Raw genomic sequence first — 57,671 nt, 5'->3', positions numbered from 1 at the left:
GCAGACGGATCACCCGGGTGTCAAACCGGGAAATCAGCTCCCGGTCATGGGTGGTGATCAGCACCGTGGCCCCCCGGGAATGGGCGGCACACAAAAGCCGCAGCACCCTTTCGGCCGCATCCGGATCCAGGCTCGCGGTGGGCTCGTCAGCCAGGATGATCTTCGGCTTGCCCACCATGGCCCGGGCCACGGCCGCCCGCTGCTTTTCCCCCCCGGACAGGGTCGGGGGATAGGCCTTTGCCTGGTCGGCCAGCCCCACCAGTTCCAGCAGGTCCCCGACACGACGGCGTATCTCGGTGCGGGATTTAAACCCGGCCGCCTCCATGACCAGGGCCACGTTCTGGAAAACATTGAGATGGGCAATCAGCTTGAAATCCTGGAAAATCACCCCGATTTTGCGGCGCAGCACCGGGATCTGCCGGCGATGCATACGGGTGAGATTCATGCCGTCAACAATGGCATATCCGCTGCTCATGCGCTCTCCCATGTACAACAGCTTGATCAGAGTGGATTTGCCCGCACCGCTGGGGCCGGTGATAAACAAAAACTCGTTTGTCTCCACGTCAAAGCTCAAATCGTGTAAGGCCCAGCTGTCTCCAAAATGCTTGGAAACCTGGTAGAAGCGGATAATCCGGTTGTCCAGGGGGTCTGTTGGAGTCATGGTTTATATTGACGAAAGGCCTGTTTCCTGTTATTGCTCAATTCAATCGTGCAGGGAGGGCTGCTCCGGTTTTTCCTGACACACCCCCACTGACGCTTATTTGATACGGCTTCTTCCAATCAGTGGGGGATATTTTTATCGGAATTCGCACATGAAATCAACTCTTTCTCCCGGCCGGGAAACCCGAAAACCTCGCAAACCATATGATAACAGCCCAAAAGCCCGGAAAGCAGGCGCCGCTTATGAAAAACGAACTTATTGACCTTTTGTGCAAAAAATCATTTCAATTCTCCGAAGAGCCGGTTTTCAAGCTGGCCTCAGGGCAAACGAGCCATTATTACATCAATTGCAAACCTGTCACGCTCAGCTCCCGGGGGCTTTATCTCATCGGGCACCTTGTGTTTGACGCCTTAAAAGACCGCTCCATTGAAGCGGTGGGCGGCATGACATTCGGCGCAGACCCCATTGCCGTGGCCGCATCCCTGATCTCGGAAACCCGGGGCGCTCCGTTTGCGGCCTTTTCCATCCGAAAAACCCAAAAGGACCACGGCATTGTCAAATGGATTGAGGGGGATCTGTCGGCCGGACAGCGGGTGGCAATTGTTGAGGACGTGGCCACCACAGGCGGATCATCGCTGAAGGCCATAGAAAGGGCGCGCAGCGAAGGGCTTTTCGTGGATTGCGTGGTAATGCTGGTCGACCGCGAGGAAGGGGGAGCGGAAAATATCCAAAAAACCGTGCCCGAGGTCCGCTCCATTGTCACCCGCGCCGAACTGCTGGCCGCCTACCGGGGCGGCCAGTAAGCCGCGCACGCGTCATCGGATTCCCAGACATGGACCCGGGAGACAAAAATCCCTTCTCCGGGCTCAATACGCTCGGTAAAGGCATCGGCAATGTAGCGGGCAATGGTTTCGGAAGAGGGATTGGCATCGGCAAAGGCCGGCAGCTCGTTTAAAAACTTGTGATCCAGGCTGTCAATGATTGCCCCGAGGCGTTTTTTGATGATACCAAAATCCATTAACACCCCGGAATCCTGCAATTTTTCCCCTGCTACAAAAAGCTCCACCTTCCAATTGTGGCCATGGAGGTTTTCGCATTTTTCCGTGACCATCTTCAACTGGTGAGCGGCGGCAAACCGGTTGACCACTTTGAGTTCGTACATCTGAGCAATTCCTTTTGTCAGGACTTGATGGCGCCGTAAAAAATTCAATATCTGCGTTACACGCAATTTTTCAGAATTTCACGTACGGATAAGTACTCTGCATTCTTCGAAATTGCACAAGCCTTGATCTTGAACTGTTTACGGCGCCATCTGAAATCAGATTTTTTATGATGCCATCAGGACTTGGCGGCTTTGGCTGATTTTGCCGACTTTGCAGACTTTGCCGACCCGCCTCCGGTTTTGGTGAAAATCCGCTTGATCCGGGATGTCAGTTTTTCAGATTCCAGCTCAAGATACTCGTGCATGAGCTCTTCCTGACGCTTGCTCATGTTTCTGGGAGATTTAAGGATCACCTCCACGATCTGATCGCCGGGCAGGCCCGTGCGCAGAGACGGGATCCCGTAGTTGGTAAGGCTGATGGTGTCCCCGTACTGGGTGCCTTTTGGCACCTGGATGGTTTCTTCGCCCGTGAGCGTGGGCACCACGATTTCATCTCCCAGGGCCGCCTGAACAAAGGAAAGCTCCACCTTGCAGACAACGTCGTTTTCCCGGCGCTCAAAAGTTTCATGGGGCTTGACATGGATGAACACGTACAGGTCCCCGGGAGGACCGCCGTTGACCCCGGGCTCGCCTTCTCCGGCAAGCCGCAGCCGGGAGTCGCTGTCCACGCCGGCCGGTATTTTCAATTCCACTTTTTTGCGTGCCACCACCTGTTTCTGCCCCTGACATTTGGGGCACGGATCGGTGATAATGGTTCCCTGGCCCCGGCACCTGGGACAAACACTTTTAACGGAAAAAAAGCCCTGGCTGCGCACGAATTGTCCGGTTCCCCGGCACTGATCACAGGTGCGGGCCTCGGTGCCGGGCTTGGCGCCGGAGCCATGGCATTCGTCGCAAACCACCATTTTTTCCAGGTCCAGCTCGGTTTCCCTGCCAAAGGCCGCGTCATTAAAATCAATTTTCAAGTCATATCGCAGATCTGAGCCCCGCCTGGCACGGGTTTGTCCACCGCGGCCACCGGAGCGGAATCCGAAAAAGTCCTCGAAAATATCGCCAAAACTGGAAAAAATATCTTCAAAATCACGAAATCCGCCGGCCTGGCCGCCTCTGCCGCCGTTTTCAAATGCCTGGTGGCCGAACTGGTCATAAAGCTGCCGCTTTTCCGGATTGGAAAGCACCTCATAGGCTTCTGCAGCTTCCTTGAATCGTTCTTCAGCCTCTTGATCACCGGGATTGCGATCCGGATGATACTTCAGGGCAATTTTGCGGTATTTGGTTTTTAATTCAGCGGAATCAACGTTTCTGTCAACGCCGAGAACCTCGTAATAGTCCCGTTTTTCACTCATATCTGGTTAACCGGTTTTCTGTTGTTGGTTTTGTCGCCCGCTGGTGCGGTGCAACGAATTTCTTACCCAATTTCGCTGAAACAAAGCAAGGCTTTTGAAACCTGTACATGTTGTGCTATGGAAAGTATCAAGCCAAAGGCGGCACAATAAATACATCAGGATGTTAACAACAGGACAATAATGCATCAAATGGAATTGTCAATGAGCAAAAATAATCCTCCCGGCTTTGTCAAAAGCATGTTTGGCGCCATTGCGCCTTATTACGATTTTTTAAACCGGCTGCTGAGCATTCGGCAGGATGTCTATTGGCGGCGGCGCCTTGTGGCGGCCATGGATCTTGGCCAAAACGCAAGGGTCCTGGATGCGGCCTGCGGCACCGGGGACGTGATGCTTGAAATATGGCGCCAGAAACCCGGGGCCCGGGTTTGCGGTATTGATTTTTCAACGGAAATGCTGGGCATTGCCGCCCGGAAGATCAGGCAGGCGGCCAGAAACCCAGAGGGGCGGCTGCTGGCTGCAGACATCCTGCACCCGCCGTTTGCACAGCAAAGCTTTGACGGTATCTCCATAGCATTCGGCATCAGAAACATCACCCGGCGGGACCTGGCCCTGGAGCATTTTTTCAGACTGCTGCGGCCCGGCGGGATGATGGCCGTACTTGAACTGTCCACACCCCGTGCCGGGATACTGAGGGACTTGTACCTTCTTTACTTCAAAAAAATCCTGCCGGCCGTGGGGGGTCTTTTTTCCCAAAACATGCGGGCTTACCAGTATCTGCCCGAGTCCGTGCTCAACTTCCCCCGGCCGCGGGCTTTTGCCGGGCTCATGGAAAGCGCCGGGTTCGAAAATGTGGGCTGGAAGGGGCTGTCCGCCGGTATTGCCACCCTCTACACCGGGCGGAGGCCGGCCTGAAACAGGCGTTGCCTTTATTCACAGGTAAACGGATAAAAATGATAAAAGCAATACCCCCCAGGATCCGACCAGGCGGCCTCGGTATCCGCCATGCACTGCCCGATCATCTGCCGGGAGGTTTCCTCGTAATCCGGCCGGCTTTCCTCTTTTTTCTTGCAGGCCATGCAGATGGGTGCATGGGTGTATACTGAAAGAATACGCCGGTCAGCTGCGCCAAGGGCGCTATTGCACCGGGTGCAGGAAACCGCGCAGGACAAATCCTTTTCCCATTGTTCCGTCATCACCATACCCCTTAATCTGTTATGGTTTTCAAAAGGCTTTTTGCGTTTTCAGACTCCCGGTTTTCGCCGGCTCTCCGTGGCCGCGCCAACGGCTGCTAAAACCGGTATTTTTCCTGCAAATCCCGCAATTGGCGGATATACCGCTGCTGAAAAATCAGGTTCTCCTGTGCCACAACATCATTTAACACCAGCTTGATATGCGGCCGGATGTCAATACCGTGGCGGTTTAAGCCCTTCTCATTGGCCAGGTCAAGGATCAGCACGGAGTAGTACCGAATCAAAGTCCGCACCACGGGATGCCGGCGCATCAGATAGCTCTTGCCCGAGAGGGTATGAAGGAAAAATCCGGCATAACGATACAGGCTTTCCTCAGAAATACAGTCCTTTGAACTCTGCCTGCAGCACTGCTTATAGACGTAGTAATCGTAAAAATCGGCCATTGCCGGCTCCACCACGTCCTTTTCCGACTGCAGAATTTCCAGGACCAGTTCCACGCGCTGTTTGTTCAGGGTGCGGAAAAAATGGGCCTGATTGCGCATCAGGCTCACCAGGTCCCGGGTTTCATCATTGATCAAAGGCGGTTTGGCAATCAGGTCCGCCAGGATTTGTTCAAAGACGTCATAGGATTTCTTTTTCTGCCCGGAGTCCCTGGATCCGACATCCCGCTTTTTGTCCAGATAAGCAAAAAAAGCCTCGATTTTGCGCTCAAGCCGGCGGCAGGAGGTACTCCGGGATTCCATACCGGGACTATCACTCAACACCGGCTCCCCGAAGACTTCCCGCATCCGGGACTCAGAGAGTTCTTCGGATTTGCGACCGCCGGATTTTTCCTCCAGCCAGTCCAGCACCTGTTTCTGTTCAATCTGCTCCCGCTTTTGCTCCTGTTTTTGCCGTTCCTGCAGGACAGCGGAATCCACCCGGTCTTCATGCCACTGCATGAACCGATGCCATCCCAAAAACGCCAGAACCCCCAGCAAAACAAAAATAACAACCACGACGACAATCCTGTGCATTCTGGAATTGAAACTCAGGTTTCCCATAAGGGTGCATCCCTTTTCCGGCAGGTTGGGGTTTGCTTTCAGCGCCCGGCATCTGCGCCCGAAAATGATTCAACAATTTCCGGCAACAATATATGATAAAACTAGAGCTTTTTTGGCTCATCGTCAAAGGTGATTTTGCCGTTTTTCGGAATCTGTATTGGGTCCGGGAAGAAACAGTGCGCGTTTTTAATTTTTTGCCGGAAATTTCTGTTGCTCATCAGGCGCCTCGGCCAGGGCCAGTTTTGATGAATCGGCAAGAGAAGCATAGAGGTTTTCCAGGTGCCCCTTGGTAGCCAGAAATCTTTGCATTTCATCGCCTTCCAGGCCGCGGCCCGGCGGAGCTTTCAGAGTGGAGGGATTAATGCTTTTGCCGGCATGGCGGATTTCATAATGCAGGTGCGGTCCGGTGGATCTGCCGGTGGAGCCGACATAGCCGATGATCTCTCCCTGCTTGACCCGTTTGCCGGATTGAAGACCCTCGGCATGCCTGCTCATGTGGGCATACACGGTTTCATAGTTATTGGGATGCCGGATATGCACATAGTTGCCGTAAGAGCCCCGGGGCCCGGCATAGGTGACAACCCCGTCGCCCCCTGCCATGATGGGCGTACCCTTCGGGGCGGCAAAATCCAGACCCTTGTGCATCCTATTGTATCCGAGAATCGGGTGCCTGCGCATGCCGTATCCGGAACTGATAGCAGCACCGTCAATGGGGGTGACCATCAATGCCTTGCGCACACTGTTGCCCTCAGAATCAAAAAACCGGGCATTTCCGTCCTGTGTTTCATGCCTGTATACCCGAAGGGTCCTGCCATTGGTCCGAATGGCGGCGTACAGAATATCTCCGGCTTCAACCCGCCGGCCTTCGGGAGTGGTTTTTTCCTCGTATAAAATTTCAACCCGGTCTCCGGAATGCAGGTCGCGCTGAAAATCCACATCATAGGAATAAACCCGTATCAGTTTCATTAATACCGAAATGGGCAGCCCCTGATCCCGGGCCGCCTGGTAAAGGCTGGAGCTGACCTCTGCAGCAAACCGGGCCGGACGTTTCTGCAATTGACGTTCCACCCTGCGGGCTTTGAAACAGTGGTCATTGCCGCGCATGACCTCAACCCTGGTTTTGGCATCCAGTGAAAGCGTTAACACCTGCAGCATGTCGCTTCCCTGGGGGCCCCGGACAAAACCCATGGACAGTTCCTGGCCCTGGCGCAATTGTGCCGGATTAAAAACCGGCCGCATGGCCTGGGTCAAATCATAAGCCTCCCGGCGGCCCAGGCCCTTTTTACACAAGATTTGATAAAGCGTATCACCGGCCGCAACCCTGACCCTGGTTTCCTCAAGAGTGGATCCAAAATCCTGGTCCCATATCTGCCTGGCGCCGGGATGATTTTCCATGACTGAGGGAGCCTTTGCATCTGTCGCCTCTGTTACAACTCCAGTATCTGTTGTCACGGGCCGGAGCAATGCTTTGTTCGGGTTGCGATCCGGGAAGGCGTCACAATCGGAGATTCCGGGCAGAGATGCGGAATTGTCCCGGAGCACCAGGGATGCGCACAACAGCAGGGCAATGACAAACAATCCACCAGCGGCTTTTTTTGTCGTTTTTTTCCGGGCCCGGGACCTGTCCAGACACCGAATACAGCGCCGATAATGATAAGGCGTATAAATCATACCGTTTTTCCTGTTGCCATCCAGTTTCTGCGGCTGCACCGGCAACTGTCCGGTACATATTATCTCAGAACAGTATATCGATTTTTCAAGAAAAATTCAACACCGGATTAAAACCACAGGCCGGAGAGCAGTCGTTCTGTTTGGCGCGATCTTTATGCTTTGCCCGTCCGTCTGTATAGACGATTTCATCAAACCGCTAATTCTTTACAAGTGTATACAAAATTGCTATATGATTCAATCTTTGAAAATTGTTTAAAAACAGAGATACTTTGTTCTGCACTGCAAGGGACGGCCCGTCCGGTCCTGATTAACGGAAAGGAGTTTTTGTATGGCAAAAAAAATTGCGTTGGTTTGCGATTCCACCGCTGACTTCCCCCCGGGGATGGCGGAACAGCTGGGCTTAAATATTTTGCCGGTCCACATATTTGTAAACGGCAAGGATCACCTCCACGGCAAAACCATCAGCAACGCTGAGGTGCTGAAAAACCTGCGGAAAAAAAAAGAAGTCTACACCACCCCGTTTTATCCTTTTGAATGCACGCAGTTATACGACCGCCTGCTGCAGAAATACGACGAGGTGGTCTCTTTTCACCTGTCCAAACACATTTCCGGAAACTACAAAAGCGCCTGTGCAGCCCGGCAGTTTATGGGCGAAAAAGAAGCCGGCAAGGTCCACATTCTGGACCTGGAAAATGTGGCTGTCAGCCTTGCGCTTGTGGTTAAAAAGGCAGCAGAACTTCTCCGAAACGGAACATCTCCGGCCTCCTTGGAAAAAACCCTGGAACCTTACAAGAAAAATGCTTTTTTGAGCTTTACTGTGGACAATCTGGTCTGGCTGAAAAAAGGCGGGCGGGTTAATGCATTTGACGCATTTGTGGGCAATATGCTCGATTTCAAGCCCATCATTGAACTCAAGGAAGGCCGGCTGAGTCCAATTGACCGCCACCGGGGCAAAAAGCCCGCTTTAAAGCGTCTGGTTTCAATGGCCGAGGAAGCTTTCAACCGGTTTAACGGAAAATGTGAAATCTTGATGGGCTATGCCGGCAACCTTGAGGAGGTTATGGTCACCCGGGAAAAGCTGGCCGCAGCCGTGGGCAAGCCGGCTGACAGCATCCCCATGGCGGAAGCCGGTGCCACGATATCAGTGCACACCGGTCCCGGCAGTGCCTTTGTTTCCCTGCTGCCCAGCCAGACATGAAAGGTTTTGACATTGCCGGCAGGACCGGCTATAAACGGTGCAACATCTGCGACTGAAGTCGTTTAACAGGGCTTGCAGGCTCTTTTTTTCCATTTCTTTCAGAATGCATTTGGATTTTGCCGTTTAAGCAAAATTCACGTGCCGCCTACAAAGCCACGAAGGCTCTTGCTTTACAATAAAGCGCCTTTGTGGCTTTTTTTGATTCCAAACCAAGGAAAGGAAAACACCCCATGCGCAAACGGTTTTCAACCCTGGCCGCACTGACGGCAGCAGTTGTCATCCTTGCAGCGGTACCCGGGCAAGCCCATTTTGGTGCGATTATTCCCGCAGATGACATTGTCACCCAACACCATGAGGGCGACCTGGCCCTGGAAATCAAATTCCTCCACCCCATGGAGATGCACTATATGGAAATGGAAAAACCCGAAACCTTCGGGGTGATGCACAAGGGCAAAAAAACAGATCTCACAGAGCGCCTGAAACCGGCAGGCCGCAAAAGCCCGGGTCAGGAAAAAAACGATACCTTCTGGAAAGCCGTCTACCCGATCCGGCGGCCCGGGGATTATACATTTTACTTCGAGCCCAAAGCCTACTGGGAGCCGGCAGAGGATCTGTTTATCAAGCATTACACCAAGGTCTGCGTAAACGCCTACGCACTGGAGCAGGGCTGGGACCAGCCCGTGGGCCTGGAAACCGAAATCGTGCCCCTGACCCGGCCCTACGGCCTGTGGACGGGCAACGTATTTACCGGCCGGGTGCTGGTAAACGACCAGCCAGCAGCAAACGCTGAAGTGGAGGTTGAATATCTCAACGAATCCGCCGAACACAGCGGGTATATCGATGCACCTTTTTCGCCCTATGTCACCCAGGTTGTCCGTGCCGATGCAGCCGGAATTTTCACATATGCCATGCCCAAAGCCGGTTGGTGGGGCTTTTCCGCCCTGTCTGAAGCCGACTGGACCCTGGCGCATGAGGGAGAGGAAAAAAACGTGGAAATCGGCGCCGTATACTGGGTCCGGACCCGGGACATAAAATAACACACGAAAACGGAGGCAATGATGAAGACCCGAACATATTTTCTTGCAGCGTCCGCAGCGGCTTTGCTTTTGTTTGCCGCAAGCGCATCCGCCCACAAGGTCAGCGTGTTTGCCTATGCAGACAGCGGAAAAATCTACACGGAAAGCTATTTTCAAAACGGAGATCCGGTTGCAAACGGCGGCCTGAAAGTATATGACAGCAGCGACAACCTGGTGGCCGAAGGCGTGACCGACAACCAGGGCCTTTTTGTGTTTGAAATCCCCAGGGTCGATGATTTCAGGATTGTCATTGACGCCGGCATGGGACATAAAAGCAGCTTTACCCTGAAAAAATCCAGGGTGGAAGCCGAAATAAAATCCGGGGGACAGCCATGATGCGAACCAGCGCGATTATTTTCGGGCTCCTTGTATTGCTCGCGGCAGCACCGGGCCCGACCTGTGCCCAAAGCCCGCAGAAAACCGATAAAAAGGCGGTTGTCGAGCTTTTAGAGGAACAAAACCGCCAATTGTCCCAAGAGATCCGGCAGGTCCGCCGGGAGATTGCCGCCCTTGGCGCCCGGATGGATGAACCCGGCATCCGGGAGGTGTTTGCCGGCATCGGCTACATCCTGGGTCTGTTCGGAGCCGCGGCCCTGGCGGCTGCGCGACGGAAAGGATAGATCATGCACATTTCTGACGGGGTTCTTCCGGTTTCTGTAAGTCTGGGCGGATATGCGGTATCCGCCGCCCTGGCCGCCTGGAGTGCGCGCCGTACCACAAGCGATCAGCTTCCCAAGGTAGCGGTGGTGACTTCCGCGTTTTTCGTGGCCTCCCTGGTGCACATTCCCCTGGGGCCCACAAGCGCCCACCTGCTCCTGCCCGGGCTGGCCGGGGCCCTGCTGGGCCCTGTTGCCTTTGTTGCAATAGGGCTGGGCCTGCTTTTGCAATGCCTGCTGTTTCAGTTCGGGGGACTGACGGCCCTGGGTGCCAATGCCCTGATGATGGGGCTGCCGGCCATTGCCTGCGGATGGCTGTTTCAGGCGCTAAAAGGCAACACCCATCTGAGACACGCGGCTGCCGGAGCCGCTGCCGGGGCAATGGGTACGGCCATGGCCGCCATTTTTCTGGCCGGCCTGCTGGCCGCGGGAGGCGAGGATTTTTTCGGCGTGGCAAAAATTGCCATGGCGGCCCATGTGCCGGTCATTTTTATTGAAGGGGCGGTCAGCGCCCTTACCATCGGATTTCTTTTCCGGGTAAAACCGGAACTGCTGGAAAAGGGGCTTGTGACATCCAAAAAAGAATTTCATGGCTGAAACCATACATCATATCCCTTTTTGGTATCTGCCCCTGCTGGTGATCCTGCCCATAGCCGCCCTTTGGGCCGGTGTGGCGGGCTTGCGCAAAGCCGCCCGGAGAAAAACCGCCCCAAACAGGGATCCGGACTGGTCCGTGCCGCCCCTGGCAGATGAAAAACAGGGAAGGTCTTTTCTGCACAAATGGGACGTGCGCTGCAAGATCGTCACCATCGTGGTTTTTAGTTTTGTGGTGGCCTCCCTCGGCCACCTTGCTGCGGCATTGGCGGCAGTGGCCCTATCCCTCTCCGTGGCGGTGATGATAAAGGTTCCGGCTGCCCGGCTGATGCTGCGTTTGCTGGCGCTTGCGGGTTTTCTGGGCATGCTGCTGGTGGTGATGCCGTTTACCGTGCCGGCACATCCCGGCGACACCCTGGTGATGTTCGGCGGTGTGGAGTGGCTGACCCTTAATTTCCGGGGTCTGTTACTTGCAGCAACCATCGCCGCCAGGGCTGTTGCCATTGCCATGCTCATGGAGCCCCTGCTGTCAACCGCGCCATTGCCGGTTACCCTCCACGGGCTCTGCCGGCTCGGCGTGCCGGAGATGGCAGCCCAGATGGTGCTGTTGAGCAACCGCTACGTTCACGTGTTCAGCCATGAAGCCCGGCGCATGTCAGCGGGCATGCAGTTACGGGGCTTTCGCAAACGAACAGACACTGCAACCCTGCGCACTGTGGCCAATTTTTTAGGAATGCTGTTTGTGCGCAGTTTTGAACGCACCGAACGGGTGTTTGACGCCATGCGCGCCAGGGGCTATCAGGGCCGGTTCCCGGAACCCGTAAAGCTGCGCCTGCGCGCATCCGATCTGTTGATCTGCCTTGCCTGGCTGGCTGCTGCCGCAGCGCTGATGGTCTGGGACCGGATCATATTATAGGGGTACGGATGCATGAAACCCATGAAATAAGAGAACCCCGGCCAGCCGCAGGCCCTTTGCTGTTTAAGGTCTGTGGTCTGTCCTATCAGTATCCCGACGGTACAGCGGCATTGTCCGGGATCAGCGCGGAAATCCGCCCGGGCGAACGCGTTGCACTGGCGGGGCAGAACGGTTCTGGAAAAACAACCCTGATAAAGCTGCTTTCAGGGCTTCTTGACCCTGCCGGCGGGCAAGTTTGGTACAGGGACAAGCCCCTTGCAGGAGAAAACCTGGACCGCGCCCGGCTGGAAATCGGGGTGCTGTTTCAGGATCCGGATGATCAGCTTTTCATGCACACGATAATCGAAGATGCGGCCTTCGGGCCCCGGCAGCAAGGCCTTTCTGAAAAGGATGCACACACGGCAGCCAGCCGGGCCCTTGACCGGGTGGGGCTTTTGCACCTGGCCTACAAGGCGCCCCATAACCTGAGTTTTGGCCAGAAAAAGCGCGCCGCCCTGGCCGGCCTTCTGGCCATGGACCCCGAAGTGCTGCTGCTCGATGAACCCACCGCCAACCTGGATCCCGGCCAGGAACAGGTATTTCTGGACCTGCTCAAAGATTTTTCCGGGACCCTGATCTGCATCAGCCATGATCTGATCTTTTTATACGAACTCTGCCAGCGGGCCATCATCCTGGACCACGGGAGGGTGCAGCACAACTATACCATGCGCGAGCTGGTCTCACAGCGCCAGACCCTGCGCGAACACGGCCTGGATTTTTCCTTCCGCATGGTGGTTGCACCTGAAAATCCCGATGCCGGCCCGGAGGATGCCAGCTGCAGGCCCCGGCCGGTTTCGGCAAAAGACCCGGGCCGCGGGCTGGTGCAGCTGCACAACTATTGCTACCGCTATCCCGACGGCACCCCCGCCCTGCAGGGCATTGACCTGCTGATCTGCAAAGGCGAGCGCATCTCTGTTGTGGGTGAAAACGGCGCGGGCAAAAGCACCCTTCTGTCTTGTCTCACGGGCCTGTGCCAGGGCCGGGGCGGGTATCTCTACGACGGAGAACCGGTCACGGGGCAAACAAGAAAACGCATGTGGCGCAAAATCGGCATGGTCTTCCAGGATTGTGCAGATCAGCTTTTCTGCGCAAGTGTCAGAGAGGAAGTGTCATTCGGCCTGCGCCAGCTTGGCTGCAGCCGGGCCGAAACTGCGGCCCGGGTCAAAGAGGCCCTTTCCCTGGTCCGCCTGGAAGGTTTTGAAGACCGGGTGCCCCTGCACCTGTCGGGTGGAGAACGCCGGCGACTGGCCCTGGCCTGCATTCTGGTCATGGAGCCGGAACTGCTGATTTTAGACGAGCCCACAGCAGGCCTTGACCCCCAAGGGGAACAACTGCTGCTCGACATTCTGCAAAAACTCCACACAACCCTTTTGCTTGTGAGCCACGACATCTTCTTTATCCAACAGCTCACACGCCGGACCCTGGTGATGCACCAGGGCAGAATCATGGAAGACCTGCCCATGCAGGCCTTCATGGAAGACCAAAAGCTCGGGGATTTAAACGGATTGTCCTACATGTACAAGCTCAGGTGCACCAGAGATATCCAGGCCCTGCAGCACGAACATGAGCACAGCCACGAACATCAGCACCTGCATACCCACCCTCACCGGCACGGAGACATGGTGCACGAACATCTCCACGAGCACACCCACACCCATGCCCACCGATTTGCCCACGCCCATCCGGGCCGGGACCAAAGCCACGATCACGCCCCGCGCCGCTACCATGAACACGATCATGCCGACCACGACGCCCAACCCCATGAACACATGCACGAAAAAACGAATGAAACGGCCTGAAGACCGCCCATTCAATTTCGCTTGATCAAGCACTGATGCACCCGTAAAAAGTCTGATTCTAGATGGCGGCGTAAAAGTTCAAAATCAAGGCTTGCACAATTTCGAAGAATGCAGTGCACTTAGCCGTACGTGAAATTCTGAGAAATTGCGAGTAACGCAGATATTGGACTTTTACGGCGCCATCAAGCACACATGATCATCGATGTTATCTGTTGGTCGTCAAAGCCCTTCAGGGCAATGGCCCCCGAGCGGCAGGAAGCCGCGCACAATCCGCAGCCCTTGCACAGAGCGGATTCAATTTCAGCCTTGTCGGTTTTTTCACTGAACCTGGGGGCGGAATAGGGGCATACGGACACACAGACCCCGCAGCTGCTGCAAAGCCGGGGATTAACGTGAGCCACGGTGCCGCTTACCGGAATGGATCCGGCTGAAAGAAGCGTTACCGCCCTTGCGGCTGCAGCCTGGGCCTGTGCGATTGATTCGTCCACAGGTTTGGGGCCGTGGGCCAGACCGCACAGAAAGACCCCGTCTGTGGCAAAATCCACGGGCCTTAATTTCAGGTGAGCCTCAACGTAAAAGCCGTCATCATTTTGGGTCACCTTGAAAAATCCGGCCAGGGGATCGTTTTTCTCCCGTACTATTGCAGCGGCAAGAACAAGCATATCCGGGGAAAGTACCATTTTGCGCCTTAATACAAAATCTGTGAAACTTACCTCAAGGCAGCCCTTTTCATTGGTAACATCTAAGCCTTTGTCAAAATTGTAACGAAGAAACCTGATCCCTTTTTGCCTTGCTTCCCTGTAGAGATCCTCTCTTAATCCATAGGGGCGCATATCCCTGTAGACGATAAAAATTTCGGTGTCGGGTTTGTTTTCTTTGAGCTCAATGGCACTTCTTATGGACTGGGCGCAGCACAGCTTTGAACAATATGGCCTTTCGGGAATCCTGGAACCAACGCACTGGATAAAAACGGCTGTCTCTACTTTATCCAATGATTCATCCCTGCGGGCAAGGCGGGCTTGGAGTTCAAGGCCGGTTATCACCCTGTCATCTGTTCCATACAGATACTGACCTTCGGGTTTAAGCTCCGAGGCGCCCGAGGCGATTATTGTCACACCGTGATCAAGGGCCTCCCGGCAGCCCTCTTTTTCTAGGGTCGTTCTAAAGGCGCCCACAAACCCGTCCACCTTTTTGATGGTCGATCCGGCATGCACTGTTATGCCTGGATTTTTTTCAACTTTTTCCACCATCTGCTTTACAAAGCCGGCAATGTCTTCGCCTTTCCAGGTTTTATACAAGGACAGGGCATTGCCCCCCAGGCGGGCCTGGCGTTCCACAAGATCCACCGCATAACCTTGTTGGGCCAGATTATCTGCGGCAATCATTCCGGCAATACCGCCTCCGATAACCATTGCCCGCTGGTTTATCTGCAGGATCGGCTCTTTTAGGGGTTGCACCCGGGCTGCTTTTGCCACAGACATTTTCACCAGATCCATAGCCTTTTGCGTGGCTTCTTCCGGTGCCTGTTTGTGGACCCAGGAGCACTGATTTCGGATATTGACCATTTCAAAAAGATATTTGTTGATACCGGCGCTTTGAAGCGTTTCCTGAAAAAGGGGTTCATGGGTCTTGGGCGAGCAGGCCGCCACCACAATGCGGTTGAGATCTTTTTCCCGGATCAGTTCCGCAATTTTGTCCTGGGTACCCTGGGCACAGCTGAACATGTTTTGTTCAGCGTAAACCACGTTGGGTAATTTTTTTGCAGATTCAACAACTGCTGTCACATCCACCACTCCGGCAATATTGCTGCCGCAGCCGCAAACAAATACACCGATACGGGACCGATCTCCGGCAACATTTTTTTCCTTTTTCACTTCCTTTGTCTTTGTCAGGCGCCATCTTGAACCGGAAAGCCTTGAACCCGCAACTCCTGCAGCCGCACTTGAATCAATAACAGATGAAGGGATATCCTTGGGACCCTGGAAGGCCCCGCATACATAAATTCCGGCAACAGAACTTTCAACCGGGGAAAAACTGCTTGTTTCCGCAAAATTATAATGGTTGAGATCCACACCGAGCCTTTTGCCAAGATCTGCTCCCTGGTTTGTAACACCCAGGCCCACTGAAAGAACCACCATGTCAAATTCTTCTTCGCACCTTTTCCCGGATTCATTGATATAGCGGATCAGGTGCCCGCCGGTGCCGTCCACCGGGAGCGCTTCTGTGACCTTGCTTTTGATAAACCGGATGCCCGCTTCCGCCTTTGCCCGGTTGTAGTATTTTTCAAAGTCCTTGCCGTTTGTTCGGATATCAATGTAGAAAATTGCCGTATCAAGGCCTGACTTGCTGTGCTCCTTTGCCAGCATCGCCTCTTTGATGGCATAGGTACAGCACACCCCGGAGCAATAACCTCTGGCCCCGATATGCTCGTCCCTGGAACCTATGCACTGGAGCCAGGCAATTTTTTCCGGTTCCTTTTCGTCCGAGGGCCTGACAAGATGGCCCGCGTAAGGGCCGGAAGCCGAAAGGATTCTTTCAAACTCAAGGCTTGTGACGATATTGGGATATTTTTTATACCCGAAGGTGTCGTGCAGGGCCGGGTCGAAGGTTTCAGCGCCCTGGGAAATCACCACCGCACCGACATTAAGGGAAATATCTTTTCTTGTATCCTCATAGTTAATCGCACCGGTCGGACATTTTTTCCGGCAGATTCCGCATTTGCCCTTGGTCAGCTTAATACAGTACTCAGGATCTATGGCATACTTAAGCGGCACTGCCTGGGCATACTGAACATAGATGGCTTTGCGGCTGGCAAGGTTGCCGTCGTAAGAATCGGGAACACTGGCGGGGCATTTTTCAGCACACAGACCGCAGGCGATGCATTTGTCCATATCCACATATCGCGGGTGCCGGGTTATACTTACTTCAAAGTTGCCTTCCTCACCCGATATGGCATTTACCTCTGAGAGGGTCAAAAGCTCTATATTGATATGGCGGCCGACCTCGACCAGCTTGGGCGAAAGAATACACATTGAACAATCATTTGTGGGAAAGGTCTTGTCCAGCCGGGCCATAACCCCTCCGATGGAAGCACTCTTTTCCACCAGAAAAACCTTATACCCCGAATCAGCAAGGTCCAGCGCAGCCTGGATTCCGGCAACGCCGCCGCCCACTACCATTACAGCTCCGACAAGTGGTTTTGACATATGGTTTGTCTTTCAGATTCTGTGAACAGTGACGTTTTTGTGGGCCCTTTTAATCAGATTCGGCCCCAGATCATTTATCTTTTTTACAATCTCATCTGCGATTTCTGCAAACCGAGCCCCCATGGCAGATGAAAGGTTGTACATGCCAACCCTTTCCGGATCCATGCCAATGGCGCAAAGAATCTGTTTGACCGCAAGCACTCTTTTTTCCGCCTGCAGGTTGCCTTGCAAAAAATGACATTCACCCTGCAGGCATCCGGCCACAAAAACGCCATCCACACCGGTTTCCAAAGCCTTTAGCAGATGAATTACATCAACCCGCCCGGTACACGGGACCTGGAGAATTTTTATATTGGCCGGATACGTCAGCCGCATGGACCCTGCAAGATCAGCTGCGGCATAGGCGCAATATCTGCAGCAAAACATCAATATCTCAGGTTCAAAATCGGTTGTCATTGTTCCTCCGTTTCCGATGCATCGAACTTAAATTGCCGGTGGTCTTATCCTGTTCACAAAGGCTTCCCATCATATTGATCTATGCCACCAGGCAAGATTGTTTTGCCAGGATCTGCCTGTCTGTAAAATGTTTCAGGGTAATAACACCGGCAGGGCATTCAGCTGCGCACACCCCACACCCGTGACATTCTGCCGGATTGATATGCGCCCGTCCGTCTTGTATATAAGGCACTCCATAGGGACAGCTTCTCACACAAACCAGGCAGCAGGCGCAACGTGAAGGCTCCTGCAAATCCGCCACCACCCCGCCCACTGCAATGCTTTTTCTTGAAAGTATGGTTGCGGCCCGGGACACAACCGCTTTTGCCTGGGCGATGCTTTCTTCAACAGGCTTTGGACAATGCCCAAGGCCCGCCATAAAAATGCCTTCCGAAGCAAAATCCACGGGTCGGAGTTTTGCGTGCGCTTCCACAAGAAAACCATCGGAATTGACAGGGACCTTTAACAATTCAAACAGTTCCCTGTTTTCGTTTGGTATGACCGCTGCAGCCAGAACAAGCAGATCCGGACGGAGTTCCACGGGCATCTGCAGCACATGATCTGATATGGTCAGATGGAGACAGCCCTCATCTGTTTGCCGGACCGCGGGTGGATTGTCACCATCATAGCGTATAAAGACAATGCCGGCATTGCGGGCCCGGCGATAAAGATCCTCGCGAAAACCGTAAGTGCGTATATCCCGGTAACAAATATATATACACATATCCGGATTTCGCTCCTTGAGGGCAAGGGCGCTTTTTATGCTGTGCGTGCAGCAGACTTTGCTGCAGTAAGGCCTTTCTTCGTTCCTGGAGCCCACACACTGAATAAACACTGCAGTTGCGGCATCGTCAATTTTCGAAGCACCGGTCCGCAGTGCGGCATCCAGGTCCAGGTGCGTCATGATTCCGGAGTGCTGGCCGTATAAATATTCAACCGGCTTGTATTCCTTTCCACCAGTGGCCAGGATGGTGACACCATGGGAAATATTTATGGAAACCGGGGCGCCTTTGCTGTCTTTACTGATCAGTCTGGTTGAAAAATTGCCGATTACGCCACTGGTTTCAACAAGTTCGGCATTGAGATAAGTCCGAATCAGAGGATGGCCGGTTACCTCACGGATCAGTTCCGCCACATGAGGTCCAACAGGCTCGCTTAGCCAGGTGGTGTTCAGCTTAAGGCCCACACCTCCAAGGCGACCGGTCTTTTCTGCAAGATGCGCACTAAACCCCTGCCTGGCGATTCCAAGGGCGGCCTCCATTCCTGCAATCCCCCCGCCCACTACCAAAGCCGCGGGCGTTACCGCCATGTCCACCTGATGCAAAGGCTCTGTGCAAACAGCTTTGGCAACGGCCATGCGCACCAGGGCTTTTGCCTTTTTTGTAGCCCGCTCAGGCTCGTTCATGTGCACCCAGGTATTTTGATCGCGTATATTGGCCATTTCAAACAAGTACGGATTAAGCCCGGCTTCGCGGATGGTTTCCTGAAACAGGGCTTCATGGGTTCTGGGGGAGCAGGATGCCACCACAACACGATTGATACCCTTTTCAGTAATCACGTTTTTCATCTTGTCCTGGGTATCCTGGGAGCAGGTAAATAAATTGTCTTCCACGTGAACCACATTCTCAAGCGTTGCCGCATAATCGCGAACTGCCGGCACATCGGCAATACCTCCGATGTTGATACCGCAGTTGCATACAAACACGCCCACTCTTGGAGGCGCCTGGGAAACATCTATCTCGGCAGGCAGGTTCACAGAGATGGTCTGGGTATGACGCCGGGCAGAGAGTCTTTCTGTGGCAAGGCAGGCTGCTGCTGAAGCTTCCATGACAGAAGCCGGAATATCTTTTGGCTCTTGAAAGGCGCCGCATACAAAAATGCCATCCTTGGATGTGCAGACAGGCGCAAGGGCACTGGTTTGAGCAAAACCATGGTTGTTTAATTCAATACCCAGGCGGCCGGCAAGGGCTGCAAGGCTTTTATCCGCCTCCAGGCCGACTGAAAGAACCACTATATCAAACGTTTCTTCAACCAGATTCCCCGAATCAGTGGCATGGCAAAGACTGAGGCGCCCGTTTTCCACGGGCACCACCGTATGGACCCGGGAACGGATAAACCTGACCCCGCTTTCGGTCTTTGCCCGTTGATAATAACGCTCAAATTCCTTTCCAAAAGTCCGCATATCCATGAAAAAAATTGCCGTGTCCAGGTCATTCGGACTGTGCTCTTTTGCTATAACCGCCTGTTTTCCGGCATACATGCAGCAAACCGATGAGCAATAGGAATGGTCGCACTTATTAATATCTCTGGAGCCCACGCATTGAATCCAGGCTATCTTTTCCGGTTCCTTGTGATCCATGGGCCTGACCAGGTGGCCCCGGAAGGGGCCTGAAGCCGACAGGATGCGTTCGAATTCCAGGCTGGTGACAACATTGGGATGTTTTGCATAAGCATACGTATCCAAACCGGATGGATCAAATGCCGTAAAACCGGGAGCCAGTATAATGCCGCCCACATTGATCACACGGGTTTGTGCTTCCATGGAATGATCCACAGCACCGGCAAGGCATGCCTTTATACACTGGCAGCATTCAGAGCAGATACCGCACTTCAGACAACGCTCGGCTTCCGTGCGGGCCTCGTCTTCGTTGTAGCCGAAAGAAATTTCCAGAAAATTGCATTCCCTGGCTTCGGGATCCAGACACTTAACAGGGGTGCGCTCCTTGTGAGGTACGTTGATGATGTCGGGCTTTTCATAGGTCCATTGCTTTTTTCTGCCTTCATGCAGATCCAGGCCGTTGATATAGCGGTGAATGCTTTCGGCCGCCTCTCTGCCGCAGGCCACGGCATCCACCACAGACTTGGGTCCGTAAAAGGCGTCGCCCCCGTAAAAAACCCATCCCATGGGACTCTGCAAGGTAATTGGATCGCCTTCCAGGCCCATAGGGTTCATGGAAACATTCTGATCTTGAAGATCCGAGGTGTCTGCTGCCTGGCCGATGGCCACAATCACGGTGTCGCCGAAAAAGGCCTCACAGGCATTTTCGTCATACCTGGGGTTAAACCGTCCTTCCCGGTCAAAAACCGCAGTGCAGGTCTTAAACTCGATGCCGGAAAATTTGTTTTCCTTGTTTATGAAAAAACTTTTTGGCCCGTAGGAGTTGACAATTTTGATGTCACTTTCCAGGGCCTCTTTGATTTCATATTCCCAGGCCGGCATTTCTTCGCGTTTTTCCAGACAAACCATGGTCACATTTTCAGCCCCTTTTCGTTTGGCCGTCAATGCCACGTCAATGGCTACATTTCCGCCGCCTATTACAAGTACATCCCTGCCGACGGGCACATCCTTTCCCAGGGCTGTTTCCCTCAGGAAATCAACGCCCTGAAGCACGCCCTCGGCATCCTCGTTTTCAATACCGAGGCTGCGGCCCTTGTGAAGTCCTATAGCCACAAACACTGCCGAATAACCGTCTGCCTTCAGGCTGTCAAAAGTGATGTCTTTGCCGAAAGTCACTTCTGTCTTTATTTCCACGCCCTGCTCGGAAATGATATCGATTTCCCGCAGGAGAATGTCCCTGGGAAGCCGGTACTCAGGAATGCCCACGGCCATCATGCCGCCGGCAACAGGCAGTTTTTCATAAATGGTGACACCATATCCCCTGCGGGCAAGAAAAGAAGCTGCGGCAAGGCCTGCCGGACCTGAGCCAATAACAGCCACTTTTTCGTCGCGTTTTTTTTCTGCTGCCTGAGGCAGGACTTTTTCGCCCGCCTGAGTTTCCCAGTCCGCCAGAAACCGGTGAAGCTCACGGATGGCCAGTGGCTGGTCGTAGTCGTTTCTGGTGCAGGCGCTTTCGCAGGGATGATGGCAGACCCGGCCGCAAACCCCCGGAAACGGATGGGCGTCCCGGAAAAGCGCGACAGCTTCCCTGTATTTGCCCTGGTTGATTAAGGCAATATAGCCCTGAATGCTGACATGGGCCGGACAGGTTGCTTTGCACGGTGCAATGGATCCTTTTTCAATTGCGTAGGCAGCGGGCATGCCCTGGGGATAGAGCTTGTATATTGCCTTGCGGCTGTCCAGTCCCTGATTGAAATCATCAGGGCGTTCAACCGGACATACTTGCTCGCACTCTCCGCATGAGGTACATTTTTCCATATCCACGTACCGGGGCTGCTGCAAAACTTCCACGTTAAAGTCCCCGGCGCTTCCGGATACCGAACGCACCTGCGCATAAGACAAAAGCTCGATATTGAGATGCCGGCCGGCTTCAACCAATTTCGGGGATATCACACACATGGCGCAGTCATTTGTGGGAAAAGTCTTGTCCAACTGGGCCATAACCCCGCCTATTGCCGGCTTTTCCTCCACAAGGTATACCCGGAAACCTGAATCAGCCATATCCAGAGAAGCCTGGATTCCGGCTATTCCTCCCCCAATGACCATTACAGCTCCGACAGGCTGATCCTGATGAGTCACAAGAGCCTCCTCCATTGCATTCGTTTTTACACGTTATTGACAGCGCTTCCGGCATCAGGCTTCCGGCAAATTGACATCCAGCAGATCCTCCCCCAGGTAGGTGCGTTCATTTTCACCCAGAACGCCCAGGGACAAGGCGAGCAAGGTCCAGAGATGAATGGTGTGATATCCGCACTGGTAATGTTCTGCGAGTTTATGGATCTGGTCATGACAGTTATGACAGGGAGTTACACAATAATGTGCCCCTGTTGCCAGAATCTGGTCTTTTTTGAGCTCCCCGTATTTCAGGCGCGCCTCGTTATACCCGGACTGCAGGTAACCGCCGCCCCCGCCGCAGCAATAGTTATTGGAACGATTCGGGACCATATCAATAAAATTTTCTTCACCCACACAGGCTTTGACAACAAATCGCAGATCTTCGGCCAGGGGATCACCAAAGCTTTTTCTGACCTGCTGGCAGGGATCCTGCACTGTAAACTTTATTTTCAGATTGCGGTTCCACTCAGGATCCGGTTTCAGCCGGCCGTCCCGGATCCATCGGGCATAATGGGGCACAATGGGTTCGATCTGAAGAGGCGTGTCAATATTGAATTTTTTCTGCCCCATCCACACTGAATAAGTGGAATGGCCGCATTCGGTGTTGAGATACACCTTGCAACCCAGATCCATTGCAGACGCTATGGTGTTTCGGGTCACTTTTTCCCAGCTCTGGTCATCTGCCAGAAACATGCAGTAATTTTCTCCGCCCCAGCCCCGTTTGCTGTATGTCCAGTCAACACCGGCAATGTGGAGGATTTTCCATAAAGGAACCATTTCTTCTGGCTCAATTCCGGGTTCCCTGGAATTCTGGCTCAGGAAAAAATGCGCCCCCTTTTTGTCCACTGGCGCCTGCAGGTCTTTCCATGCCGGCTGGGTTTCCCGGACTTCCCCGAGTATATCTTCGATCACCCATTCGAAATCATCCTCTGAAATGCCCATGGCACTGCCGCTGGAATTGCGAAGGGCCATGTCGCAGGACCCCAGGATACCCTTTGGTCTCTGGTCCCGGGGCCATAGATTGCGGGCTTCATATACCATTGCCCCGATATTTATCCCCATTGGGCAGGCATGAGTACAGCGCATGCACATGGAGCACATCCATACCCACGGGTGGCCGGCGATCTGATCATCAAGGCCCAGAACCGCCAGGCGCAAAAATTTACGCGGATCCATTCCTTCAAGGCCGGTGGCCGGACATCCTGATGCACATGCGCCGCAGGTCAGACAAAGGTCCAGGCGGTCGCCGCCGGGCACCATGTCACGAATACGATCCAGGAATCGCTCTTTTTTTTCTTTTTCCAGAACAAAGGGTTCCATTTAAAATCTCCTTAAAGCATTTTGGCCATAATCAATTTTTGATGGCACCGTAAAAAGCTTTTTACCGCGTCCGCTGTTTGTCAGGAAGGAAGCCCTGCGGCCGGGGTCAGTTTTTTCGCTCCTGACCGTTTACGGAGGTTTCCGTAAACGCTCAATGTCGCTTCAAAAACCGACCCCGCCCTTGGACTTCCTTGGAAGTCTGATTTCAGATGGCGCCGTAAAAGTTCAAGATCAAGGCTTACGCAATTTCGAAGAATGCAGTGTCGTTACCCGTACGTGAAATTCTCCAGAAATTGCGCGTAACGCAGATATTGGACTTTTACGGCGCCATCAATTTTTCTGCTGCTGAAATTCAGGCAAACCGGGACCAGGGCCCAGGACCCTGAAATTTTCCAGCCGCTTTGTCATGCCTGTTTCGTCAAGGTATTCCAGCACCGCCACGGCCTGGGAACGACCGTAGCCGAAGACATCGTGACAATCACGGATTGAAAATTTTCCCTGCTCTTTGATAAACGATACCATGCGTTCCCGAATCTGCCTGACAGCATCCGGAGTGATAAACTTTCCTCCTTCAAGTGGAATCAATTTATTTTGCGAAACCAAAAACCGCAGAATTTTTTCCACTCTTGCTTTTTCATACTGATCATGGTGAGTTTTGTTGAAATGGCCGGCTGTAAAAGGTTTTAATCCGCACTCATTGGCAAACTCCATGACGCTTGAAGCCAGGTTTTTATAATCAGCAGATAACCTTACAGAATGGGCGGGAACCTGATAATAACCTTTAAACAGACAAAGATGCCCCTGAGCGCACAGCCAGGCCATCACATGATGTAAAACCGCCGATTCCGCCAAAATTCCCAGCCGGTCAGCCACTTCTCTGATATGAAACCGTGGTTGTATAGATTTTTGACCGACTGGCGGTTTTTTAAAAAGCGCCCTTACCTCTCGCAGCCGTTTTTCATATTGCTGCCGTTTAACCACGCCGTCACCCACCCGGATCAGTTTGTCTTTTCCAAGCCCGCGCCTGATTTCATCCTCAAACACAGATTCCGGGAACAAGGACCGATCAGCCAGGTCTGCCGGGGAAAACGGTGTATTCGGATAACGGTCAAGGACTGCACCAAGGTATCCGGAGCTGTCATTTTCCTGAAGGGCCTTCAGGCATGCGATCTGGCTGGAAGCTTTGGCTTTGCGGAATTTTTCATCACTTGGCGCAAGCACCCGCCCGCCTCCGACCAACCTGTTGTCATTTAAAAAAGACACTGCAAATCTGTCTCCCGGCATGCATGAAACAGGCCGGGAGAGACGAAACTGGACCAGACATTTCCTGCCGGGCTCCAGAAAATCAGTATCCATAAAAACCAGCATGGCGCTTACAACGGCAGTGCCGATAAAAAGCCTCATTCGGATCCGGCTGTTTACAGGCCGGCCGGCGTTTTCCCACAGCCCCGTTTCCGCGTTAATAAACCGGCAAACACTTCCGGTTTCCGGAGATGTGAGCACCATTCCCTTTTTTACCGACTGAAAGGCGATTTTATGCAGATTGAGTCCAACCCGCTGACCCGCTGCGGCCGAACCTGTTCTTATGCCATGGGTTTCCATAAACCGGACCCGGCTTTGCCAGCCGTCGGGTTCTATCTTCACTGTTTCATTTACCCGGATACTGCCCTGAAGAATGGTTCCGGTCACTATTGTTCCAAAACCGGCTGACTGCTTGACCTGATCGATCCAGAGACGAAAGGGAAGATCAGCTTGCCGGGGCGGCAATTTTTTAGCACCTGCTTCTATGGTTTCAAGAAGGTGCCCCCATTTGTCCGGCCGGGCTGTTGAAAACCGGCAAACCGGAGTATCTGCAAAAAATGTGTTTTCCGTTAAATCGTTGATTTCCATTTCAGCCAGGGAGCAGATCTCTTCGTCGGCCAGATCGGTTTTGGTCAGTACAGCCAATCCTGCGTGTATACCCAGACATTGAACAATCTGAAGATGCTCCCTGGTTTGATGCATGACCCCTTCATCTGCGGCCACGGCAATTATTGCCATATCCACCGGATACAGCCCGCGGACCATGTTTTTGAGATATGACGGGTTTGCCGGCACATCCACGAAGGCCGCCTGAACTCCGGACGCAAACTGCAACGGGGCAATCAGGCATTGAGAGGAGTAATTTTTTTCTTTTCCTTCTCTGACTTTATCTGATTTCATGCCTGTCAGAGATTGCACCAGTGCTGTTTTCCCGTGACCTGCATGACCGGCAACCCCGATGGTAAAATACCTGTTCATTGTGTTTTCCAGCCAGTGGAAGGGGCAAGGGGAATCGAACCTCCTCTTCGTTTTTCAGACGAAGCCGGCGGTTTTGAAGACCGCGGGGTGCCCAGCACCATTGCCCCTGTATTTGAGATTCTGCCCCAAAAGGGATTTGCCGCAAAAAAGACGGCTCTTTTAAAACAAAACAGCTGCGGGCGCCTCCTTGATCATCCGATTGGCCGGCCCCAGTTTTTTCACAGAATCAACGACAAACTCAGCAACCTCAACGAACTTGGTGGACTCGGCCGAAGAGATCCAGGAAAAGTGCAGACGGCCGGGCTCAATTCCCATGTGCTCCAGAAGATTTTTAAGAAGTGCAAATTTGCGCCTGGCGTAATAATTGCCCTCTATATAATGGCAGTCGCCGGGGTGGCATCCGGACACCCAGACCCCGTCCACACCGCTGCGGAATGCCGCAAGAATGAACTTCGGACTGACCCGGCCGCTGCAGGGAAGGCGAATCACCCGGATACCCGTGGGATACTGCATACGGCTGACACCTGCCAGATCAGCTGCGCCGTAGGTACACCAGTTGCAAAAAAAGGCCGCTATTTTTGGTTCCCATGTGGACATACGAACTCCTTTCTTAAAGTTGATGTTGCTGCACAGGACAGGCTTCAATACAGTTTCCGCAGCCGGTGCACAGTTGAGCATCCACACTCCGGGCCCGTTTCCGCACCCTTACGGTAAAACATCCCGCCCCGCCGGAAACAGACTCCAGTTCAGAGAGGGTCAAAAGCTCTATGTTTCTGTGCCTGCCGGCTTCCACAAGCTGGGGAGACAAAATGCACATGGAACAATCATTTGTGGGAAAGGTTTTGTCCAGCTGAGACATGGCACCGCCTATGGCGGGCTTATTTTCCACCAGATAGACTTTATATCCTGAATTGGCCAGATCCAGAGCGCTTTGAACACCGCAGACGCCCCCTCCGACAATCATTACACTGCCAACTGATCGGTCAGGCATTTTCCCTCCTCATTCAGGTTTATTTGATTTTGCCAAAATCCACACAGCCGCTTTTCGGACCCATCGGCGACCTTGCCTGTACACAAGGGCCGGAAGGCAGGGCCAGGGGCAGAAAAGTCTGTGCAACATCAGGCTGCAGGCAAACTTCCACGTCGCGCTCGGTTTAGGACGGAGTTAATCCGGGTAATAAAGCAGGGGGGTCAATACCGGGTAAAAGAAAAAGGGATCAGAAATCAGCTGTTACTGGTTTTCCGGCTGACACCCCATGGCTGCCCGCACCGGGCAGCATCGCTGCTGAAGTGTCATGTGCCGTGCAAAAACCAGTAGCCCATATCTGTTGCTCTCTGAAATGCGTCCGGACAGCCGATTTCCTTTAATCAAGAAACCGCCGCCCTCAGACAGTTATTATTGCGAGCTGAAAATTGAATTTTTATAAAAATACAAAAGAGATGTCAATTTGATAATATCGATATATTATTGGAAAATTATTTAGATTGTCTATAATTAACTGTAACAAGCTTTGAATCGATGTTTCAAATGAATACTTAAAATGTTATTGAAATAATCCATTTTACATCCAAACCCATTGCCGGCTACGATTTTGCTGAAATATTTTATTTTACAATCATGCCGCTGCCGTTTTATTGTTTCTAATGATTTTAATGCTGAAACCCTGCGGGAATGCCAATGGCTGACAACGCAACTCCCAAATATCTGCTGACCGAAAAAACCCGGGCTTCGGGCTGAGCAGGCAAGCTGGGTCCGGAGTTGCTGGACCGGGTGGTGCAACAATTGCCCGTCAAAACCGATCCGCGTCTTCTGGTGGGAATGGAGACCTCGGATGACGCGGGCGTCTATCAGTTGAGCCATGATACGGCCCTGATCCAGACCCTGGATTTTTTCACGCCCATCATTGACTCACCCTATGATTTCGGCCGGATTGCCGCAGCCAATGCATTGAGCGACATTTACGCCATGGGCGGCCGACCCCTGACGGCCATGAACATCGTGTGTTTTCCATCCGATGATCTGCCTGAAAGCGTTTTAAAAGACACCCTGGCCGGGGGACTGGAAGTGATCCATGAATCCGGCGCCGTGCTTGTGGGCGGCCATTCCGTGGATGACGTGGAATTCAAATACGGCTTGTCTGTAACCGGCGTGGTACACCCGGATGCGGTCTGGAAAAACAGCGGGGCGGCTTCCGGCGATCAGATCATTCTGACCAAACCCATTGGAACCGGAATTCTGGCCACGGCTGTCAAGGGCAAACTGGCAGACGATAAAACAATCAGTGAACTCATTGCCATCACCACCCGGTTAAACAAAAACGCAGCTCTGGCCGCAGAAAGATTTTCTCCGCGGGCGTGCACCGATGTGACCGGATTCGGCCTTGCCGGACACCTGCTGGAAATGGCCCGGGCCTCAAAAAAAGAAATTTCCCTGTCCGTGTCAGCGGTCCCGGTAATCGAGTCGGCCCTGGAATTCGGGCGCATGGGGCTGTTTCCGGCCGGGGCCTATGCCAACAAGAAATTTTTCGAACCCAGTATTGGCTTTGCCCCGGAGCTTGATCCCATTTTAACCGATCTTCTCTTTGACCCCCAGACCTCGGGGGGACTGCTGCTGGCCCTGCCCGAATCAAAAGGGTCAAAACTGGTCAAAATCCTTCAAGAACAAGGAATTGAGGCCGGCATCATCGGCGAGGTCACCGGTCCTCATACTTGCGGGGCCCTGAGAATACTTCCCTGAAAAAACTCATAAAATACCTGCCACGCGCATGCCTGCCGGTTTTGTCCGGAAAAGGTCCCGGGTCGTGAAAATTTAACGATTTTCTATTTTTTTCATTCGATTATGTCTTGAAAAATTTATCTTGACAAACAATTTATTATCTTGCTTTATAGTTGATTTTTGGTTCGTTTAGTAAAAAATTCAAACAAGGACTTGCGGGAATATGCGTAGAAAACTCTATCTGCTCAAAATTATTACATTTATGATCGTTCTTCCGGCTTTTTTCGGGCTGTTTTTGCACACGGGCCTTTCTCCGGCTTTTGCCCAAAACGAAACAAAGCGGGTACATGTTGAAAAAATCGAGCCCGTGTATGTGGAAAAAGGCAAGACAACTTATCTGGTTACCCTCAGGGCTCATGTAACGAATAACGGGGATTCAGAAACCGTGACCGTTGATGTGAAAGGAACAGACGATAAAGACCACACCCTTGCCAACATCCGCTTTTCGGGCAGTATACCCGAAGGATTAACCCGTGTACTCATGGAGCAGTTCCAGATACGGGGGGAAGACTACGAAAACATAACCAGCTGGACTGTAAAGCAATAACGCTTATCGCTTTTCCACCTTGTCATGGGACTTGAGCCAAAGGCCGCTGCCAGCACACACCTTTTGGGCCGGAAAGCCGGCATCCCGGTTGCCGGACCGCTAAAATCTCCGCCCCGGCAACGGAGGTCATGCTTTGTTCTGCTGTGCCAAAAAAGCCGCAGCAAATTTCAGGGTGGCATAATCGTGTCTGCCAGAGAAAAATTCGTGAATCGGCTTGAGATAAGGGGTTTGCAGCTCTTTGAAGGCCTTGCTGATTTCATCCAGATCCATCTTTGAAACCAGGTCTGTGGCCGCAATTTCGCCCTGTTCGATCCAGTGGGCCAGATGGCCCTCGATGGTGCGGGGGTGCAGGGAGCGGTCTTCGGCGATTTCGTCCACTGTTTTGCCCTGGCGGTAAAGTTGAAGGGTCAGGGTTTTGGTGTCGGTTTTTTTCCCGGGTTTGGGTTTGTTTTTGGGCGCACCGGCTTTGGCCGAAGACCCGGACCCGGGCTTTTCCGGCTGTGCACTGGGCAGATCGGCTTTTGTGAGCTCCTTTCCGCCGCCAAAGGTGTTGATTAATGCGGCTGCTTTTTCGATTTTCTGAAACTGGCCGGAAAACTGCTGATCCAGTGTTTCAATTTCCGTGATGTATTTTTTCAGCCCGGTTTTTTGGGTTTTGAGTTCAGACAGGTGCCGGCGGATGCGTTCGCAGAGCCCGGTGAAAACCGGCTCAAAATATCCTTTGGCCGCCTCCACCCGCTGTGCCAGATAATCCAGGCCGCCATCGGCACCATCGTCGGCCAGTATCCGGTCCAGTTGTCTTACGAACTTGCCGCCCACTTCCCGGACCGGCCCCAGATCCGCCTGCAGGGACCGGGCCCAGTCCAGGTGCGCCTGTTTTTTGGAATGGGCCGCATCCTTGGTGTAGGTGCGCACATGAAAATCCATTTCCCGCACCAGGCCGGAAAAATCAAAGGCATCCCTGACGGTGCGGGCCAGATAATCCAGGCAGGCCGGGTGCAGGGATTGCTCCAGGTCCTCGGGATCTTTTTTCTGCCCGACAAATGCATCCAGGGCCGGGTCCCGGTCCATTTGCCGGAACCGGAAAGGGCTGGTCAGCACAAGGCCCTCCAGGGAGGTGAGCCGGGATAAGGCCACGTAGACCTGGCCGGCGGCAAATGCCCCGTCCACGTCAATGACCGCCCGGTCAAAGGTCAGGCCCTGGCTTTTGTGAATGGTAATGGCCCAGGCCAGCTTCAGGGGAAAGTGGACAAATGTGCCCACGGTTTTTTCGGCGATTTCGTTTGTTTCCTTGTTCAGGGCATAGCGTTTGTTCTCCCAGGTATGCGGCTCCACCCAGACCGGCGGGCTCTGATCGGAAAACCCCACCTTGATCCCTTCTGCATCCAGCTTTTCCACAAATCCGATCCGTCCGTTGAAAAACCGGTGCTCTCCTGTGGGATCATTTTTGATAAACATGACCTGGGCGCCTTTTTTCAGGGCCAGCACCGGTTCCACCGGATAGGTGCGGGCATCAAATGTGCCCTTGACCCGGGCGTTGTATTCAAAGGGTTTTCCGGGCAGCTTTTCCAGTTCAGCCTGGTTGATCCGGTCTGCCCTGCGGTTGTGGGTGGTCAGATACACATAGCCTTCATCAGCTTCCGGCGCAAAGCCGGGCCGACAGCAGCGGTTGAGGCGCTCAATGTCTGCATCGGTCAGCCGGCCGTCGCGCAGGTGGTTTAAAACGGAAATAAAGGTTTCATCACTTTGCCGGTAAATGTGGGAAAGCTCGATGTATACAGGACTTTTTTGCTGTAGGGCCCGGGCTCCGAAAAAAAACGGGGTTGTGTAAAATTCGTTTAACACCTGCCATTCGTTGTTTTTGACCACCGGCGGCAGCTGCTGCAGATCGCCGATAAAAAGGATCTGGACCCCGCCGAAGACCTCATCGCGCCGCCTTCGTACCAATCGCAGCACCGCGTCAATGGCGTCGAGCAGATCGGCGCGCAGCATGCTCACCTCATCGATGATCAGCAGTTCCAGTTTTCTGAGCATGTTGCGCTTGGTAGTGTGCATTTTGAGATTCCGGCGCAAGGACTGGGGGGTGTTTAGCTCAAAGTCCAGGGCCGAATCCCCGGGCGGCCGGTCTTCGGGAATAAACGCGCCAAAGGGCAGCTGGAACAGGGAATGAAGGGTCACGCCTTCGGCATTGATGGCGGCAATGCCCGTGGGCGCGGCCACAATGGTATTTTTATGGGTGCGCCTGCGGATGTCGTGCAAAAACGTGGTCTTGCCCGTGCCGGCCCGGCCCGTCAAAAAAACGTGGCATCCGGTGCCGTTGATGTATTTTGAGGCCAGGTGCGCGGCCTTGTCTTTCCACTCAACCATTCAGGCACTCCTTGAAAAAAGCTAAAAAATCGACATATTCACAGCCAGCTTACAAAAACAGATACACCAGGACAACGGATTATGCCCAAAGGCTTTATCATACTTTTTTTTAAACCGAAACTGAGCGGATTTCAAGTTTGCCGCAGATACAAGGAAGCTGATCTGAAGCGATCGTCAGCTATGCGCGACATCGGCTGACACAGTAGATGCGGTAAACTTGAAATTCCCAAAGGGGTTGAAATTTTCTAAAATAAAACAAACTTAGCTCCATTCAAATCATATAAAAATTTTAAAAATTTGAACCGCTCAGTTCAGGCTAAAGTTAAACCTCCCGCCGCTACTGTATTTTTGCAGTCACCAGGTCTGTTGGGGGCCTTCACGAAACAGCTGAAAATGGCAAGAGAGGCAATTTTTTGGTTGATTTTGGGTGGCTGACATGATTTCTATAATTTTTCTTATCATCTTTGGCCACACCGGGCCTGACCTTTCTCTGCCCAGCATAGGAGTTCCGCAGCTTTACCGAAACCACTTTAAATATGCGTAAGACATTACGCTTTTGCAATGAAAGGCAACAGCCATGACTTCCTCTCCTGTTTTGCGGCGCCTGTTAAGGATATTGCTCCTCATTGGGGTTATTTTTTGCCAACCGCTCTGGGCTGCTGATTTTGATGGAGACAACGTCCACACCGAAGATGAACAACAGATCAACACGCGGTTGTCCCGGCAGCACTACCAGGGACAAAAAATGAAGGTGAGCTCTGTTGCGGAAGAAACGTGGGAGAACGGCGCCGCCCTGGTCGTGCGGGTAACGGTGCCGGTCGACGACCGGGCCGACTGGCGGCGATATTTAACCGTGAAGCGTGCGGACCGGATTGAACCCTCTGACCATTGGGTGAGAAGCAAAGACGGCCTGGCGGTCATTTATCCCTTTGTCGATCCGGGCAAAGTATATAAAATTAAAATCAAGCCCGGCCTGCCTGCTGTTAACGGCAAAGCAGTGGTGCGGCCGGGTCAGCATTCGGTTGAAACCCGTCGCATCAAACCTGCTGCCAGCTTCGCCGGGGATGGCCATGTGCTGTCCACCGGACTTCGCCGGGCGCTGCCGGTTACAACCTTCAATATCGATGAAGTCGATCTGGATCTGTTCCGGATAGCACCGGAGAAGATCGGTACCTGGAGCCATTTCACCGACAGCCAGCGTCACCGCTTCTACCATCTGAACAATTTTTCGGAAAATAACACCCTCGTGCATTCCGCGCGGTTTCCAATCGAGCACCGGCAAAATCAGCGGACCACCACCAATCTCGATCTCAGCGATATCGAAGCACTGGAAGAACCGGGCGCTTATCTGGCCGTCCTCAGGGTTCCGGGGCAGTACGAGAACAACCTGGAAACCTGTTTTTTCACGGTCAGTGATATTGGCTTACAGATTCGCAAGAATGATCGCAGGATGCATGTCTACACCCATTCAATCCAGAGCGGCGAATCGATAAATGGTGTCACCCTTTCGCTTTACAATGATTCCGAACTGATCGCACGCCAAGTCGTGGACGAAAAGGGCGAGTCGGTTTTCGATGCCTTTCACCGCCAGGGGCAGACGCTGGTTGCCCGGTCGGGCGAGCAGATCACCGTGCTGCGCTATGATCGCAACCCGTTGGACTTATCCGGTTATGACAATGCCCTGACCCGGCATGCCCCTCACCAGGTTTTCGCCTGGAGTCCGCGAAACCTCTACAGACCGGGTGAAAGCGTCAATATTCACGCGCTGCTGAAGGATTACGACGGCCGGGCGGTTGACCCGGTGCCGCTGCAAATGCGGTTGTTGGATGCCACCGGCAGCCGCATTATCACAAAGATGGTCAACAGGGACGATAGCGGTCGTTATGATTTCCGGCACACCCTGGGCGAGTCCGCCAAGACCGGGACCTGGCGGCTGGCATTCAACATTCCCGGCAATGACCGGGTGTTGAGTGAATATAAATTTTCTGTGGAGGACTTCCTGCCGGAGCGCATGGAGCTGACACTTTTTGATGGCGATTCAACCAGCCACCGGCACGTGGCTGAACGCAGTGCTATAATAATTCCCGTTCAGGGCGATTATCTTTACGGCGCTCCGGCTTCAGGCAATAAGCTGGACGGCTTTGCCGTGGCAGAAATCGATCGTCATCCCTTTGCGCAGTGGAAGACATATTTTTTCGGGCTGGAAGACGAACCCATCCCCAACCCGCGCCAGGACATACCGGAAACAAGGCTTGACGGCAGCGGCGCAGCCGAAGTCGAGGTCCCGGTCAGCAACTGGACCGGGGTGCAATCACCATTGGTGCTCACCGCCAGCATCAGCCTGTATGAAAGCGGCGGCCGGCCGGTGACTCGCAGCACCACCGTTACCAACATCCTGACAGAAGAACTGGTCGGAATTGAGCCGCAGTTCAAGGACCGCCCCGATAACAACAGCCGGGCCGGTTTCAAGGCTGTCCTGACAAATGCCCGGGGCGAAATGCTAGCCGGCAAGGGTTACCAGGTGCGGCTTATACGCGAAGATCGCAATTATTACTGGACGTACAGTGATTCAAATGGATGGCGCTGGCATTTCGATCCGCTCGACTACGAAGTCTATTCAGTGAAGCTCGATTTCGACGGCAATGTGCCGACCGGGTTCAATATGCCGGTGGAATGGGGCAATTATCGCGTGGAGATTGTCGACAACCGCAACAAGCTGGTTAATCGATTCGGTTTCAGCACTCGCTGGAGCGGCTGGAGCAGTACGAGCAGTGATTCGCTCAAGCCCGACCAGGTCCTGATCACTTTTCGGGATGACCGCTACCAGGCAGGCGATGACGCCCGGGTGAAGCTGGTGCCGCCGGTTGACGGCCGGGCCATGATCACGGTGGAATCCAATGACGGTGTACTCTGGCGGGATCAGATCGAGGTCAGTGCGAAAGGGACTGAGTTGACTTTTCCGATCCGTGCGGGATGGAACCGGCACGATCTTTACCTGACTGCAACTATCCTGATCCCCGGCGACATGACCCATTCCGTGGCTCCCAAGCGGGCTTTCGGATTCACCCACCTGCCCATTGAGCGAACCGATGCCCGTCTGGACCTCTCCATTGAGGCGCCGGAACGAATTCAGCCGCGCCGCCCCGTTGAGGTTGAACTTCGGTTAAATGATAAAGAAATTCCCGCAGGGCCGGTCTGGGTGAGCGTGGCCGCCGTTGATGTCGGGGTGCTCAATATCACCCGGTTTAAGACGCCGGACCCGGTCGGCTATTTGTTCGGCGCCCGCCGTTACGACTACCAGTTCTACGACATTTATGGCCGCATCATCGAAAACGCCGGCTACGATTACAGTGCCCAGCGCTTCGGCGGCGGCTTCAAACAGTCTGAAGCGGAACTGACCCGCGGTGGCGACAAGCCTGACAATGTTGTAAAAATCGTATCCCTGGAGTCCGAGCCTGTGCAATTCGATGCCGACGGCCGGGCCCGGCTTACGCTCGACGTGCCGGATTTCAATGGCCGCCTGCGCTGGATGGCCGTTGCTTGGAGCGCCGGCAGTTATGCCAGCGCCGAGGATGAAACCCAGGTGGCCGATCCGGTGGTCACCCAGTTGTCGCGGCCCCGCTTTCTGGCATTGGGCGACGAATCCCGGCTTACATTGGATATCTCAAACCAGTCGGGCAAATCACAAAATCTTGATGTCGATTTCAAGGTCAACGGCGCACTGGAATCCAACAGCTGGACTCAATCCCTGGAATTGTCGGACGGGGCCAAAGAAACACTGACGTTTCCGGTCAAGGCAACCGGTTTGGGCAGTGCGCCCATCAAGGCACATATCCGCACCGGAGACGGCACCGTCGATCTGACGAAAAACTGGTCCCTCGGCACCCGTTCAGCTTATCCTTCAGTTACGCGCAAGGAACAGGCTGTCCTGGATAAAGGAGAAACATGGTCGCCCGGATTGAAAATAGACGACCTGGTGGCCGACACGGTCAATGCGCGCCTGGTGGTCTCGCCACGGCCCCCGATCGATATCAGCAGTCATTTCGATGCCTTGTTGCGATACCCTTATGGATGCACCGAACAATCCACCAGCAGCGGCTTTCCATGGGCGCTGATGTCGCCCGAAGCAGCAGAGCACTTCGGCTTGAGATCCCGGATCGAGAAACAGTTTGAGCAGCCCTACACTGATCGTTTCCGCCGGGAACAACTGGAAGTGGCGGTCGATAGGGTGTTGCGGCGCCAGAATGCAACCGGCGGTTTCGGTTCGTGGAGCAATGATGGTACCGAAGTGAATTGGCTGACGGTTTATGTCGCCGATTTCCTGACTGCTGCCCGGGATGCGGGCGCACAGGTGCCCAACGAATCCCTGAACCTGACACTGGACCGGTTGGATGCCTACCTGCGCGGCCAGGCAAACGTTAGTGCGCAATGGTCCACGGATAATAATTATTCCGAATTCGCCGCCCGGGCTTACGCCGCCTATGTAATGGCAAGTTCCAATCGCGCCGGCCTGGCGCACCTGCGTCGTCTATACGAGCAGGCCGATGATGTTGAAGACCGCTCCGGACTGCCCTGGGCACAGCTCGGTTATGCCCTGCAGCATGCCGGGGACCAGGCCCTGGCAGATAAAGCCTTTGCCAGGGCGATCACAACAGAGTACCAGGCAGGTTATTACGGTTATTACGGCAGCGCCCTGCGAGACAGCGCCCTGGTGTATGCTCTGCTTGCCAGGGTCGGTCGGGCCGAAGATCAACAGCTTCTGGATCTGTTTGAAAAGGTGCGTGAACGTCGCTGGCTCAGCACCCAGGAGCGAAATGCCCTTTTCCGGGCGGCCGTGGCAGGTGCCGGCAAAGAGGAGATAGCGACCCGGGCCCGGTTGACAACATCAGGGTTTGAGCAGCTCATAGACCAGGAGGACGCGTTCAAAACACTGATCAATGCAGCTGAGTTCTCTTCGCTGAAATCGGTGGAGAGTCTGTCCGGCACGCTCTACATCAGCCTGGAACTGGTCGGTGAACAGAAAACCGCACCAGAGCCGGTTTCAAACGAGATGTCCATTGATAGGAATTTCTTCGATTCGGAGGGCCGGCCATTGACCCTGGACAGCCTTGAGAGCGGAGATCTGGTGATCGTGGGTTTAGAGGCCCGTTCCAAACGTTCGATTCCGGACGGTCTAGTGGTTGACCTGCTGCCGGCCGGCCTGGAACTGGAGAATCAAAACCTGGACAATGCCAGCGTGGATCTGTCCAAGCTTACCCTGGGCGGCGAATCCATTGCAGACTGGCGGCAGAACAAGGATATCCTGCACGTCGAGTATCGGGATGATCGTTTCGTGGCCGCCGTGGAGCTTGATGAACACCGCGTAACCCGGCTTTACTACCTGGCCCGCGCTGTCACTCCCGGGGAGTACCAGGTGCCGCCCCCCTACATCGAAGATATGTACCGTCCGTATTACCATGCTGTCGGGGCCACGCCGGCGCGGTTGGTCATAAAACCCTGAGGGAGGGCAAAAGCCAATTGGTGCACAAACTGTGGGCGCACAGCCGGGGCGTGCGCCTCGGCCTCTGTTTATTGCTGACCCTCGTTTTAGCAGCAGCCTGCCTGGTGACAATCGATTGTCTTGCGCCGGTTGACCTGACACCGGAGCCCGGCGCCCAGGTCGTGGTCAATGCGCACGGCGAACCCCTGCGCCGGTTTGCAGATGAACGCGGCGTGTGGCGATACCCGGTTGACCCGACCAATGTCTCCCCTAATTATATCGAGTTTCTGCTTACCTATGAAGACCGCTGGTTTTATGACCATCCCGGCGTGAACCCACTGTCAATGGTCCGGGCGTTCGGACAGTGGCTGCGCCATGGAGAGATCGTCTCCGGCGGCTCTACCCTGACCATGCAGACAGCGCGTTTACGCTACCCCGGCAGTTATGGCTGGAGCGGCAAACTGGTCCAGATCGTGAGAGCCCTGCAGATTGACTGGCATTACACCAAGGCCGAGATTCTTGAATATTATCTGAACCACGCCCCCTTCGGAGGGACACTGGAAGGAGTGGAGACCGCCAGCCGGGGCTATTTTGGACATTCCGCGGACCTGCTCACCGATGCCCAGGCCGCTTTGCTGGCGGGATTGCCCCAGGCCCCAAGCCGTTACCGGCCGGACCGCCACCCTGAGCGGGCCCGGGCGCAAAGGGACAAGATACTGCACCGCATGGAAACCTATGGCGTGCTCAGCCGAAAAGCGCGCATGCGGGCCCAGCAGGAACCCGTGATTGCAGATGTTCCGGCCAATCCCCTGGAAGCCCCTCTGCTTGCGCGCCGGCTCGCAAAACGATTTCCCGGGGACGCCCGCCTGGACACCTTTATTGATAGCGATGCCCAGCGGTCACTGGAACAACTGGCTTCGGACACCAGATCCCGGCTTCCTGCCGGAGCGTCCATCGCCATGATGGCCATGGAACACGGAACCGGCCGGGTTATCGCCTACATAGGTTCAGCGCAATTCGTTGATGAAGACAGGTTCGGCCACGTCGATATGATCACAGCCCTGCGCTCGCCCGGCTCGGCACTGAAGCCGTTTATCTACGGCCTGGCCTTGGAAGCGGGGATGATTCACAGTGAAAGCCTGCTGATGGACGTGCCCCTGAAGTTCGGAGACTACCGCCCGCTGAATTTCCGGCGCGGTTTTACCGGTGCGGTCAGCATGGCAGAAGCGTTGCAGCAGTCGTTGAATGTGCCCGCGGTGCAAGTGCTGGAACAGCTTGACCCCCGCAGTTTTTACGCACGCCTGCAAAGTGCCGGCGCTGGATTGCGCTTGCCGGACGGGGCAGGACCGAGTCTTGCAATTGCCCTGGGGGGCATTTCCATCAACCTGGAGCGATTGATCGGCCTTTACAGCGCACTGGGCAACAGCGGCGATGTCCTGGTGCCGCGCCTTTGCCCGCGTGACCCGGTGGTCAGCAAGCCACTGCTTACCCCGGCCGCAAGCTGGATAATACGGCAGACCCTCCTCCAGGGCGATCGGAAAAACCGGAACAGCAGACCACTGGCCATAAAGACGGGCACCAGCTCAGCATTTCGGGATACCTGGGCCCTGGCAGTCACAGAGCATCACACCCTCGGCGTCTGGGTCGGCCATCCGGGCAATGCCGCCATGGCAGGGCATCACGGCCGCTTGACTGCCGTGCCGCTGCTACGGGCAATGGCAGGCCGTATGCCGCCGGGTGAGCACACCGCCCATTGCCGCCCTGACAATGTCACCGTCCGCGCGATCTGCTGGCCCACCGGAAAGCCGGAAACAGACCTGTGCGACCAGAGCCGCACCGCTTGGATTATCGACGGCAGAACGCCTCTGACACTGATGTCCACCAAGGACCAGACTCCCCAAAACGCCCGACCATGGCTACGTTTCCAGGTGGCGGCCGACAGCAATTTAAGAGCAGGCCCGGGTTGCCTGGAACAAATCCGGACCCGACGCATACCGCTCTGGCCGGACTCCTTGCAAAACTGGATTCCCAGCGCTTGGCGCACCCATGAACGCCTGCCCGGTTTGGATCCGCGCTGCAAGCTGGCCAAAAACCTGCTGCCCCCCACGCCATTGCGCATTCAGGGTTTAAGCCAGGGTTTTCAGTTCAAACAGCACCCAGCCACCCGGGAGCAGCCCCAAATCAGCGTCCACGCAGTGGGCGGGCAGCCGGACTGGTATTGGTTCCTGAATGGAGAATTGCTGCCCGAACGCGGCCCCGGCCTGACCCTGTCATTACCCCCACCCGGCTACCACCAGCTAAGCGTCACCGATCAAAGCGGCCAAAATGATCATGTCAATTTTGTAGTAGAGCCGGATTAAAACAATCATTTTCTCCCGGGTTTGTCCAAATTGGCACGGCCCTGCATCTTATCTCAACTGCTCGATAAATGCCTCGATGCGGGTTTTGAGCTGGCCGGCGTCCTGCATGCTGTAGTCGGTTTCAATGCGCAGGGCCGGAAGGCCTTCATTCTTCAGGGTATTTTCCACGGGCAGCGATTCCATGAGATAGGGCTGGCAGAACTGGAGGCTGTAGTGGATCACGGCATCGGCTTTGTAATCGGCGGCCATCTGCCGGATATGATCCAGCCGGTCGCCGTTGGGGGTGAAAATGGCGCAGTTGATTTGAAAATACCGGTCCACGATGGCTTCCATCATTTCCTCCGGGGTCCCGCCCGTATCATCGGTCAGGTTGCGGGTGCCGCGCTCGCCCACGCAGGATTCCTCTCCAACGATCACCGCGCCGGACGTCTCCACAATATGGTGCAGCTTCCAGTTGGGCACGGCCTGTGGGCAGCCCGAAACCAGGATCCGCGGTGTTTTTTCCGGAAAAACCCCCTTTTTTTCCGCAATCCGGCTTTCCAGTTCATCGCAGATCTTGTGCACGGATTCGGTAAACCGGGCCGGGTTGTCGTAAAACGAAACCTGATTGGCCAGCAGGGCATCCAGGCCTGATATGGGGGCAGGATCGGCATGCCGCAGGGCATAGAGGCGATGCAACGCCGCGCGCTTGGCATTGACGGTTTCAATTCCATATTTCAGGGATTCGGCCGTGATCGGTTTTCCGGTGAGATGTTCCATTGCCTGCCGGAACCGGTCAAATTCCGCGGCCAAAAGCGTCTTCCCGGGATCTGACTTGACCTGGGGCAGATCCATGACATAGAGGTTTTCCACCAGGCTTGAAAAGGTTTCATAGGCCTTTTTCTTGCCGTCGCAGGTGTTTTCACCAACAATCATATCCGCGCATTCCAGGTAGGGACACACCTTTCCCAGTTTAAACCCGAAAGACGACTTGATCAGGGCGCAGGTATTTCTGGGAAGCCAGTTTTCCACTTCCTCAAGGGCAAAATCCGCACCCGAGCACAGGCCCACCAGGGTGGCATCGGCGGCCAGCACGATTTCCTCGGGCACAAACACACAGTATGAGCCCACGATTTTCCGGCCCTTGTCCTTTTCATCCAGAAGCTCCCGGATGCGCAGGCCATGGACCTCGCTCATGACAAAATCAAAATATGCCATGGTTTCGGGCCGGTTTTGCTGGGACAGGTAAATATCGCCGTAGCCCTGGTTTAAAACATTTAGCAGCGCGTCGTGCGCATCCAGATCCAAACCCAGCTCTTCCCACATGGGGCGGTAATCGTTGCTCATATCTGACTCCTTAATAAACCGTTTTCACTTTCGGTTTCCGCCAATTGCCTGCTTAAAACCTGATGTGCTCGTATAAAGTCGATTTTCAGATGGCGCCGTCAAAACCTGATTGATGAGAGATCAGGTAGTAACATAGAAATTTTCATGCATTCAAATTGTTAATTTCTATTTTAAAGCCACTTGTCATGGAAACTTTCGATGCAAAGACCATTTTTCCGGCGGCATAAGAGCCGGGAAAATCTCACCGGAGACTGGCTCATCCCGCAGAGCCGCTGATGCATTCTTCGAGCAGATGCCGGTAAATGCTTGCTTTGTCCAGTTTGTGCACCACTTTGCCGGATTCAAAAACAAAGGCGGATTGCGCCAGACGCTCTGCCTGGGCCGGGCTGTGAGAAACCACCAGCATGGGATAGGATTTGGCCAGGTGGATCAGCAGTTCCTCGATGCGCCGGCCGGCCCTGAAATCAAGAGATGCCGTGGGTTCATCCAAAAGCAGAATCTTCGGCTCCAGGGCCAGACAGCGGGCCAGGCAAAGACGCTGCTGCTGGCCGCCGGACAGGGAAAGCGCCGAATCCTCCAGCCGGTGGCTGACCTCCTGCCAAAGCTGTGTTTGCTCCAGCACCTTGTGCATCCGGTTACGGCACTGCTTTTTACCAAGCCCGGATGTAAGCCTGAGGGGAACAAGAATGTTTTTGGCAATGGAGACCGGCATCAGGTTGGGCGTCTGAAATACCATGCCCACCTTGCGCCGGAGGTTGAGCAGGTCGGTGCGGGGTGCGAGAATATCGCACCACCTGCCGTCCATAAAAAGATTCACCGATCCTTTGGTAACAGCGCCCATTTCATCGTTGAGCCGGTTTAATGTGCGCAGAAACGTGGTTTTTCCGGAACCGGAACGACCCAGCAGACAGACGATTCCCCCGGCATCCGCAGCCAGGCTGACTCCGTCGAGCACCACCTGCCCGCCAAAACCGACAGTCAGCTCCTTTATCTCCAGAAACGGCTTTTTTGTTTTTAATACCATGTATTTTCGATTTTCCGCTGAATCCATCGTGCAGCCACAAAAAGCGAAGCAGACAGGATCAAAAGCACCAGGCAGGCGCCAAAGCCTGTCTGCAGTTCAGACTGGCTCCGGTATTCAGCGGCCAGATAATAAATGGTAAACGGCAGGGCCTCAAAAGGCCCCAGCACTCCCCGGGGAAGTCCGGCATTGGCCACAACACCGGTTAAAAGAATCACGGCTGTATCCTCGGCCGCCCGGCCCACGGCCAGGATCACACCGCCCAGAATCCCCCTTGAGGCCTGGGGCAGGATACAATGAACCATGTTCTGCCACAGGGTCAGGCCCAGAGACGGGCCGATGAGCCGCTGGGTCAGAGGGATGGCTTCCACGGCATTCTGGGTGGCGCGCACGATATACGGCAGAATCAAAACCGCCAGGCAAACTCCTGCAAGCAAAAGACAGGTATTGGCCCCGGGCAGAAAGGTCCGGCGCAGAAAAAGAATCATGGCAAACCCGAAAAGGCCCATGACAATGGACGGTGTGCCGGCCAGCTGATTGATGCAAAGGCTGCAGAACGCCTTTTTCCGCCCCTTTGCCAGAACCGCCAGATACAATCCGCAGCCCAGGCCAAAGGGAAGGGCCAGGGCTGCGGCCAGCAGAACCAGAACAAGCGTTCCCGCGCATGCCGGCCATATTCCGTCCCATACCGGAATCTGACCGGAAATGGCCGCCCATGCCGGGGCATCTCCGAAAAACAGCGCCGGGCCGAGCACAGCCCCGCCCTGCCAGGCGATAAAGCCCAGCAGGCCGCAGACCACAATTGTTGTCACCAGGGCACAGCTCCAGGCAAAAAAGAAGATCAGCCTGTCTTTACCCGTCACGCGAAAGCCCCCCGAATTTTTGCTGCACCCGGAAGACGGTAATATTGACCGCTGCTGCAATGAAAAACAGCAGGCATCCGGCTGCAAAAACCGAACGGTAGGCCTGGCTTTGGCTGTCAGTGGCCACCAGCAGGGCAATATGGGCGGTGAGGGTCCGGATGGAATCAAACAGGGAATCCGGAAGCTGGGGCGCGTTTCCCGCCAGCATCAGGGCAATCAGGGTGTCTCCCACCGCCCGGGCAAACCCAAGCAGCACCGCAGCCAAAAGCCCGGGCCACGCAGCCGGAAAAATCACATGAATCAGCGATTGCACCCTGGACAACCCCAGGGCGCTGCAGGTCAAAGACAGTTCCTGATCCACCCGCTCCAGGGCGCTTAACCCGATAAGCACAATAGTGGGCAATATGAGAAAACCCAGGATCAGGCCTGCAGCAAGCAGGCAGTAGCCCGCACTGCCTGAAAAATGACTGCGCAGAAACGGCACCAGGGTAAATGCGGCAACAAACCCGTAAACCACCGTTGGGATACCGGACATAAAGCGCACCAGGGCTTTGACCGCCCCTGCCGCCGGACCGGGGCCGAGCCCGGAGCAAAACAGGCAGACCCCGGCGGCCAGGGGACAGGCCACCAGCATGGCCAGTACGGTGAGATACATTGATCCCAGGATCATGGGAAGAATCCCGTAGTGAGCCTGGAAAGGCCGCCAGTTCAAACTCAGCAAATCCTTCCATTCACCGCCGGCCAATACCGGCCAGGCAAAATACACCAGAAAAGCAAATACCGCCATTACGCAGGCCATGCTGACAATTGCGGCTGTATAAAGCAGGATGCGGCTGAAGGTTTCCGAAAAATGCACGCCAAATCCGATCCGGATGATATGGAGGCCCTATTGTCCGGCGGGAATAAAACCGTTTTCAGACACGATATGCGCGCCCCGGGGACCCTGCAGGTAATCAATAAAGGCCCTGGCCAGTTTTCCGGGCTCGCCCTTTGTATTCATGTACAGTTTCCGCACCACCGGATAAGACCCGTCTTTGGCATTTTCCCGGGTGGGGGAAACACCGTCAATGGCCACCCCGGAAACCGAGTCGTCCATGTGGCCGATGCTGAGATACCCGATGGCATCAGGGTCCCTGGAGATCGCCACTTTCATGGCCCCGTTGGACTGGATCACATTGGCCTCCACAGCCACCGGACCCTTGTCCAGGGCTTTTTTCCGGAAAACGCTCCGGGTTCCGCTGGCCTCGTCCCGGGTATACAGGTTGATCTGACGGTCAGCTCCGCCCACTTGCTTCCAGGAACCAATCCCGCCGGCAAAAATGCCTTTAACCTGGTCTTTGCTCAAATTGTTTACGGGATTGTCCGGATGAACAGCAAGGCCAACACCGTCCACGGCAAAGGCGTAGGATTTGAGCCCGAACTTGTCGCGCTCCTTCTCGCTTAAGGCCCGGCCGGTGTTTCCGATATCCACCAGACCGGCACCGACTTTCTGGACCCCCACTCCGGAGCCGCCGCCGGCCACGGTGATGGCGATATCCGGATTATGACTCATGATCTGCCGGGCGGCCTGTTTCATCACCGGGATATGCGCCGTGCCGCCGGCAATGGTCAACCTGCCGGACAACCCGTCAAATGCCGATAAATCTGATGACCCGGCCCATACCGGCTGGAGGCTGAAAACAGCCGTACACAAACAGAGAAAAACAAAAGTGATTCTGCGGAACATACAAAAACTCCTTTCTGATGTTGCTTAGAAGAAAAGTCAATTTCTTCAATCTTCCCGGGCGGCCTGCTCCAGATCCGTGATCAACCGGTCAAGATCCAGACGATATTTGTCTGCCACATTGCCCAGGGCGTCAAAAAGGGCATTGCAGCAGATGCATTCTCCGGCCGCAGCATCGTAGCGCTTAAAAACGGCTTCTGTCTTTCGGTAGTGGCTGACCACATCAAGCACGGTCATCTGCGGGGTAATTTTTACAGGCTTGTCCAAACTGCTCATTTTTCCTCAAAAAACCGCTTCAGTGCGGCAGGTATTTGCTCAATGATGTCCATGACCCGGGTTCCTGGATCAGGATCTGCCAGTTTTCCGGCCAGGCGGCTGACAGCCGATGCCTGAATGCAGGCTGTCAGGGAATCTTTTCCCAGGCCGGTAAAAGCCGAGATCAGGCCGGTAATGATATCGCCGGTGCCGCCGATGGCCTCCATGGCAGGCACCACAGGCTGGCTGACAGTATTAAGAATGCCGTTTTCATCTGCGGCAATATCGGTTTTCCCCTTGACCAGAAGATATCTGGATGCGTTGCCGTGCACATAGGCCGATGCAATCAGCTCTTTGACCCTGTGCGGTTCATGAAAAATAAATCCCCGGGTATAGAAAGGGTGGGGAGCTTCCGGATCCGCCAGAAAGGCCAGTTCCCCCATATCCGGGGTAAAAACCGCATAGGCTGCCGCCTGGCCACTCATCTTGGCTGCATACATAAACCCGGCATCGGCTATCAGCATCGGGCGCGGATGCATGTCCTCAACAGCAAACAAGACCCTGTTGTGCCAGTCCACATCCGGCTGGATGTAATGAAACGTTATGCTTTCATAGCGGCATTGGCCGAGGATTTGCTCCAGATACGCATAGACCTTGCGGCTTCCCCCGCCCCCGCCGATATCCCCGGCCAGATAAGCCATGGGCGGATCTGCGCCAAAAAAGGCGCACGCCTTTGCCGCAGTTGCCAGAAGTGCCGGAGTCCCGCGATTGACCGCAACGCAATGATTGTCAATAAACAGGTTTTGTTCGGAGACCCGGACATTCCCGCAAACCAGCGGAAAGTCTTGATCGGGCACGGTACCCACTACGGCAGACATTTGCGCGTGATCTCCTCAAAGGCCAGCTGCAGGGCATATCCGCACAGGGTATGGCCGATGCTGCGCGGCTCCGGGGCCTGGTCAAGCCGCCGGCCAACCATTTGCGCCGCTAAATACGGTACGTCCGGACAACCCCCGCCCGAGATATTGACCACTGTCAAATCCCGCTTATCCACGGTGATTTTCATGTTGGCGGCCTGAACCATCAGAAACTCCCCGTAATCAGTGGTAAAAAAAACATTGACCGGTTCAAGCAGCCCGTCTGACACGGCAACCACCTGCAGCGGCGTAATTTCGGCTTCTTCCAGGGTGCGGACGATTTCCAGCTCCGAAACCAGAGGAAACTCAATAACCAGATCGCACCCGGTTCGGATTTCCGGGGGCGGTCCCATGACCCGGATGCGCCAGCCACCCTTTTTCAGGACATTTTCCGCGCCGATCACCTCGCTGGTGTTTTCAAACACCAAAATCCCCCTGTCCCGCGGCGAGACCGAAGGCTGTTTGTTCTCTTTGCGGAAAAAGAACAACAATCCCAATATGGATTCCTTATTTTGCGGCTTTCCGAATTTCCAATCGAAAGGTTTCCCCTTCGATGGCAATGCTTTCCACTTTCCATCCCTGACTTTCAACGGCCCGGCTGACGTTTTCCCGGGAGGCTTCGGTGTCCACGAACACCTCCATTTCCGTCTCCTGTGATTTTTTGATGGCATCCAGGGCCATCAAAACCGGCTGGGGGCAGGAAAGCCCCCGTGCATCCACTGTTTGGCTCATCTTGCGCCTCCTGTTTGGGGCTGTTTCATGGTAAATCCGATGACCAGGCAGACAGCCAGGCCGATGACAACCGCGGCAATCCCGTGGGGACCCACGCCGGCCGGTGAACTGGCCAGGCCGAAATTGTGGGAGACAGCAGCGCCCACGATCATGCCCAGCACGAATATGGCCGCATCCCCGTCGCCTTCACCGGACAAAAACAACTGCCGGCCCGGGCACCCCCCCGCCAAAGCAAAGGCAAGGCCCGCCAGCACCATGCCCATGGCGTTCCACACATGCTGGGTATGGGCCACGGGCTGGCCGGCAAAACCCGCTTGAAACTGGCCGAGGATCAGGTTGACGAGCCAGGCGGCGATCACCAGGGCCGCCACACCGGAAAACAGATGCACCTGCCGGAACAAGATCAGGTCCCGAAACGCACCCATGGTGCAAAACCGGCTTCTCTGGGCGATAACGCCGATAACCAGGCCGGCAATAACAGAAATCGCCAGGGGGGCGTACATGGCACCCGGGCCCTTGACGCTGTAAAACAAAATCCCGGTTTTCTCCGCGCCTTCTGCCCGGGGATAGATCAGCATGAGCACAAACAGAGCGGCAAAAACAGCCGGCAGCACCCAGCCCGACGCAGGAGGGAGCTTCTGGGTACGGCCCAGACTATAGCCTTTTTTCAAAAATCGCGTGCCGATCCAGATGCCGGCAATCAGCCCGATGAGCCCCAAAATGGCATTTCCATCCCCGCCGGCCAGCCGAAGCATGGCTCGCCACGGACATCCCAAAAACACAAGGGCTCCGATCATGGCAAACACGCCCAGAAAAAACCGCACAATGGGCGCTGATCCGCCCCGCGGCCGGAATTCCTTAAAAGCCAGGGCCGCGGCCAGGGACCCCAGCACGAAACCGATGATTTCCGGCCGCATATATTGCACCACAGCAGCCCTGTGAAAACCCACGGCCCCGGCAATATCTCTTTCAAAGCAGGCAACGCAAATGCCCATGTTGCCCGGATTTCCCAAATACTGGAGCAGCGCGGCCCCCGCTCCGATCACCGCTCCCACAGCGATAATCCCCCATCTTGTGGCAAAAACATTTTTCATTCAGTCACCCCTTTTCCGGCGCTCGGTTAAGAAACATCACTCCTGTTTGGCCGCCTGCGCAGCTCCTCTGAGTTTTGAGATATATCTAGGATCAAGATTATTTATGTGTCAAATCGCTAATTTCGATCAAACTTTTCACAATCATAGAAACTCCCTATGGATGGGAATTTTGCGCCGGCTACAGCAAGGACCCGGCAAGCAGGCTTTCAGGCGCCGGGATTTTTCCGCTTGACGATTGGGTGTGCTTGGCGTATGTTTTCGGTTTATCAAAAATCCGGGAATTTCCGGATGTTGCCGGATTGACACCAAACAACAGGTTTTTGTAAGTGACGGAACTCTACCGCAACTGGTTTCTGGCCAGCCGGCCCTGGTCGTTTATCATGACCGCCATTTCCATCAGCGTGGGAGGGGCTGTGGCGGCCATTGACGGGCCTTTTTCCTGGACGCTTTTTGCCGTCACTCTGCTGGGGGCGGTTTTTCTGCATGCCGCCACAAACCTGATCAATGACTACTATGACGTGCAAAAAGGGGTGGACACGGTTGAGACCGCCACCGCCCAGTACCGGCCCCACCCCCTCGTGGAGGGGAAGCTGCGGGCCAAAAGCGTGCTGGCCGCCTCCTGTCTGCTTTTTGCCATTGGCGCTGGCATCGGCCTGTGGCTGGCCGTCGAAAGGGGTTGGCCGATTCTGGCCATCGGTGTTGTGGGCGTACTGGCCAGCCTGGCCTACACGGCCCCGCCGGTGAGCTACAAGTACATCGCTCTGGGCGAATTTTCGGTGTTTCTCATGTGGGGGCCGCTCATGGTGGAGGGCACCTATTATGTCCAGCATCAGCAATTCAGCGCCCATGCCTTGTGGATCAGCATACCCTTTGGCACCATCGTGGCCCTGGTGCTGCTGGCCAACAACCTGCGCGACATCGCCCATGACAAAAGCCGTTGCATCCGCACAATCGCCATCGTGCTCGGGGCGCAAAAGGGATTTTACCTGTATTTCGCCCTGATTGCCGCAGCCTACCTCAGCATTCTGGTGATGATTCTCGCCGGAGTTCTTTCGTGGTGGTCTTTGATGGTATTTTTCTCCGTGCCCATTGCCGTCAGTATTCTGCGGATCATGTCGGAAAAAATCCCCAAGGACGCAGATGCACGCACAGCCCGGCTCGATACCGTGTTTGGCGTGCTGCTGCTGATTTCCCTAATTGCCGAGGCCCTTTTATGAATCAGTACCGCTTTGCCTGGAAACCCGTGGCCGCAACCGTGATCATTGCCGCCCTGCTGTGGTGGATGACCTTTTACCTGCAGTTCGGGGTGTTCTGGTTTAAAATCGCGTTTTCCGCTTTTGTCCTGGCTGTGCTCTCGTTTATCCTCCAGCCCGCACGGCTCATCGATTTTCGCATTAACTGGCGCAGCATTGCCATCGGCCTGGTATCTGCGGCTTTGCTGTATCTGCTTTTCTGGGCCGGAAAAACCCTTTCAACGGCCCTGCTGCCCTTTGCCGGCGACCAGATCGGCGCCATTTACGACAAAGGCGAAGGCACGCCCCAATGGGTCATCATTCTTTTGCTTTTTTTCATCACCGGGCCGTGCGAGGAAATTTACTGGCGGGGCTATCTGCAGCGCCAGCTCATGGTGCGCTTCGGCACGGCGGGCGGATGGCTGCTGGCAACCCTTTGTTACGCGGGCGTGCACATCAGCTCGGGCAACTTCATGCTCACGGCCGCAGCCGGTGTTGCCGGGGCCTTCTGGGGCATTATGTACTGGCGGTTCAAGGATCTGTCCCCGGTGATCATCTCCCACTGCATCTGGAGCACGTTTATCTTTGCGGTCATGCCGGTGCCGTAAAACGCCTTTTAGGGGCTGCGGGCCGGCAGGGACCCGAATATGCGCATATAAACGGCAAACAAAAACGGAATCACCGCAATGGCGCTTCCGGCAAAAAACGCGCCCCGCACGGCGGTTTCTGTTACAAACAGGGCAAGAAACAGCGGGGATACGGTCTGGCCCAGGTAAATCAGCAGGGTGAACACCGACAGCACCCCGGCGCGCAGCTCAGTTGCCACCAAACCGGCGGCAGCGGAATTGAGCGTGGGCATCAGGACCCCGAATCCCAGGCCCCACACCCCCATAAACACCAGCAGAAGCGGATAACTTCCGGCAAAGCCCGTCAGCAGGTGGCTGATCCCGCAGCAGGCAAATCCCCAAATCACCCGGGTTTGCTCGCAAAAATGCCGGCTCACGGTCCCGGCCCGGGAGGCCACAAGGCCCGATACTCCGGCGGCAGCGGAAATGGCCAACCCGGAATGCAGGGTGGTGAGCCCGAAGTCGCGCACCACAAGGATCGGCATGTAGACCACAATGCCGTAGAGCAGAACAAATCCCATAAAATTTGAAAAAAACAGCCAGACCGCCCGGGTGTTGGCAATGGCGGCCAGGGCCTTGATCATGTATCCCGGGGTCCGGGCACTTCTGCCCGGCTCCTTTAGCCGAAACCCTGCAACAAGCGCAAGTACAATGGCTGAAGCGTGGATGTAAAAGGGCAGAAACCAGGCAAACACGGCAATGGCTCCGGAGACAAACGGCACGGTGGCATTTGTCAGCCCCTGCACCGTTATCCGGTATCCCATGGCCCGGGTCCGGTCCGGCTCCTCGTACATATCCCCGATGGCCGCCACCACGGTATTCATCATGCCCCCCACGGCGATTCCCTGAAAGGCCCGCCATACCAGCAAAACCCAGAAAGACCGGGTAAAGGTGATCAGCAGTCCGGCCGCCCCAAACAGCATCACCGAGGGAACGATCACCTTTTTTCTGCCAAACCGGTCGGCCACCGGCCCCAGCAGCGGGGTGGCGACCATGGCGGCAAAAGTGTAGGCGCTCAGGGCCAGGCCCACGTTTCTGCCCGTTGCCCCCTCCAGATTGATCATCTCCGGCAGAATCGGCCCCACCAGACTGCCGCCGGTGACCGCAAACATGACCACCGCAAGCAGGATCAGCAGATTTCCATCCCTGAAAAAACGCATGTTCATCCACCACAATCGGTCGCAAATTAAGCTGAAAAACCGCCAACCATCATAATACGCCCCTTTCCAAAACGCAACGCCTGCAGAGGTGGCAAGCCTTCGGCATAAACCGGCCAAAAACCCCGGAACTCCGGAGCGATAGGGAGGCAAGTTCGCTGCCGGGTCCGGTTTTTTTGCTCCTGACCGTTTCCGGGATTCAGCCAATGCCTCCGCGGAAATTTCAAAAACTCGGCCTGCCGGCCTCAAACAATTTGAAATTTACTCGCTCCGGCATTGGCTGAATTTTTCCCGGAAACGCTCAATGTCGCTTACAAACCGCCCCCAGCCGCGAACTTGCCTGGAAACGCTGAACATATACCCAACCTGGAAACCACTGTATATCTTCTGCTGCAATTAATCCTGCAGACCAAATGTCGGTGCACTTCACTTTTGACAGATCACCAACAATGATAGCCTTGTAAAAAGTAAGTTTTTAGATGGCGCCGTAAAAAGTTCAAGATCAAGGCTTGCGCAATTTCGAAGAATGCAGAGTGGTTAGCCGTACGTGAAATTTTGAGAAATTGCGCGTAACGCAGATATTGGACTTTTACGGCGCCATCAACAATGCACTTTTTCAAGCTTACTTTGAGTTGTCCATGGGCAGGGGGCGGGGGCGGATTTGTTTGACTGCATTGGAGCGGTTTGGCCAAAAGATTGTCCCGGGGCTTTGGCGCCCGGAATTTCAAACTGTCTGAGGGCGATCAGCCCGAGTTTTTGAAATTTCAGCCAAAGTTCCGGGACAATCGGCCAAAGCGATCCGCAGGCAAACAAACCCGCCCCCGCCCCCTGCCCATGCGAAAAACCGGAAGGCCGTATTTTTCCAATGTCATTGTCATAAAAGCCTTAATCTCTTTTTCCGCTTTTGCTTTTCACTTTTGACATGATATAATTTTTTCGTTTTGTTTTCGTCCGGTGTTATTGCCAGCAACCCATTGCCAACCATTTCCTTTTTTTGCAGGAGCAAAAATGACCCAAACCACTGCTTATCGGACCTGTCCCCTGTGCGAGGCCGGCTGCGGCCTGGAAATCACCGTATCGGATAACCGCGTGGAAAAAATCCGGGGAGATCAGCAGCATCCCATGAGCAAGGGATTTTGCTGCCCCAAGGGCATTGCCTTAAAAGATCTCCATGAAGACCCGGACCGTCTGACCTCCCCCATGATCCGGGAAAACGGCCGATTCCGAAAGGCGGACTGGGACGAGGCCCTGGCCCTGGTGGAAGAAAACCTCACCCGCATCCGCAGGGCCCATGGAAACGACAGCGTGGCCATATACCTGGGCAACCCCAACACCCACACAATGGCCGGCGGCCTGTTTGTCCGCCCCATGGCAAAAGCATTTCAAACCAAAAACTTCTATTCCGCCTCCACGGTGGACCAGATGCCCAAGATGGCCGCCTGCGGATGGCTCTACGGGCATCCGGGCCGGATCCCGGTGCCGGATATCGACCGCACGGATTTGTTTGTGGTCTTCGGGGCCAACCCGTACGTCTCCAACGGCAGCCTCATGACCGCCCCGGACATGCCGGGCCGGGTGCGGAACCTGCAGAACCGGGGCGGCAAAATGATTGTCATCGACCCGGCCAGAACCCGAACTGCAGAAGCTGCTGACCAGCACCTGTTTATCCGGCCGGGAACAGATGTGTACATGCTGTGTGCCATTGTCAATGTGTTGTTTGACCGGAACATGGTCAAGCCCGGCCGTTTGTCTGGTTTTCTGGATACCGAAGACATTTCCGCCCTCAAGGATGCGGTTTCACACTGGACGCCCAAAACGGCCGCCCCTCTGTGCGGGGTGACCGAAGATGAAATTACCAATCTGGCCCTGGAAATCGCGCAAGCGGATAAATGCGCGGTCTACGGCCGCATGGGAACCTGCACGGCCGCCTTCGGAACTCTCTGCTCCTGGCTCATCGAGGTGATCAACATCCTCACCGGCAACCTGGATGCCAAAGGCGGCACGGGTTTTCCCAAAGCCGCCCACATACCAGACGGCAGCATTGCCAAAAAGGGCTTTGCCACCGGCCGGTGGCGCTCAAGGGTATCGAATGCACCGGAAGTCTGCGGGGAACTGCCGGCGGCACTGATGGCAGAAGAAATGGAAACCCCGGGAGACCGGCAAATCCGGGCCCTTGTCACCGTGGCCGGCAACCCGGTGGTGGCCGTGCCTGAAAGCGACCGCCTGGATGCGGCCATGGCCGGGCTGGATTTCATGGTCAGTGTGGACTACTACATCAACGAATCCACCCGCAGGGCCAATGTGATTCTGCCGCCGGCAGCGATTTTGAGCCACGGTCACTACGACGTTTTCTTCCACGGCCTGTCTGTGCGCAATTTTGCGGCCTATTGCCCGCCAATATTTGAAAAAGGGGCGGAAGAAAAAGACAAGTGGGAAATTCTGGCTCACCTGGCCCTGATCGGCCAGGGCCAGGGGGCGTCAGCAGATCCCGGAGAAGTTGCCGATGCAATGGTCAGCCAGCTGGCAGCCGGCGTGATTTCGGCCATGGGCGGAGAGCAAACAGCCGGGGTCAGCCGGGACGCCCTGACAGGCATGCTTTCCGGGTCCAGGGGCCCGGAACAAGTTTTGGACCTGCTTTTGCGCATCGGCCCGTACGGAGATAATTTCGGCCTGAATCCCGACGGGCTGAGCCTGGACAAACTGCTTGCCAGTCCCAGGGGCGTGGATCTGGGACCCCTTGAATCCTGGGTTGACCGCGCGGTTTCCAACCCGGACGGAAAAATCCATTTGTTTGCCAATGTGTTTCAACAGGCCATGGCCGATCTGGGAAAACCCGATGATACAGACTCAGGCCCGGGGCGGCCCCTGCGCCTGATCGGCCGGCGGCATTTGCGCACCAACAATTCCTGGATGCACAACATCCCCGCGTTGTCTGCAAAAAACCCGTGCACCCTGCAGGTCAACCCCGAAGACGCCGTCCGGCTGGGACTCAAAGACGGGCAGACAGCACAGATCACATCAGATGCCGGCATCGTGAGCGCGCCGGTGGAAATCACAGACCGGGTCATGGAAGGGGTGGTGAGCTTGCCCCACGGATGGGGCCATGACATGGAAGGAATGCAGATGCAGGTGGCCGGGGCAAATCCGGGTGTCAACACCAACCGCATTGTGCCGGGGGCAGTGGATCCCCTGTCTGCCACGGCCGTGTTAAACGGTATTGCCGTCACCGTGAGCTGAAAGGAAACGCTCAGTTTAGGCAAAGCACCGTAAAAAGCTTTTTACCGTGTTCGCTGTTTTTGCAGGAAGGAAGTCTGATTTCAGATGGCGCCATAAAAAGTTCAAGATCAAGGCTTGCGCAATTTCGAAGAATGCAGCGTAGTTATCCGTACGTGAAATTCTGAGAAATTGCGCGTAACGCAGATATTGGACTTTTTATGGCGCCATCAAAAGTTAAATCAGCGATTCCAGACAGGTTTTGACAAAATACCAGTTGCACCGGGGGCCGCAGAGCACCAGGGACCACAGCGGGCTCTGACCGGGCTCCACTGCCAATTCCTGAAGCACCAGAACACCGTTTTCCCCGTGAAGGGTCAGCCCGGAAACCGGGCCCAGGCCCGCACTTTTGGCTGCGGGCGCGGAAGTGTTGAAAAAAGGAGCCAGCTTTTGGGTCAGGGCGCGGGTGTCGGGTTTTTTTGTTCCCTCGTATTGAAGGGCCTGAAAGGCCAGACGGCTGTCGACCACCGCGATAATTTTAAAATCCCGGGTTTCTTCGGACTGCTCCAGAATGGAGGCAATCTGTTTTACCACCTCCCGGCAATTCTGGGCCACCTCGGCCTCATCGCCAGGCCCGGGCTCCGGCTCCTGCTGATCCGGCTCGATTTCCTCCACAAGCTCGATGACTTCGAAATCCTCTTCAAAGGTGCGGGCTTTCTCCCCGTCGCCCCAGGCCTCGGAAGCCGGCAAGGGATCAGCGGGTTTTGCAGAGGTGCTCCAGGTGGCGTCGGCAAAATCCATGAGCTTGGTCTTGACCCTTCTGCGGGTGCGGCGCCGGGGCAGGTCTGAAAAGGAAAAGGAAATCCGGTTCCAGGATGCGATCTGGCCGGCGGCCTCCTGCACCGACAAATCCCCGCAGTGGGCATCGATGATCTCACCGTTTTCAAAATACAAAAACCCCATACGCTTGCCTGCGGCCTTGACCTTCATGCGGCAGGTTTTCTGCTGCAGTTCCAGCAGGGGCAGAAGCGTTGCCATGTTCATGCCCTGGGCGCCGGCGCCTTCATCGCGCAGATTTAACCCCACAAAAATGGCCGACACCAGCGATCCCACCTGGAACGGCTTTTCCAGGTGATAGAGAAAGGACTGCTGGCTGATGCGCTTTTTAAACCAGGGTTTTCCCCGGTCGGTCATGACAATGCAGGGGGTCCGGGTATGATTGATGGACATGTAGGAAAGCAGTTCCAAAGCATCCAGGCTAGGGGTTTCAATGTCTGCGGCCAGCACGGAAACCGGCTGCTTTGACAGGAGAGAAAGCGCCTGACGGCCGTCAGCCGCGGTGAGCACCTCAAACTGCCGAACCTTTTCCAGACCGGCTTTTGTCTGCTCCAAAAAGGCCTCGTCTCCGTCGACAATCAAAACCTTATCCATGACCCCATCCAATATATGTATTGACAGCAAAAATACCGGGCCCTTATAATAAAATCAGTGCAAAAAAGCTTATACCATATTCAACTCCCGGATTTCAACGGAAATACAACGGAAGCAGCCATGGACGCGCAAGACCCCCGACATGCCGAATACAAACATGTCTCCGCTTTGGAAAACCCGTTTGAGGCCCAGCTGCTTGAATCGATTCTCAGAGAACGCCAAATCCCTCACTGCATGCGCTCTCATCATGACACGGCCTATGACGGTTTGTTCCAAATGCAGAAGGGCTGGGGGGAAGTGTTTGCCCCGGAGCCGCAGCACGGCCCCATTCTTGAAATCCTGGAGCAGATCCGGCAGGAGGGTCAAAACAGCAAACACCCGGATTCTGAAAGATAATTTTTTGTGCGTGCGTCCGGCATGCTTCGTGTTAATAATGATGCATAGGAAAGCCTATTTGCGACCATAAGAAGGGAGATATACCAATGAAAAACTACCAGGACGCTTTTGCGCAGGCATTGCAGGTCGGACGGCCGCCCAACGTGGTGGAACTGTTTCCCAATTCCAGGGCCCTGATTGTCAGCGGCAAGTTCATCGACCGGGCTATGCTCAAAAAGGGCAAAGCCATTGCCATGGCCGCCAACGGAAGAAACTACTTTGTCATCCGGGGGGCACTCATGGCGGCCCAGCGGGCCAATGCCGCCATTATCATCGAGATTGCCAAGTCTGAGAGCAACTATTGCGGGGTGAATTTCTGGAACATTGCCCGGATAGTGGACAATCTTTGCAATGAAATGGGAATCACCGTGCCCGTGGCCGTGCATGCCGACCATTACGGCATCAAAGGCCCCGAAGACGTGGAAGCCGCCAGGACCGAAATACCCAGTGTATTTGACGCGGGCATGACCTCCATTGCCCTCGACGCATCCCACCTGCCGGATGAGGAAAACCTGCTTTCCAGCCTTCAACTGTGGCCCTATGTGCCCAAATGGGCGGGCCATGAAACAGAAGTGGGCGAAATAAAAGGAAAAACCGGTCTGTCCACCCCCGAGGAAGCCCTGTTTTTGATCCAGGGACTAAACGCCCATGACGTGTTTCCGGACTGGATCGCTTTGAACAACGGCACCACCCACGGCATTGAGGCGGCATCCGAAGGCATCCAGATAGAGCTCACCGCCAGGATCCACGATGCCCTTGCCCCGTACAAGGTTTCGGGGGCCCAGCACGGCACTTCCGGAAACTCCTCGGACCGGCTGCGAAAAATCGCCGGGCAGACGCGCACCACCAAGGCCAATGTGGCCACTGCCCTGCAGATGATTTCCTGGGGCCTGGAGGTCAACGATTACGGCAATGCAAAGCTCGATGACAACGGCAACTTTGTCAAGGTTGAAAACCAGGGCGTCACCGAGGACATGTGGAAGGAAATGACCGCCTACGCCGAATCCAAGGGTTTGAAAAAGGGTGATTTCAAAAAAATCAACCTCCCGTTTGAAAGCCGGCTGCTGGCCCAGCCCAGAAAAGTGCGCCTGCGAATGGCCGAGCGGGTGGAGCAGTTTGTCTACAACATGCTGGTCAACGTTTTAAACTGCAAGGATACAGCGCCCATTGCGGTTGAAGAAATCCTTGCAGCCGGCTCCCACGACCCGGGACCCAAGGCACAGCGCCTGGAAGATCCGGAAAACTGGAGCGAAAGCCGGATCCGGGACCGGGGTGCGGCAATTGAACGCGACCGGGGCGAAGCCGGCAATTTTGAAGACTGATCCATGAAAGAAAAAAATTTCTGCCCTTACTGCGGACTGGGGCTCACAGAAAAATTTACCGAAGGGCGCATGCGGCAGTACTGCAGCGCATGCGCCCTTCCCGTGTATGAAAACCCGGTTCCGGCCACCAGCGTGGTGGTGGCAGACGAATACGACCGGATTCTGCTGGTAAAACGCAACATAGAGCCCAAAACCGGCTGGTGGTGCCTGCCAGGCGGGTTTCTGGAAACCGGGGAGAGCCCGGAGCAAGGCGCACTGCGGGAACTGCGCGAGGAAACCGGCATTTCCGGGAAAATTGACATGCTTCTGGGGGTGCTCACAAACGAGGGCCGGTTCTACAAAGCCATCCTGATGATCGGCTTTTTGGTCAGAAGCTTTTCCGGAACCGCTCGGGCCGGAGATGACGCAGATGATGCCGCCTGGTTTGACAAAGACCGGCTGCCGGAAATCGCATTTAACAGCCACCGGTCCCTGATCCGGATCTATTATGCCGGCTACCGGCAAAACAACCCAAATCCCGCATACAGTCCGTAATTGCGGGCCTTATTGGTTTTTCTCCCACTCGGTTTTCAGATCCTGCATTCTTTGGGCCACGGACTGGCGGACATCCCGGGGAATCACCCGGGCCACACCCCCTGCAACAGCGTTAATGCGCGGGGCCATAACCGATTCATGCACCATTTGCCGGCCGCCGGCGGGCAGAAAGGTAATCAGGAGAAAAAACAGCAGGGAAACCAGGACCACGGCCTTTAACGCCCCGAATACCGCCCCCAGCACCCGGTCAATAACGCCCAGCAACATCAGCTTAAGAAGCGTACGAAGCAAAAATCCCGCCAGGGTGGCGGCCAGAAAAAACACGCAAAACAGAATCAGAAAAGAGGCGATATAGATGTAGTGCAGATTCTCAATCCACCCGGAAAGCAGCGGGGCCAGGAGATCATGATGCATAAAGGCCGCATAGAAGCCCCCGACCACGCCCACAATGGCCGCCACCTCCCGGATCACACCCCGGAAAGCGCCCCGGATAATGCTGTAACTGAGAATGACAACAATGACCATGTCAAACGGATTCATCCCCAAAATTCCTTTTGGGCAGGCCGGGTTGTTGACAAGGCCCGCAGGATCATTATTATGGAAGCCTCTTTAAAAACGGCAGAAGGACCCATTTGTTGACTAACAGAGGGGGAAAAAACCGTCAAGCTCGTTTTCCCGGCAAACCGGGCTTATTTTGTCAATTGCAAAATATGAATTGCCCGTGATATACAAAATCTGTATACAGCACCGGGTAATAACAACCCGGCTATAAAACTTTTTACCCACTGCATTGCACCTTATGATGAATTACCAGGAAAAAACCCGAACAGAATTAACCTTTCCAGACCCGGCCCTGGCCCGGAGCCTGTTTGGCACCCATAACGCCAATCTGCAACGAATCGCCGAATCCTCCGGGGCAAAGATTCACGCCAGGGGAAACGGGGTGCTCGTGGAAGGCGACTCTGTTTCAGCCGAGCTGGCCTGCGAGATTTTAAACCAGCTCTATGGCCTGCTAAAGGAGGGATACCCGGTCTATCCCAATGATGTGGATTACGCAGCCAATGTGCTGTGCCGGGACTGCAGCGTGAAATTAAAA

Annotated in this window: 47 protein-coding genes and 1 tRNA gene (2 of these 48 only partly in view); 20 read left to right on the top strand and 28 right to left on the bottom strand. The window is 54.9% G+C overall.

What is annotated here, in order from left to right:
- On the bottom strand, positions 1 to 661 hold the 5' portion of the coding sequence (gene ftsE, locus HNR65_RS02015; protein ID WP_220128251.1) for a cell division ATP-binding protein FtsE. The gene continues 56 nt to the left of window position 1, outside the view; only the first 661 of its 717 coding nucleotides appear in the window; its start codon is at positions 659 to 661; its stop codon lies beyond the left edge, outside the window.
- A 242-nt stretch (positions 662 to 903) separates the two neighbouring features.
- Here ftsE and pyrE point away from each other — a divergent pair, with 242 nt between their 5' ends.
- Positions 904 to 1,464: an orotate phosphoribosyltransferase gene (pyrE, locus tag HNR65_RS02010; RefSeq protein ID WP_181549764.1), complete on the top strand. Its 561-nt coding sequence runs from the start codon at positions 904 to 906 to the stop codon at positions 1,462 to 1,464.
- Here pyrE and queD read toward each other — a convergent pair.
- Both queD and dnaJ read right to left on the bottom strand, forming a co-directional pair.
- Complete coding sequence (queD, locus tag HNR65_RS02005; protein ID WP_181549763.1) at positions 1,446 to 1,823, bottom strand: 6-carboxytetrahydropterin synthase QueD; 378 nt, start codon at positions 1,821 to 1,823, stop codon at positions 1,446 to 1,448. The genes pyrE and queD overlap by 19 nt on opposite strands.
- A 176-nt stretch (positions 1,824 to 1,999) precedes the next feature.
- Positions 2,000 to 3,169, bottom strand: a complete 1,170-nt coding sequence (dnaJ, locus tag HNR65_RS02000; RefSeq protein WP_181549762.1) for a molecular chaperone DnaJ — start codon at positions 3,167 to 3,169, stop codon at positions 2,000 to 2,002.
- Between the two features lie 201 nt (positions 3,170 to 3,370).
- Between dnaJ and ubiE the strand changes: the two genes are divergently transcribed.
- Complete coding sequence (gene ubiE, locus HNR65_RS01995; RefSeq protein WP_181549761.1) at positions 3,371 to 4,081, top strand: bifunctional demethylmenaquinone methyltransferase/2-methoxy-6-polyprenyl-1,4-benzoquinol methylase UbiE; 711 nt, start codon at positions 3,371 to 3,373, stop codon at positions 4,079 to 4,081.
- 14 nt (positions 4,082 to 4,095) lie between these two features.
- On the opposite strand, the gene HNR65_RS01990 is transcribed toward ubiE, so the two are convergent.
- The 3 genes from HNR65_RS01990 to HNR65_RS01980 all read right to left on the bottom strand — a co-directional run bounded on the left by HNR65_RS01990 (position 4,096) and on the right by HNR65_RS01980 (position 7,073).
- Positions 4,096 to 4,362: a hypothetical protein gene (locus tag HNR65_RS01990; RefSeq protein WP_181549760.1), complete on the bottom strand. Its 267-nt coding sequence runs from the start codon at positions 4,360 to 4,362 to the stop codon at positions 4,096 to 4,098.
- Between the two features lie 95 nt (positions 4,363 to 4,457).
- Positions 4,458 to 5,402, bottom strand: a complete 945-nt coding sequence (locus HNR65_RS01985; protein WP_181549759.1) for a hypothetical protein — start codon at positions 5,400 to 5,402, stop codon at positions 4,458 to 4,460.
- A 186-nt stretch (positions 5,403 to 5,588) separates the two neighbouring features.
- A complete protein-coding gene (locus HNR65_RS01980; RefSeq protein ID WP_181549758.1) occupies positions 5,589 to 7,073 on the bottom strand; it encodes a M23 family metallopeptidase in 1,485 nt (494 codons plus the stop codon).
- 328 nt (positions 7,074 to 7,401) lie between these two features.
- On the opposite strand from HNR65_RS01980, the gene HNR65_RS01975 reads away from it, so the two are divergent.
- From HNR65_RS01975 to HNR65_RS01945, 7 genes are all read left to right on the top strand, one after another.
- The gene (locus HNR65_RS01975) at positions 7,402 to 8,271 is read left to right on the top strand and encodes a DegV family protein (protein ID WP_181549757.1); all 870 of its coding nucleotides are present in this window, start codon (positions 7,402 to 7,404) and stop codon (positions 8,269 to 8,271) included.
- 230 nt (positions 8,272 to 8,501) lie between these two features.
- Positions 8,502 to 9,308 (top strand): DUF4198 domain-containing protein, encoded by an 807-nt coding sequence (locus HNR65_RS01970; protein WP_181549756.1) that lies wholly within the window; start codon positions 8,502 to 8,504, stop codon positions 9,306 to 9,308.
- A 21-nt stretch (positions 9,309 to 9,329) separates the two neighbouring features.
- Positions 9,330 to 9,683 carry a NikL family nickel/cobalt ECF transporter subunit gene (locus HNR65_RS01965; protein WP_181549755.1) on the top strand — a complete coding sequence of 118 codons (354 nt, stop codon included), beginning with the start codon at positions 9,330 to 9,332 and terminating at the stop codon, positions 9,681 to 9,683.
- Positions 9,680 to 9,967, top strand: coding sequence for an HI_1622 family ECF transport-associated protein (locus HNR65_RS01960; protein ID WP_181549754.1), 288 nt, complete (start codon positions 9,680 to 9,682; stop codon positions 9,965 to 9,967). Before HNR65_RS01965 ends, HNR65_RS01960 begins: the two co-directional genes overlap by 4 nt.
- A 3-nt stretch (positions 9,968 to 9,970) precedes the next feature.
- Complete coding sequence (gene cbiM, locus HNR65_RS01955) at positions 9,971 to 10,600, top strand: cobalt transporter CbiM (protein ID WP_181549753.1); 630 nt, start codon at positions 9,971 to 9,973, stop codon at positions 10,598 to 10,600.
- Positions 10,593 to 11,513 carry a cobalt ECF transporter T component CbiQ gene (cbiQ, locus tag HNR65_RS01950; RefSeq protein WP_181549752.1) on the top strand — a complete coding sequence of 307 codons (921 nt, stop codon included), beginning with the start codon at positions 10,593 to 10,595 and terminating at the stop codon, positions 11,511 to 11,513. The genes cbiM and cbiQ overlap by 8 nt, the downstream gene beginning before the upstream one ends.
- 8 nt (positions 11,514 to 11,521) lie before the next feature.
- On the top strand, positions 11,522 to 13,351 hold the full coding sequence (locus HNR65_RS01945) for an ABC transporter ATP-binding protein (RefSeq protein WP_181549751.1): 1,830 nt from the start codon (positions 11,522 to 11,524) through the stop codon (positions 13,349 to 13,351).
- Between the two features lie 182 nt (positions 13,352 to 13,533).
- Here the strand turns inward: HNR65_RS01945 and HNR65_RS01940 are convergent, their stop codons facing one another.
- The 8 genes from HNR65_RS01940 to HNR65_RS01905 form a co-directional block, all read right to left on the bottom strand.
- Positions 13,534 to 16,557: an FAD-dependent oxidoreductase gene (locus HNR65_RS01940; RefSeq protein WP_181549750.1), complete on the bottom strand. Its 3,024-nt coding sequence runs from the start codon at positions 16,555 to 16,557 to the stop codon at positions 13,534 to 13,536.
- A 12-nt stretch (positions 16,558 to 16,569) separates the two neighbouring features.
- Positions 16,570 to 17,013 (bottom strand): hydrogenase iron-sulfur subunit, encoded by a 444-nt coding sequence (locus HNR65_RS01935; RefSeq protein ID WP_181549749.1) that lies wholly within the window; start codon positions 17,011 to 17,013, stop codon positions 16,570 to 16,572.
- 79 nt (positions 17,014 to 17,092) lie between these two features.
- Complete coding sequence (locus tag HNR65_RS01930) at positions 17,093 to 21,496, bottom strand: FAD-dependent oxidoreductase (RefSeq protein ID WP_232364636.1); 4,404 nt, start codon at positions 21,494 to 21,496, stop codon at positions 17,093 to 17,095.
- 87 nt (positions 21,497 to 21,583) lie between these two features.
- Positions 21,584 to 22,885: a (Fe-S)-binding protein gene (locus HNR65_RS01925; protein WP_181549747.1), complete on the bottom strand. Its 1,302-nt coding sequence runs from the start codon at positions 22,883 to 22,885 to the stop codon at positions 21,584 to 21,586.
- A gap of 330 nt (positions 22,886 to 23,215) precedes the next feature.
- Entirely contained in the window at positions 23,216 to 25,165 is a 1,950-nt protein-coding gene (locus HNR65_RS01920; RefSeq protein WP_181549746.1) for a SelB domain-containing protein, read from the bottom strand.
- Between the two features lie 16 nt (positions 25,166 to 25,181).
- Positions 25,182 to 25,273, bottom strand: a tRNA-Sec gene (locus tag HNR65_RS01915).
- A gap of 51 nt (positions 25,274 to 25,324) precedes the next feature.
- Positions 25,325 to 25,762 (bottom strand): hydrogenase iron-sulfur subunit, encoded by a 438-nt coding sequence (locus HNR65_RS01910; RefSeq protein WP_181549745.1) that lies wholly within the window; start codon positions 25,760 to 25,762, stop codon positions 25,325 to 25,327.
- Positions 25,763 to 25,775: 13 nt separating this feature from the next.
- Positions 25,776 to 26,156, bottom strand: coding sequence for an FAD-dependent oxidoreductase (locus HNR65_RS01905; protein WP_181549744.1), 381 nt, complete (start codon positions 26,154 to 26,156; stop codon positions 25,776 to 25,778).
- 687 nt (positions 26,157 to 26,843) lie between these two features.
- On the opposite strand from HNR65_RS01905, the gene selD reads away from it, so the two are divergent.
- Both selD and HNR65_RS01895 read left to right on the top strand, forming a co-directional pair.
- Positions 26,844 to 27,902 (top strand): selenide, water dikinase SelD, encoded by a 1,059-nt coding sequence (selD, locus tag HNR65_RS01900; protein WP_181549743.1) that lies wholly within the window; start codon positions 26,844 to 26,846, stop codon positions 27,900 to 27,902.
- Positions 27,903 to 28,104: 202 nt separating this feature from the next.
- Positions 28,105 to 28,488: a hypothetical protein gene (locus HNR65_RS01895; RefSeq protein ID WP_181549742.1), complete on the top strand. Its 384-nt coding sequence runs from the start codon at positions 28,105 to 28,107 to the stop codon at positions 28,486 to 28,488.
- Positions 28,489 to 28,614: 126 nt separating this feature from the next.
- Here HNR65_RS01895 and HNR65_RS01890 read toward each other — a convergent pair whose 3' ends face one another.
- Positions 28,615 to 30,855 (bottom strand): helix-turn-helix domain-containing protein, encoded by a 2,241-nt coding sequence (locus HNR65_RS01890; protein WP_181549741.1) that lies wholly within the window; start codon positions 30,853 to 30,855, stop codon positions 28,615 to 28,617.
- A 577-nt stretch (positions 30,856 to 31,432) separates the two neighbouring features.
- Between HNR65_RS01890 and HNR65_RS01885 the strand changes: the two genes are divergently transcribed.
- Together HNR65_RS01885 and pbpC are read left to right on the top strand one after the other, a co-directional pair.
- Positions 31,433 to 36,355, top strand: a complete 4,923-nt coding sequence (locus HNR65_RS01885; RefSeq protein ID WP_181549740.1) for an alpha-2-macroglobulin family protein — start codon at positions 31,433 to 31,435, stop codon at positions 36,353 to 36,355.
- A gap of 104 nt (positions 36,356 to 36,459) precedes the next feature.
- A complete protein-coding gene (pbpC, locus tag HNR65_RS01880; RefSeq protein WP_181549739.1) occupies positions 36,460 to 38,694 on the top strand; it encodes a penicillin-binding protein 1C in 2,235 nt (744 codons plus the stop codon).
- A 48-nt stretch (positions 38,695 to 38,742) separates the two neighbouring features.
- Here the strand turns inward: pbpC and HNR65_RS01875 are convergent, their stop codons facing one another.
- From HNR65_RS01875 to yedE, 10 genes are all read right to left on the bottom strand, one after another.
- Entirely contained in the window at positions 38,743 to 40,020 is a 1,278-nt protein-coding gene (locus HNR65_RS01875) for a double-cubane-cluster-containing anaerobic reductase (RefSeq protein WP_181549738.1), read from the bottom strand.
- 256 nt (positions 40,021 to 40,276) lie between these two features.
- Positions 40,277 to 41,044 (bottom strand): phosphate ABC transporter ATP-binding protein, encoded by a 768-nt coding sequence (locus HNR65_RS01870; RefSeq protein ID WP_181549737.1) that lies wholly within the window; start codon positions 41,042 to 41,044, stop codon positions 40,277 to 40,279.
- On the bottom strand, positions 41,035 to 41,904 hold the full coding sequence (locus tag HNR65_RS18095) for a PstA family ABC transporter permease (RefSeq protein ID WP_181549736.1): 870 nt from the start codon (positions 41,902 to 41,904) through the stop codon (positions 41,035 to 41,037). The genes HNR65_RS01870 and HNR65_RS18095 overlap by 10 nt, the downstream gene beginning before the upstream one ends.
- On the bottom strand, positions 41,894 to 42,760 hold the full coding sequence (locus tag HNR65_RS17935; protein ID WP_220128250.1) for a PstC family ABC transporter permease: 867 nt from the start codon (positions 42,758 to 42,760) through the stop codon (positions 41,894 to 41,896). The genes HNR65_RS18095 and HNR65_RS17935 overlap by 11 nt, the downstream gene beginning before the upstream one ends.
- Before the next feature lie 30 nt (positions 42,761 to 42,790).
- Complete coding sequence (locus HNR65_RS01855; RefSeq protein WP_181549735.1) at positions 42,791 to 43,630, bottom strand: phosphate ABC transporter substrate-binding protein; 840 nt, start codon at positions 43,628 to 43,630, stop codon at positions 42,791 to 42,793.
- Positions 43,631 to 43,675: 45 nt separating this feature from the next.
- Positions 43,676 to 43,903, bottom strand: coding sequence for a hypothetical protein (locus HNR65_RS01850; RefSeq protein WP_181549734.1), 228 nt, complete (start codon positions 43,901 to 43,903; stop codon positions 43,676 to 43,678).
- Complete coding sequence (locus HNR65_RS01845) at positions 43,900 to 44,760, bottom strand: NAD(P)H-hydrate dehydratase (RefSeq protein WP_181549733.1); 861 nt, start codon at positions 44,758 to 44,760, stop codon at positions 43,900 to 43,902. The genes HNR65_RS01850 and HNR65_RS01845 overlap by 4 nt, the downstream gene beginning before the upstream one ends.
- Positions 44,748 to 45,224 carry a putative Se/S carrier protein gene (locus HNR65_RS01840; RefSeq protein ID WP_332309004.1) on the bottom strand — a complete coding sequence of 159 codons (477 nt, stop codon included), beginning with the start codon at positions 45,222 to 45,224 and terminating at the stop codon, positions 44,748 to 44,750. Before HNR65_RS01840 ends, HNR65_RS01845 begins: the two co-directional genes overlap by 13 nt.
- Before the next feature lie 82 nt (positions 45,225 to 45,306).
- A complete protein-coding gene (locus tag HNR65_RS01835) occupies positions 45,307 to 45,531 on the bottom strand; it encodes a sulfurtransferase TusA family protein (RefSeq protein ID WP_181549732.1) in 225 nt (74 codons plus the stop codon).
- Positions 45,528 to 46,625 carry a YedE family putative selenium transporter gene (gene yedE, locus HNR65_RS01830; protein WP_181549731.1) on the bottom strand — a complete coding sequence of 366 codons (1,098 nt, stop codon included), beginning with the start codon at positions 46,623 to 46,625 and terminating at the stop codon, positions 45,528 to 45,530. Before yedE ends, HNR65_RS01835 begins: the two co-directional genes overlap by 4 nt.
- Positions 46,626 to 46,951: 326 nt before the next feature.
- Between yedE and menA the strand changes: the two genes are divergently transcribed.
- Both menA and HNR65_RS01820 read left to right on the top strand, forming a co-directional pair.
- Positions 46,952 to 47,842, top strand: coding sequence for a 1,4-dihydroxy-2-naphthoate octaprenyltransferase (gene menA, locus HNR65_RS01825; RefSeq protein WP_181549730.1), 891 nt, complete (start codon positions 46,952 to 46,954; stop codon positions 47,840 to 47,842).
- Positions 47,839 to 48,465 (top strand): CPBP family intramembrane glutamic endopeptidase, encoded by a 627-nt coding sequence (locus HNR65_RS01820; RefSeq protein WP_181549729.1) that lies wholly within the window; start codon positions 47,839 to 47,841, stop codon positions 48,463 to 48,465. Before menA ends, HNR65_RS01820 begins: the two co-directional genes overlap by 4 nt.
- Before the next feature lie 8 nt (positions 48,466 to 48,473).
- Here the strand turns inward: HNR65_RS01820 and HNR65_RS01815 are convergent, their stop codons facing one another.
- On the bottom strand, positions 48,474 to 49,643 hold the full coding sequence (locus HNR65_RS01815; protein WP_181549728.1) for an MFS transporter: 1,170 nt from the start codon (positions 49,641 to 49,643) through the stop codon (positions 48,474 to 48,476).
- Between the two features lie 1,005 nt (positions 49,644 to 50,648).
- On the opposite strand from HNR65_RS01815, the gene HNR65_RS01810 reads away from it, so the two are divergent.
- The gene (locus tag HNR65_RS01810; protein WP_181549727.1) at positions 50,649 to 52,877 is read left to right on the top strand and encodes a molybdopterin-dependent oxidoreductase; all 2,229 of its coding nucleotides are present in this window, start codon (positions 50,649 to 50,651) and stop codon (positions 52,875 to 52,877) included.
- Between the two features lie 213 nt (positions 52,878 to 53,090).
- Here HNR65_RS01810 and HNR65_RS01805 read toward each other — a convergent pair whose 3' ends face one another.
- A complete protein-coding gene (locus tag HNR65_RS01805) occupies positions 53,091 to 54,284 on the bottom strand; it encodes a response regulator (protein ID WP_181549726.1) in 1,194 nt (397 codons plus the stop codon).
- A gap of 120 nt (positions 54,285 to 54,404) precedes the next feature.
- Between HNR65_RS01805 and HNR65_RS01800 the strand changes: the two genes are divergently transcribed.
- From HNR65_RS01800 to HNR65_RS01790, 3 genes are all read left to right on the top strand, one after another.
- Positions 54,405 to 54,680, top strand: a complete 276-nt coding sequence (locus HNR65_RS01800) for a hypothetical protein (protein WP_181549725.1) — start codon at positions 54,405 to 54,407, stop codon at positions 54,678 to 54,680.
- 86 nt (positions 54,681 to 54,766) lie between these two features.
- On the top strand, positions 54,767 to 56,041 hold the full coding sequence (locus HNR65_RS01795) for a class II fructose-bisphosphate aldolase (RefSeq protein WP_181549724.1): 1,275 nt from the start codon (positions 54,767 to 54,769) through the stop codon (positions 56,039 to 56,041).
- Between the two features lie 3 nt (positions 56,042 to 56,044).
- Entirely contained in the window at positions 56,045 to 56,575 is a 531-nt protein-coding gene (locus HNR65_RS01790) for an NUDIX hydrolase (protein WP_181549723.1), read from the top strand.
- 9 nt (positions 56,576 to 56,584) lie between these two features.
- Here HNR65_RS01790 and HNR65_RS01785 read toward each other — a convergent pair whose 3' ends face one another.
- A complete protein-coding gene (locus HNR65_RS01785) occupies positions 56,585 to 57,115 on the bottom strand; it encodes a CvpA family protein (RefSeq protein WP_181549722.1) in 531 nt (176 codons plus the stop codon).
- Between the two features lie 259 nt (positions 57,116 to 57,374).
- Here HNR65_RS01785 and HNR65_RS01780 point away from each other — a divergent pair, with 259 nt between their 5' ends.
- On the top strand, positions 57,375 to 57,671 hold the start of the coding sequence (locus tag HNR65_RS01780; RefSeq protein WP_181549721.1) for a PhoH family protein. 696 nt of this gene lie beyond the right edge of the window; the window shows 297 of its 993 coding nt (coding positions 1–297); it begins with the start codon at positions 57,375 to 57,377; its stop codon lies beyond the right edge, outside the window.

The organism is Desulfosalsimonas propionicica, from assembly GCF_013761005.1.
Classification (GTDB): Bacteria; Desulfobacterota; Desulfobacteria; order Desulfobacterales; family Desulfosalsimonadaceae; genus Desulfosalsimonas; species Desulfosalsimonas propionicica.
Note: the sequence above shows the minus strand (reverse complement) of the source record. Positions and strands in the feature narration are given on the sequence as shown.

Excerpts from the sequence above, each read along its gene's own strand:
- HNR65_RS01845 (WP_181549733.1), bottom strand. The coding sequence starts at position 44,760 with ATGTCTGCCGTAGTGGGTACCGTGCCCGATCAAGACTTTCCGCTGGTT.
- HNR65_RS01990 (WP_181549760.1), bottom strand. The coding sequence starts at position 4,362 with ATGACGGAACAATGGGAAAAGGATTTGTCCTGCGCGGTTTCCTGCACC.
- HNR65_RS01800 (WP_181549725.1), top strand. The coding sequence starts at position 54,405 with ATGGACGCGCAAGACCCCCGACATGCCGAATACAAACATGTCTCCGCT.
- HNR65_RS01875 (WP_181549738.1), bottom strand. The coding sequence starts at position 40,020 with ATGAGCAACGATTACCGCCCCATGTGGGAAGAGCTGGGTTTGGATCTG.
- queD (WP_181549763.1), bottom strand. The coding sequence starts at position 1,823 with ATGTACGAACTCAAAGTGGTCAACCGGTTTGCCGCCGCTCACCAGTTG.
- HNR65_RS01930 (WP_232364636.1), bottom strand. The coding sequence starts at position 21,496 with ATGGTCATTGGGGGAGGAATAGCCGGAATCCAGGCTTCTCTGGATATG.
- HNR65_RS01885 (WP_181549740.1), top strand. The coding sequence starts at position 31,433 with ATGACTTCCTCTCCTGTTTTGCGGCGCCTGTTAAGGATATTGCTCCTC.
- HNR65_RS01985 (WP_181549759.1), bottom strand. The coding sequence starts at position 5,402 with ATGGGAAACCTGAGTTTCAATTCCAGAATGCACAGGATTGTCGTCGTG.
- HNR65_RS01980 (WP_181549758.1), bottom strand. The coding sequence starts at position 7,073 with ATGATTTATACGCCTTATCATTATCGGCGCTGTATTCGGTGTCTGGAC.
- HNR65_RS01790 (WP_181549723.1), top strand. The coding sequence starts at position 56,045 with ATGAAAGAAAAAAATTTCTGCCCTTACTGCGGACTGGGGCTCACAGAA.
- HNR65_RS01920 (WP_181549746.1), bottom strand. The coding sequence starts at position 25,165 with ATGAACAGGTATTTTACCATCGGGGTTGCCGGTCATGCAGGTCACGGG.
- HNR65_RS01795 (WP_181549724.1), top strand. The coding sequence starts at position 54,767 with ATGAAAAACTACCAGGACGCTTTTGCGCAGGCATTGCAGGTCGGACGG.
- HNR65_RS01940 (WP_181549750.1), bottom strand. The coding sequence starts at position 16,557 with ATGTCAAAACCACTTGTCGGAGCTGTAATGGTAGTGGGCGGCGGCGTT.
- HNR65_RS01905 (WP_181549744.1), bottom strand. The coding sequence starts at position 26,156 with ATGCCTGACCGATCAGTTGGCAGTGTAATGATTGTCGGAGGGGGCGTC.
- HNR65_RS01785 (WP_181549722.1), bottom strand. The coding sequence starts at position 57,115 with ATGAATCCGTTTGACATGGTCATTGTTGTCATTCTCAGTTACAGCATT.
- yedE (WP_181549731.1), bottom strand. The coding sequence starts at position 46,625 with ATGAAAAATGTTTTTGCCACAAGATGGGGGATTATCGCTGTGGGAGCG.
- HNR65_RS01810 (WP_181549727.1), top strand. The coding sequence starts at position 50,649 with ATGACCCAAACCACTGCTTATCGGACCTGTCCCCTGTGCGAGGCCGGC.
- cbiM (WP_181549753.1), top strand. The coding sequence starts at position 9,971 with ATGCACATTTCTGACGGGGTTCTTCCGGTTTCTGTAAGTCTGGGCGGA.
- dnaJ (WP_181549762.1), bottom strand. The coding sequence starts at position 3,169 with ATGAGTGAAAAACGGGACTATTACGAGGTTCTCGGCGTTGACAGAAAC.
- HNR65_RS01890 (WP_181549741.1), bottom strand. The coding sequence starts at position 30,855 with ATGGTTGAGTGGAAAGACAAGGCCGCGCACCTGGCCTCAAAATACATC.
- HNR65_RS01870 (WP_181549737.1), bottom strand. The coding sequence starts at position 41,044 with ATGGTATTAAAAACAAAAAAGCCGTTTCTGGAGATAAAGGAGCTGACT.
- pyrE (WP_181549764.1), top strand. The coding sequence starts at position 904 with ATGAAAAACGAACTTATTGACCTTTTGTGCAAAAAATCATTTCAATTC.
- HNR65_RS01910 (WP_181549745.1), bottom strand. The coding sequence starts at position 25,762 with ATGTCCACATGGGAACCAAAAATAGCGGCCTTTTTTTGCAACTGGTGT.
- HNR65_RS01855 (WP_181549735.1), bottom strand. The coding sequence starts at position 43,630 with ATGTTCCGCAGAATCACTTTTGTTTTTCTCTGTTTGTGTACGGCTGTT.
- HNR65_RS01935 (WP_181549749.1), bottom strand. The coding sequence starts at position 17,013 with ATGACAACCGATTTTGAACCTGAGATATTGATGTTTTGCTGCAGATAT.
- HNR65_RS01820 (WP_181549729.1), top strand. The coding sequence starts at position 47,839 with ATGAATCAGTACCGCTTTGCCTGGAAACCCGTGGCCGCAACCGTGATC.
- HNR65_RS01960 (WP_181549754.1), top strand. The coding sequence starts at position 9,680 with ATGATGCGAACCAGCGCGATTATTTTCGGGCTCCTTGTATTGCTCGCG.
- HNR65_RS01815 (WP_181549728.1), bottom strand. The coding sequence starts at position 49,643 with ATGCGTTTTTTCAGGGATGGAAATCTGCTGATCCTGCTTGCGGTGGTC.
- HNR65_RS01965 (WP_181549755.1), top strand. The coding sequence starts at position 9,330 with ATGAAGACCCGAACATATTTTCTTGCAGCGTCCGCAGCGGCTTTGCTT.
- HNR65_RS01925 (WP_181549747.1), bottom strand. The coding sequence starts at position 22,885 with ATGGAACCCTTTGTTCTGGAAAAAGAAAAAAAAGAGCGATTCCTGGAT.
- HNR65_RS01895 (WP_181549742.1), top strand. The coding sequence starts at position 28,105 with ATGCGTAGAAAACTCTATCTGCTCAAAATTATTACATTTATGATCGTT.
- cbiQ (WP_181549752.1), top strand. The coding sequence starts at position 10,593 with ATGGCTGAAACCATACATCATATCCCTTTTTGGTATCTGCCCCTGCTG.
- HNR65_RS01975 (WP_181549757.1), top strand. The coding sequence starts at position 7,402 with ATGGCAAAAAAAATTGCGTTGGTTTGCGATTCCACCGCTGACTTCCCC.
- ubiE (WP_181549761.1), top strand. The coding sequence starts at position 3,371 with ATGAGCAAAAATAATCCTCCCGGCTTTGTCAAAAGCATGTTTGGCGCC.
- HNR65_RS01850 (WP_181549734.1), bottom strand. The coding sequence starts at position 43,903 with ATGAGCAGTTTGGACAAGCCTGTAAAAATTACCCCGCAGATGACCGTG.
- HNR65_RS01945 (WP_181549751.1), top strand. The coding sequence starts at position 11,522 with ATGCATGAAACCCATGAAATAAGAGAACCCCGGCCAGCCGCAGGCCCT.
- HNR65_RS01805 (WP_181549726.1), bottom strand. The coding sequence starts at position 54,284 with ATGGATAAGGTTTTGATTGTCGACGGAGACGAGGCCTTTTTGGAGCAG.
- HNR65_RS01835 (WP_181549732.1), bottom strand. The coding sequence starts at position 45,531 with ATGAGCCAAACAGTGGATGCACGGGGGCTTTCCTGCCCCCAGCCGGTT.
- HNR65_RS01970 (WP_181549756.1), top strand. The coding sequence starts at position 8,502 with ATGCGCAAACGGTTTTCAACCCTGGCCGCACTGACGGCAGCAGTTGTC.